The following is a 57,671-nucleotide window of genomic DNA, read 5'->3' on the forward strand; positions in this document are numbered from 1 at the left end:
GCTACTGGAACCGGGCCGAAGCTTGCCATAAATCTATTTAGTATCATAGAAATCGAAGCATGAAAACCACTCAAAACTCCAGCAGGAAGTCCTAGCTTAAATATTTCCTTCTGCCAATTCATCCTATAATCAATCCTTGATATGGATTTCTTTATTATGTCGTCCTTTCTTATGATAACAAACAAAAAACAAAGGCTAACCAAAAACTGACTAAAAATAGTCGCTATAGCAGCTCCTCTTATTCCTAAAGCTGGTAGGGGTCCAAAACCAAAGATCAAAACCGGGTCTAGTATCATATTTGCAAGAAGACCTACTGCATTTATCTTAAAGGGGCTTATAGAATCTCCTAGGGCTGTGAAGGATTGTGAAAACATTGGATTTATAAAAAAGAAAATCATCCCACAAGCCACTATAAAAAGATATCTCTTCGCAGCAAGTTCCGCAGCATCTCCCAAGCTATATGCTTCTATAAATATGTTCCTAATAATTAAGACAAAAATAGTAAAGCAAAAACCTAAAATCATCGCCTGAATTATTCCATTATTTATTACCCTTACAGTCTCCTTTTCGTTGCCTTGACCGTAGGATTGGGATGCGAAAACCCCTGTGCCCACCTTTGGTATAAGGGCAAGGGAGTTGGCTATCCAAAAGACAAATCCAGCAATACCCACACCTGCGACAGCATCGGTCCCTAGCCTTGATATCCAAATCATATCTACAAAACCGTAAGCAATTTGTATAAAGGCTGTTAGGGCTAGGGGGATTGAAAGTTTAACCAAGGTTTGCCAGATAGGGCCTCTTGTAAGATCTAATTTCTGATTCATAACTCGCCTCTCTTTCAATAAAATTTCTCTATACATTATATTAGCATTTTATTATTGAACAATTAAATCCCAGAAAGTCAAAATTTTTATATGCTTTTTAGATAAGTATATATAGGAATTTTAAAAAACTATATTTAGCAAAAGTCTAATATCTATAACCCCAAGTATTTCCATCATAAAGAATAAACAGTACAATAATTTTTGGTGATTTTCATAAAGAAATAAAAATAAGTTATGATATTTAAAAATTTATTTACCAAAGGTATAATCTATCATTATGTTATCTTGCTAAAGTTATTTACTAAGCATAGCTTAATTTGAAATTAAATGAGGAGAAGAATAATGGAAAATTTGAATATTATTATAGGAAAGATCAATACTGTCTTGTATTTCCCGATCCTTGTAGTCTTACTTATAGCTGTAGGCCTGTATTTTACAATAAGAACTGGCTTTATCCAAGTAAGCCTTCTAAAGGAAGCCTTCAAGGTAATCAAGGAAAAACCAAAGGACGAATCAGATGTATCAAGCTTTCAAGCCTTGATGATATCCACAGCATCCAGAGTAGGAACTGGAAATATAGTTGGAGTATCTTCTGCCATATGTCTAGGAGGCTATGGAGCTGTGTTTTGGATGTGGATTGTGGCTATAATAGGTTCAGCTAGTGCCTTTGCTGAGTCAACCCTCGCCCAAATTTATAAGAAAAAAGGAAAGCACAGCTCTTACGGTGGTCCATCTTACTACATAGAAGAAGGTTTAAAGAGCAGAAAACTCGGAGTGGTTTTTTCAATCGCCCTTATAGTTTGCTATGCTGTTGGCTTTAATATGCTTGCAAGCTTCAATCTCCAATCTTCATTCCAATCTTACGGGATTTATGATCCTCAAGTAAGTCCGAAGATTATCGGAGGATTCTTCGCCCTTGCGGTCGCCTTTGTCATCCTCGGAGGGGGTAAGAGAATAATTAAAATAACCCAAAATTTAGTTCCTTTTATGGGAATAATCTTTGTTCTAGTTTCTCTTATTATGATAATTCTAAATATAGGAAGAATTCCTGAAGTATTTAGGAAAATCATAGAAGATGCTTTCAACTTCAAGGCGATTTTTTCAGGTCTTGCTGGCTCATCCATGATTTTGGGTATGAAAAGAGGTCTTTATTCTAACGAAGCCGGTATTGGTTCTGCACCAAATGCTGCAGCAGCTGCCGAGGTAAGCCATCCAGTAAAACAAGGACTTGTTCAAATGCTTTCAGTATTTATCGATACCTTATTGATTTGCTCATCCACAGCCTTTATGGGCCTAAGCTCAGGTATAGATCCAAGTCCTGCCCTTGAAGGAGCTCCTTTTATCCAAGAAGCTCTAGCAAGTGTCTTCGGTAACTTAGGATATTACTTTATATCAGCATCGCTCGTGCTTTTTGGCTTTACAACCTTTATAGGAAATCTCTACTATGTAGATTCAAACTTTGACTATCTAGCTAAGAAAGAACTCGATGAGAAACAAAGAATACCCTATAGGCTTGTAGCGGCTTTCTTAATATTTTTCGGTGCTATCCAAGAGCAAGCCTTCGTTTGGAACCTTTCAGACCTATTTATGGGCATAATGGCTTTGATAAACTTGCCAACGATTTTGATCTTATCAAATAAATTACTAGCCTGCCTAAAAGATTACAAGACTCAAATAAAAGAAGGTAAAGACCCAAGCTTTGTCGCAAAAGATATTGGAATAAAAGAAGAATTAGATTATTGGAAATAAAAACTGACCTCCATTAGTTGGTTTTAAAGTCCAACTTTTGGGGGTCAGCTCATTAGCTAGTCAAGTGCTTTTTTAAAATAAGAAATCATGAGTATATAAAATACATCTTATAAAATTGTAGAAGGATTAGTTTAAAGCGTTAATTAGTATAATTCCTATCACAGAAACAAATATTGCCAATGTAATAGTTATTATAACTTTATCAGAAATAGTACTTGTTTTAACTTTTTCAATATAGATTAAAACAATATTTGTTACTAAAAGTACAACCAATAGGGGGATAAATAACGATTTTTTAATAGTTCCGTTTACAGTTCCATTTACAGACCAATGAATAGGGATGCTATAAGGCAAATCACTATAATTCATTATTGTGATTATAATCATAATTAGAATTATGGCTATAAATAGACTATAAATATACTTCATATAACTTCTTTTCATCAATCCCCCTAAATTATAAATTTAACGATTCATTTCTTAAAAAGACATTATTTGTAAATTCACAAATTTGATTATTACGATGATGTTTAGACTCTTTATATATATCTAGAATTTCTTTACGTATATATCTATCAAAATCGTGAGCTTTACCCGCACCTAATTCACTCTTTTTATTCACCGTCTATATATTTTGCCTTAAGTTTAAGAGCTGATGGACAAACGGCTATACCGCCTTCACCTGTCTCTCTTAATCTTGCTGGTAGGACGTCTCCTACTCTCTTAAGAGCATCTACTGCTTCATCGAAGGTTACAATCATCTTTACATTGGCCATAGCCATGTCTGCACTTGCTAGGGCATTCATAACTCCATTGGCATTTCTTAAGTTACATGGAAACTCAACCATGCCACCTATAGGATCACACACAAGTCCTAGTATATTTAGTAGGGCTGCTGTGGCTGCATTTTCTTGAATTTGGATGTCATAGCCTCTTAGGAAACATACAGCAGCAGCTGCCATTGCCGCAGCAGAACCTGTTTCAGCCTGACATCCACCCTCAGCTCCTGCGAAGGTCGCATTGTCGAAGATTACCTGACCAATTGCACTTGTTACAAGAAGAGCCTTCTTAAGCTCATCATCACTGTAGCCGTATTTTTTATACATAGTCATAAGTGTTGCTGGAAGGATTCCCGACGATCCTGCAGTTGGAGCTGCAGCTATGATACCCATGGCCGCATTTATTTCTGATGTAGAAAGAGCCATAGCCATAGCAAGGGCTGGGGTATCTCCAAGGACAGATTCTCCATTGAGGAAATAATCGTGCATGCTTTTAGCATTTCCACCAGTCATACCTGTAACTGAAATTATCTCTGTTTCAAGAGCTGCTTGGGCTGATTTTTTCATTACATCGAGGGTTCTTTGGAGTCTATCCCAGATTTCTTCCTCGCTTTTTCCGGTGTTTTCAATTTCATCTTCTAGAGCAATTTCCCAAAGATCGCAGTTTTTTTCTTCACATCTTTCTTTTAAATTTTTCATTTTAGTTAACATACTATACCCCTATATATTTGATAAAGGTAAAATCTTTACCATCTCTAATTTTTTGCAAAATATCGTCTCTTAGTGGTTCGTCTAGCTCACAAACTAGCATTACATTATCATCTTCTTTGATAGTCTTCATAGTATTGATATTGTAGCCATTATCGAAAAGAATTCCTGAAACAAAGGCAATTACTCCCTTTTGTTCTGCATAGCTCATGAAAAGAGTAGGCTTATTTGCCTTAAACTCGATTGCATTACCATTCATCTTTGTAATAACTATAGCTCCACCACCTATGGATGAACCCTGAACTGAAAGGGCGTCCCTGTCAGGATATTTGAACACTATGTTTACTGTGTTTGGATGAACATCTCCAAGGTCAGTTTCTACAAAAGAATATTTAATGCCTGCCTTTTCGGCGTATTCGAAGGCATTGATAATCCTTTCATCTTCTGGGTCAAAGCCTAAAACTCCTCCAACCAAGGCCCTATTTGTACCGTGGCCCTTGTAGGTCTTGGCAAATGAGCCGTGAAGGTAGAAGATAACTTCGTTGAAATTCCTATCTACCATACGTCTTGCTGTATGAGCGATCTTACAAGCTCCAGCTGTATGCGAGCTTGATGGACCAACCATATTTGGTCCGATTATATCAAAAACTGATGCATTAACTGTCATATCGTCTCCTTATATTTCTTAATAAGCAAAAGGGCAGCATAGCCGCCCCATTCTTTTTGCAAAGGTAATAAGGCTATTAGCCTATTTAGTTTTGACTGGAGCTGGTTGCCAGTCTTTTTTACCTAGTATCTTCTTATTATAAATTTTATCTACTGCTACTGCAAGTGCAGTGTCTCCAGAAATATTGGCAGCTGTACCAAATGAGTCTTGGGTTAGATATAAAGTTATTAGTAAGCTTGCCATTGTTGATTCTGGTGAGATTCCTACTACAGGTAGGAATGGTAGGGCACTCATTACTGCTCCACCTGGTGCTCCTGGTGCTGCAACCATTGCAATTCCTAGGATTGCTATAAGCCTTAGGATAAGTCCATAAGAGTGTGGCATATCGTACATAGTAAGGATTGTAAATGTACAAGCAGTGATTGTAATCATTGAACCTGGCATGTGGACTGTTGCACCTAGTGGGATTACAAAATCACCAATCTCACGACTTACACCGTTATTTTCCGCACATTGTAGGTTTACTGGGATAGTTGCTGCAGATGATTGAGTTCCAACTGCTGTTAGGTAACCTCTTACTTGATTTTTGAGCATAGTGAAAGGATTCTTTCCTGTATATGATCCTGATATTATAAATAAAACAGAAACATATATCAAGTGAAGGGCTATAACGCAGATAAATATCTTCCAGAAGATTGATAATACTGCAAATACTGATCCAGATTTTGCCATTTTCGCAAAGTTACCTAAGATAAAAAATGGTAGTAGTGGAACTATAGCCTTAGCCAAAACATTGGTAATTATTATATTAAATTCGCCGACTGCCTTGTAAAGGATTTCTCCTTGATTTGTCTTTCTTAGCCAAGATATTGAGATACCTAGCATGAAAGCAAAGATAATAGCACTAGTCACATCGAAAAATGGTGTGATAGGAACCTCGAAGTATGGATCTATGCTAATTTCGTTAGAGCTTTGGATAGCAGAAACTTGTTCAGGCGAAATAAAGCCAGGGAAAATTGAATTTGCCATAAAGTATGACAAAGAACCACCTATTAGTGTTGACAAATAAGCAAGCAAAACTGTTACTCCTAAAAGCTTACCTGCCCCCTCGCCTAGGTCTGCTATACCCTTGGTAACAAAAGCTAAAATCATAAGTGGGATTATGAAGTTTAGGAAAGCCCCAAAGATTGACGAGAATGTTACTGTTATTCTTGTAAACCACATTGGTAGATACAAACCTACCAAGATACCGATTAAGATACCAAGAATCATTCTTGGAATTAGTCCAATTTTTTTAGTTTTTTGCATAAGTACTCCTTTTTAATTGCATTTTTGTAAACCTTTGCATCAATAAAGAAGATGCTTATGTAAAATTGCTTTTATAATAAAAGTAATATATATTTATGAAATCTTAACTAACATCTTCTTCAGAACTCAATTATACAAGAAAAATAAATTAATGTCAACATTTTTATCAAACGTTTTCTTAATTTTGAGTAATTGTTTGTAAATCAAGTGATTTCTAGATGCATTTGAATAGCAAGCTTTCTTTGTGCTATTGTTTATCTCGATAAATAATTATCAAAATATATAGAATCTTTTTCCTAAACACTTACCCTAGATCTGACCAAGGCCTGGGCTATATATTCCGTTACTATTTCTCCTTTAGGATTTTCTGCTGTCATTTTAAAGTCTACTAGGCCATCATTTCTACCTTCTCTTTTCTTCTTACCTACTATTTCAACCTTAACCCTATATCTTGTATTTGCCAAAACGGGTCTTATCCATTTGCATGATAAGATTCGAGTCCCTGCTATAACACCATCCCTATCGATTCCTGTCCTAACCCAAGCTGCCCACAAGACTAGGTTGGCATAAGCCCCAGGCGCTATAAGCTCGCCAAATCTACTTTCCTTGGCAGCCTCCTTATCGACATGGATATCTCTAGGGTCATATTTCTCGGATGCTTCTATGATTTCTTCCTCGCTAAAGATAACGTCTTCTATTTCCTCATCAAAAACTTGTCCAATCTCATAGTCTTCAAAAAACATATACCCTCCTAGTAACTTAATACCCGAAATAATAAAAATCTCGCAAGATAGCTCACGAGATTAAAATATTATTCATTATAGCCTTCTGATTTGTTGTTTGGAACAAAAGATGCTTCTAGCAGATTTCTTCCCTGGCAGTAATACCTAAGAGATCCCTCCCGACCTTTTCGTCTTAAATCATCTATTAAGCCGGAATTTGTCCTATGGATTATCAAGGAAATATCTGTATCTTCAAATTCCTTAAGCATGGCAAAATCACCGTCACTATCTCCTCCAACCATTATAGGCCCGTAATTTCTGTTGTTTTTGATAAGTTTATTAATAGTTTGGACCTTGCCTTCTCTGATACTTATAGGAAAATCTTTGTCGAACTTCGGAAGAATTTTTCCCTCATCGTCTTTCATAAGTCTTAGGCCTAAGACCTTGTCTTCCTTCATCTTATAATTATTGCTAGGGTCTGTCGCAAAGGCCCTCACTATATCAATGAAGGAGGCGGAAACTATATAGCAATCTATGCCGTTTTCTTCAAGACTTTGGTACAAATTGACCATCTCATCTAAGGGTCTTATTCCAACAAAATATTTAATAGAGATCCTACCTGCCGCAAATTTTATCTCTGGTGATATAAATTCTTCTACTCTTATCCTTTCTTTTTTCATGGATGCGTAGGCACTCTTACAAAGATCGTAGACTTCCTCAGTCCTGTAGTTTTTAAGAAGAAAGCTCATCCAACAATAAGGGTCCTCTGCGTCTTCATCAAAAGAGCTCGCCCTATATCTGTAGAGCATCTTGCTTACAAATTCCTGGTAATAATCTGTATCTTGGACTTCCTCCAGAGTCTTTCCTCCTTCAAAACTATCGAGATTTTCATAAAGTTTCTCATAAGCTCTTTTTATATCTTGGGAAATTAGGTCGATGTTTACCCTTTGCTTATCTAGATTATTGAATTGATCTGAATAATCTTTTCTGTCCACGTTTTTTCTAATCAAATCATAGAACTCTTCTGGATCCATCTTGAAGCTTACATTCCTAACCATGTAGTAAAGTAGAGCTTCTTCAACATCTCCTATGATTGAAGTGTTATCCCAATCAAAGACTGCGAAGGGTTTATTATCTGGATTGTAGGCCTCGTTATCCTTGCCATGTTTTGCTATAAGCTCATTAATGGCTAGATAAAGGCTCTCTTCCCAATTTAACCTTTTGATATATGTTTTCATATCATCTCTCTTGGATCTACTGTTTTTACAAAATCGGTATCGGATACAAATCCTAGCTCTTTATTAGCCTCTCTTAGGCTCAAATTATTCTTGTGGGCAAACTTTGCAAGCTCTGCTGCCTTATCATAGCCTATAAGAGGACTTAGGGAAGTCACGAGCATGAGAGACTTATTGAGATTTTCTTCGATTTTTTCTTTATTTGCTACAAGTCCTTCGATTAGGTGAATCCTAAAGGAAGTCATAGCCTTAGTTAGAAGCTTAATTGACTTAACCATATTATAAATTATCAAAGGCATGTAGGTATTAAGCTCCAGCTGTCCGCTCGCATTGGCGATAGATATAGCTGTATCGTTAGCCATAACTTGGATAGCTACCATAGTCATCATCTCAACTTGGGTAGGATTAACTTTTCCCGGCATGATTGACGAACCTGGCTCGTTTGTCGGAAGGATTAACTCCCCTATGCCAGTCCTTGGTCCGCAGGATAAGAATCTCAAATCATTGGCGATTTTGTTAAGGTCTTCGGCAAGGACTTTTAGTCCAGAGTGGACTCTCGCCATAGCTTGTTTGGATGAAAGTCCTACAAATTTGTTGGAATCTTCTATAAGTCTTAGACCGCTGAGCTTTTCGAGGGTACTAATCATTTCCCTACTATAAGTTTCTGGAGCATTAAGGCCAGTTCCAACAGCTGTTCCCCCGATTGGCAGTCTACGAAGATCTTCCATTAAGTCTATTAAGGCAGCTTTGTCCCTTCTTACCATCTCGCTATAGGCGCCGATTTCACTAGATAGGGCTATAGGAGTTGCATCTTGAAGATGGGTTCTTCCTGTTTTTATTATCTCATCAAATTCCCTAGCCTTCTTATCGATGGCATCCACGAATTTATCAACTTCTGGCAAAAGTTCATTCTCCAAAAGATTAAGGCTTGCCATGTACATGGCTGTAGGGAAGGTATCGTTTGAGCTTTGGGACTTATTCACATGATCGTTTGGGTGAATTAAATTTCCCCCGCACTTTTCATTGGCAATATGGGCTATAACTTCATTCACATTCATATTGCTTTGGGTACCAGATCCCGTTTGCCAAACTGTAAGTGGGAATTGGTCGTCAAAGTCTCCATCAAGGATCCTATCTGCTGCATAGACAATGAGATCTTTTCTTTCTTCATCAATTTTTCCTAATTCAAAATTAACAATAGCTGCAGCTTTCTTTATAAGAGTTAGGGCCCTTATCTCTTCTTTTGGCATAAGGTCTAAGCCTTTTGGGAAGTTCATAAAAGACCTTTGGGTCTGAGCACCCCAATACTTATCATTATCGACTTCTATCTCACCAAGGCTATCTCTTTCAATTCTCTTATCCATGTCTAATCCTTACTTATATGATCTTCGTCCAAGATTCCTGGCTTGGTCATATTCTCATAATCCAAAATCTTGTCTATCTCATCGCTTGTCATAATCTTATCCCTGATTAAGATCTCCCTTACAGAAACTCCGGTCCTCAAGGATTCCTTAGCTACCTTGCTTGCCCTATCATAGCCTATATGTGGGGCAAAAGGAGTTATAATTGCGACAGAATTTTCTACTCTCTTTTCTAGCTTTTTCTTATCGGAGGTAATTCCGTCAATACAATTTGTATAAAGGGTGTGGATCGCTGCCTTTAAGGTCTTAAGTGATTCAAACAAGCTATAAAATATTATTGGTTCAAAGGCATTAAGCTCGAGTTGTCCTCCTTCAACGGCCATAGTAACAGTCATGTCATTGCCGATAACCAAAAAGGCAACCTGGTTTACAACCTCTGGTATAACTGGATTTACCTTACCTGGCATAATTGATGAACCAGCTTGTTTGGCTGGAAGATTGTAATCGCTAATTCCTGTTGTTGGTCCTGAAGATAGAAGTCTTAAGTCGTTAGAAATCTTTGAAAGATTACTAGCCAGGGCCTTAAGGACTGATGAAGTAAATAAGAAACAATCGAGGTTTTGTGTTGCATCTACCAAATCTTCTGCTTGGTAAAGCTCTATGTCACAAATCTTAGCTAAACTTGGCACGACTTCTTTTATGTAAGAGTCATCAGCATTAAGTCCTGTTCCAATAGCAGTTCCTCCAAGGTTTAGGTAGGAAAGTTGGCGAATGGCCGCTCCTAGTCTCTCATAGTCTCTCTTGATAGCCCTAGCATAGGCCCTAAACTCTTGGCCTAAGGTTATTGGCACAGCATCTTGTAGCTGGGTCCTACCCATCTTGATATATGAATCAAACTCATTTGCCTTATTTTCCAAAGACTTAATCAAGTTGTCAACTTCTTCTTTAAGCTCATTAATATATCTTATAAGGGCGATCTTTCCTGCAGAAGGAATTACGTCGTTTGTAGATTGACCCTTGTTTACATGATCGTTGGGATGGATAAACTCGTAAGTTCCGAGACTTCCTCCCATAATTTCATTGGCGATATTGGCTATAACCTCATTTACATTCATATTAAAGGAAGTGCCGGCTCCCCCTTGGATCGGATCTACTACGAAATTGTCCAGAAACCCTCCTGCCAAAACTTTCTCGCAGGCAGAAACTATAGCCTCCTTCTTCCTATCAGAAAGGATCCCTACCTTATTGTTTTCAATGGCACAAGCCTTCTTAACCTCCACTATAGCCCTTACCAAAAACGGATCCATAGGCCTTTTTGTTATAGGGAAGTTATCCAAGGCTCTTTTAGAATTAGCTCCGTAATAAGCCTCCTTGTCTATCTTAATTTCTCCTAATGAGTCACTTTCAATCCTAAAATTTTGCATAATATCCTCCTCGTATATTATAGTTGTAGTAATTGATACTATATTTTGTTCTCAATCCCAAATTCTTATGGGATAATAATTGTATAGATAGAGGTCGTAGTTATCCTCCTTGAAGCTAGTCTTCCTAAATTAGGGTTACGCCTCTTCTTTACGTCTTTATCAGTATGAGCTGGATAGCACATTTCGTTGCTGTATGTCTAACGAGGTTTGATTGTCGTAAAGTTTTTGAGGGTCCTTTCTCTATCTAAATTTATATTAAAGCTAGGTGATTTTATGTTTTACATTGGTGTTGATATTGCAAAGAACAACCACGAAGCCTCAATAATTGATTCTGATGGGAAACTTGTTTCTGAGTCTTTTTCTTTTTCTAATTCTATTAGAGGGTTAGAGAAGTTTCAGAAATTTATTTCCTCTTTTTCGATTGATTCTAACAATTGTATTATTGGTATGGAAGCTACCGGACATTATTGGCTGTCTCTTTATTCTTTCCTTATTGATTTAGGTTTTTCTTGTGTTGTTATTAACCCTATTCAATCTGATGCTTTTAGAAAGATGTATATTAGACAGACTAAGAATGATTCTGTTGATTCTTTTGTTATTGCTCAAATTCTTAGGTTTGGTGAGTTTTCTGTTTCTCATTTTTCTGATGAGGATACTTTTGCTTTAAGGAATCTTTCTAGGTTCAGGTTTGCTCTTGTTGATGAAGCTTCTGATTGGAAGAGAAAGCTTGTTGCTATTTTAGATCAGGTTTTCCCTGAGTATTCTTCTCTTTTTTCTAATATTTATGGTGTAGCTTCTAAGGAGCTTTTGAGTAAGTATCCTTTGCCTGAGGATATGATTTCTATTCCTGCTGATGAGCTTGCTAAGCTTTTGTCTAAGTGTAGTAAGGGTCACTTTGGTATTGATAAGGCTAAAGAAATTCAAGAGAAGGCTTCTAATTCTTTTGGTGTTAAGTTTGCTTTAAAGTCTTTTTCTTTTCAAATTAAACAGATTATTGCTCAAATTTCTTTTCTTGAAGATCAGATTCTTGAGATTGAAGATGAAATTTCTTCTATGATTAATTCTTTATGCCCTGTTATTACTTCTATCACCGGTATTGGTGATGTCTTAGGTGCAGCTATTTTCTCAGAAATTGGTGATATGTCTCGTTTTGAGAGAGCTAATCAGTTGGTTGCTTATGCTGGTTTAGATGTTGCTGTTAAGCAATCTGGCAATTTTAATGCTACTGATACTAAGATTTCTAAACGTGGTTCTCCTTATCTTAGACGTGCTATTTGGCTTGCTGCTAGTGTTGCTGCTTTTAAGGATCCTGCTTTGTCTGTGTATTATCAAAAACTTAGACAAAGGGGTAAAGCTCATGGTACAGCTATTGGTGCAGTTGCTAGAAAACTTACTAACATTATTTTTGCTGTTTTGAGGGATAACAAAGCTTACATACCTAATATTTAATTGTTATTCAATTGTTATTTAATTTTTCTAAGCCTAAACTTTAGGCTTATTTGACGTGCCTTAAATTTCAAGAGTAATTATTTTTTAGTTCCTCTTGACATTTGATAGCTGGTCTATACATCTATTATAACCCAAGAAAAGGTTTTTTTGAATAAGATTTCTGGGATTTAAGAATAAAACATAAAATAAAACCATATACATCCTAATAAACTAAAGTTCTACTAGTTTTTTATTTTCTATACTTTGTCCAACCATAGTGTTTCTATAGCCTAAATGATTTTTGCACCAAAAAAAGACGAGCCCAGGGCCCGCCTCAGATTCTTATTTTTTGATAACCCAGCCAACTGTAACTTCCGCCTTTAGTCTTTCGAAAGTATGTTTGTCTAGAGTGTTTCTTTGTGAGTAGTATGGATCGTTTATTGTAAAGTATCCATCCTTGTAGGAGTCTATTACCAAGAAATGGCCTCCATTTATGAAATAACCAGGACCAACTCTTACTACCATAGTTCCAGTCTCTAGGGCTTGGATGAAGGCTTTTTTGTTTACTGGGACATCATAAGAATTTAGTCCATACATCCTTGGAGCTTCCATAAAATATTGCCATTCGGTTCCATCGTTTTCGTAATCATTGGCATCTATGGCTGTATTAGTTGGGTAGATGTCATTTCTATGAAGCTCTCTTGATAAGACCATGGCCATGGCAGTTGGTCCGCAGCCATATCCTGAAAATGTTCCATTCGAAAATCTTCTATTAGCCCATCTAGGATCTCTCTGGGTAAAGTAAGGAGTTTTCCTATTAAGATACTGAGAAAATCCAGGCTCAAAAAGTCCCCTGGTTCCCTTAACCGCTTGTCTAGTGTCGATTTTCCCGATAAGGGTCGCACGGCCATAGCTATCCAGCTTGTATCTGTTGAAGTTAATTACCTTGGTCGTATTGGTCATGGTCTCCTTAGTTAGCTCATCAAATATATATGTTACTCCGCCAATTTTTTGTAGGCCTTCTGCAGGCTTTCCGTCAGAGAAGTAATATCTATCTCCAACCCAGCCTGTAGCAAACTTTCCTGAATGCTTACTAGCTTCACCGTACTTGTTGAAATAGTACCATTGATTGCCAAACTTCTTGTATTGTCTATTAAAAATCTTGCCATTTTGGTCAAAACCGTAGGTGATTCCGTCAATCGTCCTAAGGCCCTTGGTGTATGTTCCATCTTCATTGAAATATCCAAGTTTTCCCTTGGAATAATCCCAACCTATATAATGGGCTATGCCGTTTGCCTCAGAATATATTCTGTCAAAGCCCTTAGTGTTAATCTCGTTACGGGCCATGGCTCCAGTTTCTTTATCGAAGAAATACCTATTAGCTCCCGTATCGTAAAGGCCTCTGGCAAGCTTGCCGTTATTTTGGAAGAAATAGCTCCTGCCTTCTAGGTCTATCCAGCCTGGCTTAGATTTTTCTACTAGGGATAGCTCACCCTTAGAGTTTGCGGTAAACTTTCCTCCATCAGCTATGACTTCATTTCCCTTTACTAGGCCCTTATCCTTATCGAAATAATAGGACTTGCCGGAAAGCTCTCTTTTTCCAGAAAGCTTCTTGCCTTCCTTGTCATAAAGATAGGTCGACTCATCTTTATTAATTAATTTATAATCTCCGCTAACTTTAATTTCATCATCAGCTTTTTTATTGTTTTTCTTAAATATTTCATCTATATCTGAAGTGTCGTAATAGACTATAGGAAGGCTACTTGTGTCTCCTGTGTTAGTCTTAGGGTCTTTCGATATCTCTTCGATTTCTTCTTCCTGCTCGTAAGATAGCGGATCTTCTTCATCAATTTCTTTTAATATCTCAAGGATCTCTTCTTGGTCAATATCCTTTCCTGAAGGATCTTCTTTGGTATCTTGGCTAAGATTATCTTCACTAGGAAGGTCTTCTTTTTTTATATTAACTTCATCTGTGTCTTCGCTAATATTATCAATAGTTTCATTATAAAGGCTTTCTTGATCTATGTTATCCCCTATATTATCTCCTCCATCAGCAAATGAAGGACTTAAGCTTGTAAAGCTAGATAAACATAGCAAAATAGCAATTATCTTCTTTTTATTATTCATCCTCTACTCCTTTAGTATATAACTATTATATAATAAAAGGAGATTTTTAACAACAAAGTAGCAGATAAAACAAAAGACCCAACAATTTATATGGAGAAATAAATTGTGGGGTCTGAGATATTATGATTTGTTTATGAAATTATTTTGCCATTTTGCTGCTTTCTATAGCCGCGTCAATGTTCTTTTGGAGTTTTTCTTGTTGTTCTGGAATGTTTAGGGCTCCTTCTACTGGATCTCCTATTACATTGCCGTTTTTGTCAACTGCTATTGTCGTTGGATATACGAAGATATTTTCTAGGAAGTCCTTGATTTCTCCTTCGTAGTCCACTGCAAGGTTTTTATAAGTTGGCTTTTTGTCTTTCATGATTCTTTCAAAAGCTTCTTTAGTTGAATCATCGTAGTTTACATCTGTACACATTGATACAAAGTCAACTCCCTCTTGCTCTTTTAGTTTTTTAGAATATTCGTTTAGATCATCCATCTCTTCTACGCAAGCAGAACAACCTGTAAACCATAAATTAATTACGGTCGCATCGTTTTTAGCGATGTCTTCTTTAGAATAAGGGTTGCCATCTTGGTCTTTGGATGTAAAGTCTGGAAGCATTTTGTTTTGAGCTTTAGAAGCATCTACAGACTCTGTTTTTTCTTTGTCATCTGCCTTTACCGCTTCTTCTTTCATATCTGAATCTTTGCTGTCGTCTTTTTCGTCTTTTTTGACTTCTTCTTGTTTTGTTTCCGCCATGTCTTTAGCCTTATCGTCTGCCTTTTGCGTGCTGTTTCCACAAGACGTAAGACCTAAAGCTAAAATTAGGGCAAATATTATTTTATTCTTCATTTTCTCTCCTTTGCCTAAATGAGGAAGATATGGCCTTTGTTGGACAATTCTTCTTGCAATCACCGCATCTTATACATTCTAGATGGTGATCATTTTCTCTTATATCCACATCCATCCTACAAACCCTAGCACATTTGCCGCAGTCTATGCATTTGTGCTTATCTACATTCATCTGATAGAAGGAGTATTTGTTAAATAGGGAGTAGAAGGCTCCCAATGGACAAATCCATTTACAGAAGGGTCTGTAAAATACTATAGATAGGATAATCGTTATGATCAAAATCGTAAGCTTGAGGTTAAATAAGCTTCCGAGTCCTAATCTTAGGGATGGGTTTTTGATAGCAAGTGGGATCGCACCTTCTAAGATTCCTTGAGGACAAATATACTTGCAAAATATGGGAGGAACCACTTCGTACTTATCGCCTAGTACAAGTGACATAGCAAGTATTAGTCCTATTAGAATCAGATACTTAACATAGCGCAAGGGCTTTAGTTTTTTAGTACTTAATTTTTTAGAGGGAATCTTCGCCAATAAATCTTGAAAAAATCCAAAGGGGCAAAGAAATCCGCATATAAGCCTTGCAAATATTACTCCAAAAAACATCATAGATCCTATTACATAGTAGGAAAACTTGTATTTTTTGGCACCCATTACAGCTTGCATAGATCCTATGGGGCAAGATCCAGCAGCGCCCGGGCAGGAGTAGCAGTTAAGTCCAGGTACGCAAGCCCTTTTAGTAGAGCCTGTATAGATATTTCCTTTAAAGAAGTTTGGGATATGGATATTTGTAAGTAGAGTCGCTATAGCTTGGATAGCCATACGATTTATATTTTTTATCTTATCCAATTCCTATACACTCCAAACATAACTTAATCGCCTTTCCCAAAACCGTATCCATCTCTCCTCTCATAGCTCCATAAATGATGAAGGCTATTGAGATTAGTAAAAGTAAAATTCCAACATTTCTTCTTTTTTTGTATATCATATCCTTACCTCGATTATATCTTAGCATAGACCTTGTTAAATTTATGTTAAATATTCCTAAATTTTATCAAAAATATTGTTCCCTTAGGATTATTGTCTCTTATTTCTATGATAGCCCCCAGAGTTTCTGCTATATCCTTGGATAGAGAAAGACCTATGCCAAAGCCTTCCTTGTTTCTTGAGTCATCTATTTGATAGAAAAGATCAAATATTTCTTCTTTTTTATCATCTTTAATCCCAATTCCATTATCGGCGATTTTTATTATCGTCTCTTTTTGACCTTGAATTACACTAACATCGACCAACCCGCCATCTTCTGTATATTTGATTGCATTTTCTATTATATTGAAGATAAGCCTTTGGATTAGGACATCATCTGAATTAATGCTTATATTAGAATATTGATAGTCGAGGCTAATATTTTTACTAGAAGCAAAGTCATCTAGGTCAAGAAAAATCTCATCTATCATATTATCGAGATTGACAGATCCTATTTTTATTTTATTTCTCTTGCTTAAAAGCAGGACAGAATCTATAAGCTTCTTAAGTCTCTTTAGATTAGCATCCATAGTTTCAATAAAGTCTAGATTATTCTCGTCGTTATTCTTCTTACTAAAAACATCTACCTGGGCTTGCATTATAGCTATAGGTGTCCTTAGCTCGTGAGCGACATTTGATGAGAATTCCTTTTGCTTTTTGTAATCCTTATAAATCCTTTGGATTAAATCATCAAACTTCTCGGAAAGCTCCTTAATCTCCGTAGGCCCATCGACTACGACGAGCTTTTCTGAAAAGCTATCGGGATTTTCTATATCTACCCTTCCTATCTTATCTTCTAGTTTCTTTAAGGGCTCTAGGGTTTTTTTGATTATAAAAACAAAGGCTAAAGATCCAATTAGGACAACTGACGCTACGACAAAAGCCAAATACACCCTGAAGGAGCTTGTGGATTGGACCTGGGCACTATCTATAAGAAGGACTACAGATTCATTATTTTCTGGAAAATTTCTAGAAAATCCTTCAAAGACTTCCTCCATTATCATAATCTGCTTCCTATTTATAAGAAAGTTTGAAATTAGGACCATCAGTATAAAGATTATTACTATTGAGAAAATTAACCTTGTTATTATAGAATCGTAAGATTTCTTATTTTTCATAAATCTTATAACCCCTGCCTATGACGTTTTCTATGAAATTTTTGCCAGTAGCCTTCTTAATCTTTTTTCTCAAAGAAGACATATGGACCCTTACAGTATTAGAGAAATCATCTGCATTGGAATCCCACACATGATCCATAAGCTCTTCAACGCTTACATACCTTTCCCTATTTAGGAAAAGATACTCGATAATTCCCGTCTCCTTAGCTGTAAGAGTAAGTGGCTTTCCCTCAAAACTCGCCTCTCTTTTTACAGTATCAAAGCATACTCCGTTAATTGTGATATCTTTTTCTTCCATAATAGACTTTCTCCTTAAAAGAGAACGCATCCTCGCATCAAGCTCCTTAAGATCAAAGGGCTTGGTCATATAGTCGTTGGCTCCAAAGTCAAGACCTCTTACCCTATCATCTATGTCACTTCTTGCTGTAAGCATTATAATATTTACTTCCTTGTCAAATTGTCTTATATCTCTTAGGACCTCAAATCCATCCTTCTTAGGTAAATTAATGTCTAGGATAATAATGTCATAATTTTCTATGTAGGCTAGATCTATCGCCTCTTTCCCATCCTTTGCCGTATCTGTAACATAACCCAAAAGGCTTAGGCCTTCATCAAGAAGTCTTAAAAGCTTTCTTTCGTCTTCAACTATCAGTACTTTCATCTATTCTCCTCCTATTAATTAAAAATTATATCATAAATAGATTAATTTCTAGTTAAGAATTATTAATTATTTTAAAAAATGTTTTACAAAAAATGTTTTGGGTATATAATAAATACGTAACAATTCATTGTTAACGAAAATAAGGGAGTGATAAAAATGAAAAGAAACAAATTAGCAGCAATGTTACTAGTTGCATCATTTGCACTTGCAGGTTGTGGAAACAACGCTGACAAAGAAGCTAAACCAGCTGAAACAAAAGTTGAAGAAAAAGCAACCGACGCAAAAGAATCTGTAGACGAAAAAGCTGAAGACAAAAAAGATGCTATAGATGAAAAAGCTGAAGATGCAAAAGACGCAGTAGATGAAAAAGCTGATGACACAAAAGACTCTGTAGACAAAAAAGCTGATGACGCTAAAGACGCTGCAAAAGACGCTGCAGAAGAAGAATTAGAAACAGAAGATAACGCAGGAGAAAACAAATAGTTTTATCCTATTGAGCTGGCCTAGGCCGGCTCTTTTTAATTATAAGCTCTTATACCAATATTTTAAAACTAAACTTTACATTTATTAAGTTTGTGTTATAATATCTTTATGAAGAAAAACAATTAAGGAGAGTATATGAATAAAAAATTTTTAGCCCTTGCACTTTCTGCAGGAATGATTTTTGCAGCTTGTGGCAACAATACTGATACAAATACTAACGAAACTAACGAAAAAGCTGAGACAAAGGTAGAAGATGTAAAAGATTCTGCCAAAGATGCGAAAGATTCTGCCAAAGAAACAAAAGATGATGTAGAAACTGCAGTAAAGACTGCAACAAGCGACATCAAAGAAGTAAAAATCGACCTCGATGGAGCAGTTGACAAATTCAAAGAAACTTTCTCCGACGAAGAAATAGCTATAGAAGGTGTTTCTCTAGAACTTGAAAATGGAGAATATGAATACGAAATCGAAGGTAGAAAAGACAACAAAGAATACAGCTTAACTCTTGATGCCAACACAGCTGATATCAAGGCTCAAAACGAAGAAGACGATGACGATAACGAAACAGCTGAGCCAATCGACTTTGCAGCAGTTATAAGCCCAGAAGAAGCAATGGATAAGGCCCTAACAGGTCAAGAAGATGCCAAAGTTGTTGAGTGGAGCCTATCAACAGATGATGGCAAGACAAAATACGAAATCGACGTAGAAAATGGAGACGACAAAGAAGTAGACGCCCTAACAGGAGAAGTGGTAGACGACTAATCCTTAATCTATGAAATGATAATCCGATTACAGAAAGTATCTGTTATAGGATTATCTATAAAATCTAAATTCAGGCGGGGAAGCTATAAATTCAATAAGCCTTCCTCGCTTTTTATATTCTAAATTTTAAGCTTAGAAGATAGATATAGCTTAGTAAATTATGATTCGAACAAAGATTATAGAATCCAATTAAACTAAGCTCTTATCTAATTATTCCAAATTTCCTATAAGAAAATTTTTATAGATAAACTATATACTATCAAGAGATTTCTCTCTAACATCTTATTATAAAATATTGAAATACGCCTTATTAGTGTGATAAAATTATAGTGTAAACGTTTTATATAGGAGGTAGTTATGAAGGAAAAACTACAAAGATTAGGGCAATCCCTAATGCAACCAGTCGCTGTAATGCCTCTTGCAGCTCTTCTTTTGGGTATAGGTTATGCAATCGACCCAGACTTATGGGGAGGTGGATCACCAATAGCAGCCTTCTTAATCTCTGCTGGAGGATCAATCCTCGACAATTTAGGTATTATTTTTGCAGTTGGTATAGCATACGGTATAGCTCACGACAACCACGGAGCCAGTGCTCTAGCAGGTCTTGTATCATTTTTGACCATTATAAGATTGCTCGCTCCAAACACAGTAGCCATGCTTTCAGGCTTGGATTTAGAAACATGGACTGCAGCTGATGAATTTAGGGCAACAGCCTTTGGAACAATGGGAAACGGCAATGTATTTGTTGGAATCTTATCAGGTATTATCGGTGGATTTGCTTACAACAAATTCTTCTCAACTAAACTTCCTGATTTCTTGGCCTTTTTCTCAGGTAGAAGACTTGTTCCAATCATGGCTTCATTTATGGCCATGGTCGCTTCAGGAATCCTCTTTATCCTTTGGCCAATCATTTATGTAGGACTTGTTAATTTCGGACAAATCCTCCTAAATCTAGGTCCAGTAGGTGCAGGAATATATGCTTTCTTTAACAGACTTTTAATCCCTACAGGTCTTCACCACGCCCTTAACCAAGTATTCTGGTTCGACCTTGTAGGAATCAACGACATTCCTAACTTCTTGGGTAATGTTCAAGAATCAATCACAAAGGTCTATCACCCAGGAATGTATCAAGCCGGATTTTTCCCAATCATGATGTTCGGTCTTCCAGGAGCCGCCCTTGCTATTATCAAAAAGGCTGATAATGATAAGAAACAATCAACCAAGGCCATAATGATAGCCGCAGCTCTAGCATCTTTTGCAACAGGAGTTACAGAACCGCTTGAATTCTCATTTATGTTCGCTGCTCCACAACTTTACCTAATCCACGCTGCTTTTACCGGCATATCTGTCTTTATTGCAGCAAGTCTAAAGGCTTACGCAGGATTTGGTTTTTCTGCAGGACTAGTAGACTTTATCCTTTCACTAAAAAACCCAATGCACGCCAATATCCTAATACTTGTAATTATGGGTATAGTGTATTTTGCTCTTTACTATTTTGTCTTTAGTGTTTTGATAGAAAAATGGGATATAGCTACACCAGGTAGGAAAACAGAAGATACAGGGAAAGTTAGACCAGATGATAAAAGCGCACTAGAAGAAGAAAACGAGAAAAAGATAGTTCACTCAAATTCTTACGAGAAGACAGCGGCGGTAATATTAGAAGGTCTCGGTGGCAAGGAAAATATCGACACCACAAGCTATTGTACAACAAGGCTTAGACTAACAGTCCATGACCAAGAAAAGGTAAGTGACGAAAGAATAAAGGAAGCAGGAGTAGCTGGAGTTATGAAGCCAGGCCCTAAGGCTGTCCAAGTAATCATAGGACCACAAGTCCAAGCTGTTTACGATGAATTTATGAAACTAATTAAATAGCATATTCTCTCCGTTAATAAACTCCTAGATTTTAATTGATCTGGGAGTTTTTGGATTGGATTTAAAGCTTAATTTATTTTAATAATTCTTATAACAATTATTAGGTTCTAGAATAATTTTCTTACAGAAAAACAAATAATTAGAAAACTCTTATAATTTTCTGTCTTAGACTTTGCAAAAATAATAAAAAGCTCAAGTCTCAAAAAACATAAGACATCTAGATTTAAAAATCCATAATCCAAATCATCCCTTGTTAAATTTTAGTTTTTTATTTTCAGATACTAGCATATTAATTTCCAAAACAAAAGCCTCCCGCATTGGGGAGGTTTTCTGAGTTAAACAGCATAATATATAATACTTGATTTATTTCTTTTGTGAAGCAGCCTTTTCTTTTTCTTCTCTACGTTTCTTCATAGAGTCTTTGATTCCTTCAACTATAGCGTCCATATCGCCTTCTTTTGATGATTTAAGGCTTGATACTATATCGAGTCCTTCTGGAAGTACGTCCATTAGTCTCATTTCTTCGTCTAGGAATTTCTCCATTTTTTCTGCTGCTTGTGGAGCCCATGTACCATTTCCTATGATTGAAACAGCTCTGTTTTGTAAGTTTAGAGCAGCCATATCGTTTAGGAAGTCCTTCATCTTTGGATAGATACCTAGGTTGTAGGTTACAGATGCTAAAACTAGGTTAGAGTATTTGAATGTTTCAGCTATTAGGGTAGAAACATCTGTGTTTGATACGTCTCTTAGTGAGATATCTGTAATTCCTGCTTCGCATAATTTACTTGCAAGGGCTTGGGCTGCAAATTCTGTATTACCATACATTGATGCATATACGATTAACACACCTTCTTTTTCAGGCTCATAGGTTGCCCAGTGAACGTATTTATCAATAATATAGCCGAAATTATCTCTCCATACTAGGCCGTGAAGTGGGCAGATATATTTAAGGTCTAGGCCACCTGCTTTTTCTAGGGCTTTTTGTACGAATGTACCGTATTTACCTACGATATTTGTGTAGTATCTACGTCCTTCGTCTAGGTAGTCTCTATCCCAATCTACTTCGTCAGCAAATAATCTACCGTTGTTTGCTATAAATGAACCAAAGGCGTCAGCTGAGAATAATACCTTATCTGTACTATCATAGCTCATTAGAACTTCTGGCCAGTGAACCATTGGTGCTTCTACAAATGTAAATTCGTGTTTACCAAAGCTAAATGTATCGCCTTCTTTTACTTCGATGTATCTATCATCTACATGATAACCAAATTGTCTCATAAACATAACTCCCTTTTCAGAAGAGATTATCTTCATGTTTGGATATCTTTGTAGCATAAGTTCTATAGCTGAGCAGTGGTCTGGTTCCATGTGGTGAACTATCATGTAGTCTAGGTCACGACCATCTAGAACTCTTGCTATATTTACCATATATTCTCTTGTTACAGCCCAATCTATTGAATCGATTAGAACTGTTTTTTCGTCCATTAGTAGGTATGAGTTGTAAGAGACTCCTTGAGGAATAGGAAATATATTCTCAAATAAGGCAAGTCTTCTATCATCCCCACCTACATAATATAAATCATCTGTTACTTTTCTAACTGTATACATTAAATCCTCCTACTACTTTCTGTCTTCTGGGAATTCAACTTTGATGAATTCTTCTTTAGCTTCTCCAGAAACTGGACTTACCCATTCATCTGGCAATTTGTCAAATGGTGTTCCTGGTTCAACTCCTTGTGTAGGATCGCCTACTTCTGGGTCATATTCGTAACCAGATCCCAAATCCACGTAAATATCTTCTTTGGGAGCCATTTTCCTTGGTTTAGATCTTTTCATCTTCTTCATAGGTGGTGCTGGTTTCTTTTCTTCTCCATTATCAAGTTCTTTGATAAGTAGTGGAAGGATTACCATAGCATCGCCTACGATACCGTAGTCACAGTTATTAAAGATTGGAGCATTAGCGCTGCTGTTGATTGCAACGATTGTTGAAGCGTTTTTCATTCCCTTCAAGTGTTGACCTGCTCCTGATACTCCAACTCCGATATAGAGGTTACCCTTAAAGGTTTGACCACTCATACCGATGTATCTTTCTAGTGGAATGTATTTAAGTGTTTCTGCAACTGGTCTTGATGATGAAATAGCTGCACCTGCTTGGTAAGCTAGATCTTCGATTAGTTTCATGTTTTTCTTCTCACCAATACCACGACCTGCTACAACTACTCTTTGTGCTTCTGGGATTGGTGTGTTTGGATCGATTCCAACTGTGAAGTCATATCCGTCTTTTTTAAGAGCTGCAACTAATTTTTCAACTGCTTCTTTTGGATCACCTGTGTAGATTTCTTTCTTACGTAAGCCTGCTATTGGGCCAGCATCTTTGCCTCTTCCCCCTGCTCTTTTCATCTTTGGAGCACGACCTACAGTATTAGCACCTACTACAACTCTCATGATCTCGTTAGTTCCTTCGTAGATTTGTGTAATCTTAGCGTCTCTGAAGAATCTTTCAACATCAACACCCTTGATAAATCCAGAACCACCATAAACTTGTACAGCTTCTGTTGCTATCTTCATAGCAAGGTCTGATGCAACTTGTTTAGCCATAGCAGCTTCTGCAGAATATCTTTCGTGATTTTCTTTAAGTTCTGCTGCATGATAAATCATAAGTCTAGCACCATGTAGGTGGGTTGCCATGTCAGCAAGTTTAAAGGTATTTGCTTGTAAGTGAGCTATTGGAAGACCGAATTGTTCACGTTCTTTAGCATAAGCTAGGGCAGATTCATAAGCGCCTTGGCCTATACCTAAAGCTTGAGATGCTATACCAATTCTACCACCATCTAGGGTAGCCATAGCGATCTTAAATCCTTGACCTTCCTTACCTAGTAAGTTTTCTTTTGGAACCTTAACATTTTCAAAGTGAAGTTCAGCTGTAGAAGATGATCTGATACCTAGCTTGTCGTAGTGATCAGAGAAGGTGAAGCCTTCGAAATCTTTTTCTACTATGAAAGCTGAAATTCCATGTGTTCCTATACCTGGTGTAGTAACCGCGAATACTACATATGTATCAGCTTTTGGAGCATTTGTAATAAATATCTTTTTACCATTAAGGATGTAGTTATCACCATCAAGTTCTGCTGTTGTTTCTGTTCCACCAGCGTCTGAACCTGCGTTTTCTTCTGTAAGTCCAAATCCACCGAGTTTTTCACCCTTAGCAAGTGGAGTTAGGTATTTTTTCTTTTGTTCTTCTGTACCAAAAGCAAAAATTGGCCATGAACCTAAAGATGTGTGTGCTGAACAAATTACACCAACACCACCGTCTACTCTTGATAATTCTTCTACAACGATTGCATAAGAAATAACGTCAAGACCTTGACCACCGTATTCTTTAGGATAAGGTATTCCTAAGAATCCTAATTCTCCCATTTCTTTAACTATGTCATCTGGGAATTCATTCTTTTGATCTAGGTCGAATGCTATTGGTTTTACTTTTTCTTCAGCAAAAGCTCTAACTTTTTTACGTAGGGCCTCATGTTGATCTGTTGTCTTAAAAAGCATAAAATCCTCCTTTTATAATTGTCATCTACTTAAATTGTAGCCTTAATAAAAAGATTTGTCAAATATATTTACCTGTCAAAATATTTATAAAATTCTTACTAATATCTCTAAAATTTTTATGAAATAGTTTAATTTTAGCTAAGAAATTCTACTATATTTTAAGATAAATCGAAAGCAAATCTAAAAAGCTTTTCCTAGTTTATATATAGCCCATTTCTAATACTTTTAATCGTTTATTTTTTATAAATATACTAAAGATTCGAAATAGGGGTAAAATAGCCTAGAGGTGAAAATATGAAAAAATCAATTAAAAATATCTCCATCTTACTAGTTTTATCCCTATTTATTAGCTCATGTAGTAATAAAGAAAATAAAGAAGATAAAAATAGTAAGGCAGAAATTACAGAAAAAGCTGATCAAAAATCTAAGAATGAAGAAAAAAATGAAGAGCAAAAATCCAAGGATAAGGAAAAAATAAAGAAAGATAAAGAGGAGAAAAAGGAAGAAAAAAAAGAAGCTCCTAAGGACGAAGATTTAGAAAATAAGAAGGAGCAAGAAGAAAGTCCTTCTGAAGATAAAAAAATCCAAGAGGACTCTCCTTCAGAAAGTGAAGATTTCCTAGCTGATGGCCAATACTTGACTATCCTTGCCTCTGAAGGCGGCGGGAAAGCCCAGGGTACTATAGGATATTGCCAAGAAGCCTTCGCAGACGCTTCTACAAGCACTTTTACTATAAAGGGTAGCCTATCCTATAGCGAAGAGGTCGGAACCTTGGATGACTACCAAATAATGGCAAATTCGACCTATGACTTCTCCTTTGATGAGGATACAGTCTTTCAAACTACAAGCGGCATGGCCGAGCCTCAAATCATGACAGTAGATGAGTTTAATTCCTACCTAGAAGAATGTAAGGACACAGGTCTAGGCCTTGTACTCGTAATCGAAAATGGCCTTGTAAAAAGCGCTAGTATTTCTTCTTAAAATAAAATGCAGAAAGCAAAATCTCCTTGCTTCCTGCATTATTTTTTATTCTTCTATTTTCTCAAAAACAGAGTGAGCTGTTTCTTTTAATACTTCATTTAGGGTTTGGATGTTTTCTTTTCCTGTTGTTTCTAGCCATTTTTTGGCTTCTTCTTGATCTTTACCAAATATTTCTACTGAATCTTTCCAAGTTGCTCTACCGCAGAGAACTCCGTTGAAGTTTGAGTCTGCTTCTTTGGCAAGTTTTAATGTTTCTTGGAATAGTTCTGCAGTAATTCCACCTGATAGGAAGATGAATGGTAGGTTAGTTGAGTCTGATTGGTCTTTGAAGTGTTTGATTGCTTCCTCTCTTGTGTAAACTGCTTCTTCCTTGCCGAGTCCTTCTACGAAGTTCATATTGGTTGGTGTTTCAACCTTAAGAACGTCTACCTTGTATTTTGGATCAGAGAATTCTTTCATAGCAGTATTTACCTTGTGTGGTCTTACCTTTGCGTATTCAGCATTTTTTTCAGATTCCATATTTCTATCATAAGTGATGATTTCCAAGAAATGTGGAAGTCCTAGGCCTTCACATTCGTAGCCTACTCTTTCTACCCAAGCTCTTTTGATGTCATTTGTTTCTTCTTCATCATCACAGTCGTAGTAGAGAAGGGTCTTTATAGCGTTAGCTCCCATTTCTTTTGCTCTAAGTACGCTCATGAAGTTAATAAGTCTTGGAAGTCTTCCTTCATCGTATTCATCATAACCTGTTTGCTCGTAGCTTAGGATAAGGCCTGCATTATCTGCCCTAGCTGCAATTCCTTTTTCTCCATAGATTGGGTCAAGTAGGATTGATGAGGCAAATGGTGTTAGTTCTTTTGAAACTAATTCCTTGTATGCTCCTATTCCTTCTACATTGTTAAGGTCAGGATTAGCTTTACCCATCATCTTTTCCATTGAACCTCTTTGGTCAATTGCAAGGGCAGCTATGGCTCCTTCTTCATTGATTAATTGTTTAAGATTTTCTAGTTTTTCTTGTGAAATTTTCATTATACTTCCTCCACTTTTATTTCTTCAAAATATTTGTCAAACTTTTCTATTTCTATATGGGCGATTTCTTCTGTTAGAACATTTAATAGACCACAAGTCATTGAAGTCTTTATTATTTCTTCGTCAGATTTTCCTTCATCTATTGCAAAAAGCGCCCCTGCAAGGGATGAATCACCGCTTCCTACTGGATTTACGGCTTCTACTTTTGGAACCTTGGCATTGTAGATTTTATCTTTAATCTTAACCATTGCTCCATCTTTTCCCATAGACACTATTATATATGGGATATCCTTAAATGGTTCTTGCTTTAGAATTTCCTTAAGGTCTTTCTTTTCTATTTTTCTGCCTAATACGTCAGCTATTTCTGTTTCGTTAGGCTTTATGAGGTCTGGTTTTTCTTCTGCATTGATCATGTCCTTAAGGGTATTGCCAGAAGTGTCTACTGAGACGAATTTATCATGTTTTTTGGCATATTTTATTATCTCTTTGTAGAAATCACTTGTAAGCCCCTTAGGAAGGGATCCTGATATATTTATTATATTACAGCCCTCGCTTATTTGATCAAGCTTATTTAGGAATTCTTCTTCCTCTTCTTTACTTATAGTTGGGCCTGCCTCGAGGATTTCGGTTTGCTTACCTTCGTGAAGGATGGCTATACAATTTCTCGTATCGCCCTTAATCTTAACAAATCTTGCCTCTTGGCCTCTATTTTCTAGGCCTTCTTCTATAAATTCTCCAAGTTTTCCCCCTGCAAATCCTGAGTGTACAGGCTTACTTCCCAATTCTTTTAGAACATATCCAACATGGATTCCCTTACCACCAGCATGCTTTTCTATATCACTAGTTCTTGTAACATCATCTATGTTGAACTTTTCTAATTGGTAGGAAATATCTACAGAAGGGTTCGCTGTTATCGTTAGTATCATCCAAATACCCTTTCTCCATTTAGGAAGGTCGCAGTAAGGTCTAAGTTATCATCAAGGACTATGAAGTCTGCGTCATAGCCTTCGTGAATCTTGCCGCATACATCGTCGATTCCGACAGACTTGGCAGGAATAAGGCTTGCCATTTGGATAGCCTCAAAGACATCTGCAATCTCCCATTCTACAACATTTTTGACAGCTTCTTTAAGTTTTAAGATAGATCCTGCAAGGTTTCCGCTGTCTTTTAATCTTGCTGTTCCATCTTTTACTATTACAGGATAGTCTCCTAACTTGTAATCTCCTTCAGCCATACCACCTGCTGACATACAATCTGTAATAAGAGCTATCCTATCTCTTCCCTTTGCGTCCATCAAGATCTCTGCTGCGGCAGGATTTACGTGATGGCCGTCACATATTAATTCTCCTATAGAATCAGTCTTCATAGCAGCTCCCACCATTCCAGGATTTCTGTGATGGAGGCCACTCATGCCATTATATACATGGACAAAGATATCAGCTCCAGCATCTACTGCCTCTACTGCCCTTTCAAAGCTCGCATCAGAATGGCCTAGGGCAACTCTTACGCCCATAGCGTTGGCTTTTTTGATAAAGTCGATTGCCCCATCTCTTTCTGGAGCAATGGCAATTTTATTTACAAGGCCCTTAGAGAGCTCTTTCCACCTTTTTAGCTTATCTATAGAAGGATCAGACATGTAGGAAGGATTTTGGGCTCCCTTATACTTTTCTGTGAAGAAAGGCCCCTCAAGGAAGACTCCACGAACCTTGGCACCTTCTACGTCTTCGTATTCTTCGCCAATTACCTCACAAGCCTTATCGAGCTTTTCTGTAGTATCTGTAAGGGTTGTTGGAAGAAAGCTTGTAACTCCACATTCCAAAATCCCCTTGGATATTTCATTTAGATAGCCCTTTTCACAATCCATGATGTCCTTACCGGCATAGCCGTGAATGTGGGTATCTACAAGACCTGGAGCTATTATCTCTCCCAAGTATTCAAACTCTTCTGGCTTATCTTTGGAAAATGACTTCACTTTCCCATCTTCCACTTCCATATAATAATCTTCTAAAACTTTATCTTCTAGCACTATATATTTTGCTGAATAATACATTTAATCTCCTTAGCTTATCTCGGACTATAACTCGTTTCATAGTAGAACTTGTCTCCTCTGGCGTAGGATATAGTATATTCTAATAAATTCTCGTCAAAATCAAAACTTTTTCTTATAATCTTAAGACTTGGGGCATCAGGTCTCTGTCCCAAGAAGCCTGCAATCTTTTTAGTCAAATTCCCAACAGAAAACTTCTCATTTACTGTGAAAATCGCAGCATTTGATTCATCAAATATATCATAGAGGGGCTTTTTACTTACAAGCTCCCTAGAAATATTAGTAAACCTCTCATAGGGAATGTAAGTTGTCTCATACATCATAGGCTCATCATCTGCAAGCCTAAGCCTAACAAGCTCAATCACCAAGTCCATATTCTCAAGCTTCATCTGCCCTGCCAAGTCCTTGTTGGCTTTCTTGATCCTAAAGTCGATTATCTCAGACTTTGGCTTCATACCATTGGCTATGGTCCTCTGGGTAAAGGAATAGTAATTTGAAAGATTGTCCCTCAAATTATGCTTACCTGTAACAAAACTCCCCTTGCCTTGGATTTGAACTATAAGACCACTATTGACTAGCTCTCCTATAGCATTTCTAATAGTCGTCCTACTCACATCGTAGTCAATGCAAAGCTGCCTTTCAGAAGGAATCTTGTCTCCCTTTTCCATAGTGGAGATTTTCTCTGTAATATCCTTTATAATCTCAGAATAAAGACTCATAAGCCCTACTTATCGTACTCGTGGATAGTAACTCCCTTTACAACCCTGTTTACTGTGTGAGACTTGGAAGGATTGTCTGGAGTATTTCCTACCCTTAGAGAAGTTATGAGACTTATAAGTTGAGCTACCATAGCAAATAAGACACAAAGATAAGCATCTCCTAGTCCGTCTACTTTATAAACCAACTTATCGAAGTCTCCTTCGACTTCTTCGCTTGAGACTCCTATTATCCTTTTGGCGATACCATCTAGACATAGCTCATCTAAAATATCCTTATCATATTGTCTTGTGTAAGGGTTTGATGATAGGAAGGATACGATCAAGGTCCTATCATCCACAAAAGACTTTGGACCATGTCTAAAGCCCATGCTTGACTCATACATGCTTGCTATCTTACCAGCAGTAAGCTCAAGGACCTTAAGTCTTGCCTCATTGGTAAGCTTATATAAAGGACCACTTCCTAAATAGATTATCCTGTCAAAATCAAAATCTACTAGACTTTCAATATTTTCCTTATCATCAAGGATCTCTCTTCCAGCCTTTGCTAGCTTTTTGACAGCTTCTTCTTTGTCTATAGATGACTTATCAAAAATCAAAAGACTTGTCAAAAGCATAGAAGTAAAAGAGCTTGTCATAGCAAAACCCTTGTCATTTGTACCAGCCGGTTCTATAAATACGTAAGATTTTTCATCATCATATAATTTCTCAGCAAGCTTGCCATCTTCAGCACAAGTGATAGCTAGATTATAAAAATCATCCACCAAGCTTTCTAAAAGCTCTACCGCAGCTAGAGACTCAGGAGAATTACCGCTTCTTGCAAAAGAAACTAGAAGCGTCTTTCTATCTTTCTTAAAGTGAAGATAAGGAGATGAAACCAAATCCGTTGTAGCAACAGACTCAAATTCAAAATCACCATGGGCCTTTAAGTATTCCTTGGCGATATTGCCTACATACTCACTAGTACCAGCACCCGTAAAGATAACCCTAGCGCCTTTTGCCTTAGCCAAAAATTCTTCTATACCATTTTTTCTTTCACTATATTCTTTATAAACAAGCTCCCAAATAGTCGCTTGTTGAAAAATCTCACTATAAGTATTTATAGCATCATTTTTCTTAATATAATCTGAATCTAAAAACATTTATACCTCCTACTGGTAACTACCACTATAATTATATAAGCTATGGCTTCTTAAGTCAACCAGTATAGCCAATGATTCCTAAATTCAGCTAAAAAGATTATATTATTTTCTATAAGTGAGATAAACTAATGCCTTTACTTAAGCTCCTTTGTCTCAGCTAACTCCTTATACCAGTAGGCAGATTTTTTTGGATACCTTTCTTGAGTATCGAAGTCCACATAGAAGAGCCCGTATCTTTTCTCATAACCATTAGACCATGAAAACACATCCATTAATGACCACAAGAAATAGCCTCTTACGTCAGCTCCGTCATCTATAGCATCACAGATTGCTTCGAAGTGTTGCTTGATATAGTCAATTCTTGCATCGTCATAGACAGTTCCATCTTTGAACTCATCCTTATATCCAAGACCATTTTCTGTAATATAGATCTTCTTGTAGTTAGGATAGTCTCTTTTCACTCTCATTATCTGATCGTAAAGTCCTTTTGGATATATCATCCAGTCCCAGTCTGTTCTTGGAACATCTACATCAAACATCCTCTTGCCGACTCCCTTGATTTGATAAACTGATCCACCCTTTACACCTTTTCCGTTGTGAGTAATTTCAGTTTTTCCATCAAAGTGAGCCATCCAGTCACTCATATAGTAATTTATTCCCAAAAAGTCGTTTAAGTCTTTTGCCTTAGATAGGGTTTCAATGTCTTCATCTCTTATATCAAGACTACCACCATTTACCTCGAGGATGTGCTTTACGCCCTCCATGGTTTCTTCTGAATATTTACCAAGATAGGTCGCATCCAGTATGAATTTGTTATGAATTATATCTTCAAGTTCTGCTGCTCTTACATCTCTTTCGTCTGTAGGATCGTAAGGATATTTAGTAGGTAGGGCATGGACTATTCCAATCTCCCCATCATAACCTTTCTCCTTGTAGTATAGAACCGCCTTTGCGTGAGCAAGCACCATGTTATGGTGGGATTGGAAGACTTTCCCTAAGTCATACTTTATTCCAGGAGGGAATTTACCTACTAGATACTGTCCATCACCTATAGGTCCTATTTCATTGAATGTTGTCCAAAAATTTACTTCCTTAAATTCTTCAAAGCAAAACTTAGCATAGTTTACGAAATGTTCAATATTTTCTCTATTTAGGAAATCTCCATTTGAGTGTAAGGCTTCTGGCGTATCAAAATGATGAAGTGTTACAAATGCTTCAACTCCCCTTTTTTTACATTCAGCAAATACCCTATGGTAGAAGTCAACACCTTTTTGGTTAACTTCTCCAAATCCTGTAGGGAATATTCTAGACCATGCTATAGAGATTCTTATTCCATTTACACCGAACTCTTCTGCAAGTTTTAAGTCTACTGGATATTTATGATAAAAATCACTTGCAGGTTCAGCTGTGTACCAATAATTATCTTCAAGGTACTTATCCCAAGCCACTGGCCCTTTGCCGTCAGTTTTTGTTGCACCTTCGCATTGATAGGCGGCTGTTGCGCCTCCGAATATAAAATTTTCTGGTAGTTTTCTCATTATTTCATACTTTCTTTTACGAAATCAAGTGAAGCTTGACCATCTCTTGAAAGTCCAATATATTGGGCTCCTTGGGTCTTTACTAGCTTGATTCCCAGTGGATCAGTTTCTTTTTTCATATCTTCATAGTTTGAAGCAACTTGTGGGGCAAGGATTACTAGATCAAAATCTGGCAATATGTTTCTGTGAGCTCCATAACTATCAGCTACTGCTGACACATTAGCTCCATGTTCTTCTGCAGCGTCATTTAGGGCATTTGCTAGAAGTCCACTTGTTCCTCCTCCTGCACAAAGAACGAGTACATTGATAGGCTTATCATCCTCTGTATTTTCTGAAGGTTTTTCCTCTACAGTTTCTTTCTTTTCAACCTCTTCTTTTTTATTATCAGCTAAAATCTTATCAGCTTTTTCTGTATCGAAGTTAGCCTTTACTTTTTCTTGAAGCTCGCTAGAACCATCTGTCTTTCCAGACCTTTCCTCTTCTAAAATTTGTTTGTCATACACCTTAAAGAAAGGATAGTAAATGATAGTATCTACTATTAGTAAAATAACGATCAAGATTATCGCCTTAACTTGGAAGTTAAGTCCTAAAAGCATAGCCAGTGGAGCTGGTGTTGTCCAAGGTAGGTTGGTTGTAAAGCTGTTCATTCCAAGGGTATCAACAAAGAACTTAAATATCCATACATTCACGATTGGAGCAAAGATAAATGGTATAAAGAAAACTGGGTTTAGTACTATAGGAGCACCGAATAGGATTGGCTCGTTTACACCAAAGAAGGTTGGCACAACTGATGCCCTTCCTACTACCTTGTTTCTCTTTGATTTTGCCAAAAGCATAAACATAAATGGAACTACAAGCGTTGCACCTGTACCACCTAAAGTTACTATAAACATTTGTGTACCAGATGTAATTACCTTATCCGCATGTTGTCCTGCCTGCATTAAGCCAAGGTTTATCTCCACATTTGAGTATGAAACTGCTGCTATAGCCGGTTCTACTATTGATGGTCCGTGGATACCTACAAACCAGAAAAAGGCAATGGCACCAAATATAAGGGTAAGGCCAATATAACCATCAGCTGCTTGGAAAAGTGGAGCGAGTCCTAAACTTATTGATTCTGCAACACTTGAGCCAGATATATTTCTTACAATAATATCTACAATGTATAGTATAACTACCGCTAGAGAAAATGGTATTAAGTCTGTAAAAACCCTGGAAATGTTTGGTGGCACTTCTTTTGGCATCTTTATTGTAACATCATTTCTCATACATACCTTGTAGATATTTACAGTAACAAAGGCTGCTATGAAAGCTGTAATAAGACCCTTAGTTCCCATAAAACCACTTAAGAATCCACCTTCTTCTGCAGGGTCTGATGATAAAATTAAAAATCCAATCATAGACGCAAGTATAGTAGACATGAAGTTGATTTGTTTTCTCTTATCCATAGTCCTATTTACCATATCAGTAAATGATTTGGCAGTAGTTCCTGCTACTAGAAATCCTAAAATTCCCATAGAATAGTTGTATGGTTTCATAAGCATTTCTACTGTCTTATCACTCCATACGAAACCAAATGCATTTGGCACAAATGCGATAAGGATAAAGATACTTGAAAATAGAACCACTGGCATACCAGCTATAAAACCATCCCTAATAGATCTCAGGTAGATGTTTCTAGATAATTTTTCGAAAAATGGCTTAAGCTTTTCGATTCTTTCAACTAACTTATCCATTTATTACCTCTTCCTGTATATCTCACATATATCGTATACAATATCCTTCAGTAACATAGTTGTCATCAAGTGGTCTTGAGCATGAATCATAATAATTCCTATATCAAGGTCTTTACCTTGTGCATCTAGGGCCAACATTTCAGTTTGTTTTGCGTGAGCAATATTTAAGTTCTCTTGAGCATTTTCTACAAGACCATCAATTTTATCGAATTCTCCATTTCTAGCGCATTTTATAGCCTCTAGTAAACCACTCCTAGCATCTCCTGCATATGCTACGATTTCAAAACCAAGCATACCTATATCTTTCCTTGACATTTCCTTATCTGACATATACTCCTCCTTATATTTTATAATATTTATAAAAGATAATACCTAATCGTGGTATTCTCCCCTATCCCATTTTTCTATAAATTCATCAAAGAATTTATCGTTAGACACTTGGTCTTTCTCATCTTCTTTATACTTTTCTTCTATTGCCATTAGTTTTTCTATTAGTTTCTCATTTTCTTCTGTTTTCTTGTATTCTGCATTGATAAATGAGTCTATTATTTCAAAGGCTAAGTCTCTTCCTACTATCATTCCACCAAAGGCTATTACATTTGCGTTTAGTTCTTCTTTGGCATAGATAGCTGTCGCACAATCTCTTACTAAAGCACAACGTGTGCCGAAGGCTTTGTTTACTGATGCTGATATGCCTACTCCTGTTCCACAAAGAACCACTCCTAGGTCACAGTCACCTTTTGCTACTAACTCTCCTGCCTTTTTTCCAAAGATTGGGTAGTGGGTTCTTGTGTTATCGTATGTTCCTACGTCTACTACTTCATGGCCCAGACTTTTGAGGTGGTCAGATACTTCCATTTTTAAACTTGTGACTATGTGGTCACATCCTAATGCTATTTTCATCTTTACCTCCTACATCATTTTGTTGAGCATGTCGATTCTTATTTGGTGACGGCCTCCGTCATAACCATGGCTTAGGAAGTTTCTTAGACAAGATTTCGCTAAATCTTCTCCCACTACTCCTGATCCCATCACAAGAATTCTTGCTCCGTTGTGTCTTTTGGTCATTAGGGCGCTTCTCTCATCAGATACTTCTGCAGCAACCATTCCCTTATGCTTTGAGCAAGCCATATAGCTTCCTGCACCGTATCTATCAAGTACTATCCCTACACTTGCATCATCACTTCCTGTTGTTAAGATTCCGTCCACCTCTAAAAGCTTTTCACAAACTGCATTAGAGCTGTCCACAAAATCAAAACCATCTTCTGTCAAATCTTCATAAGCGATAGATTTGTTTTCTAACTCATCAATCAAGGCATCCTTTAATTTTAAGGCATCCTTGTCGGAAGAAATATACATCTTCATAAATACCACCTTTCTTTGATATACTTATACCCACTAACGTTTTTATATATTTTGGAAATTTATTATTTTTTAAAAAATACTCAACTATATTTATTTCTAGAGTTTTATTATTCAGAAAACGCTTATTTTGATCAAAAGCAAATCTTTAAAAACCCATTTCCATATAATAGAACACTATTATTATTTTAATTTAATGATAGAAAAAGTAAATTTCACATCCTTTCTCAACATTTTTGTTTGTTTTTGTTTTCTTTTTTTTGTTTTTGTTTGTTCATGAGTATAGTACAACACCTAAATAGATTTGTCAAGGATTTAAACTGAGATATATATTTTTTATATAGAATATTTTAAATCAAAAATCCCTAGGCTATTTTATCAATAACCCAAGGATTTATTTTGAAAACTAATACATCTTTATTAGAAAGATATTTATTGCATGGTAATTTAGTTTATTAACTTAGTGTAGCTTTCTATATCTTTCTTCCCTTTTAAGGATATTTTATCATCACTTATGACATCAGCGTTTTCTATATTATAGAAGGCATAGAAGTCTTCCACGCCGATTTTTGATGAGTCTGCTATTAGATAAGCCTTGTTTGAATTATCCAATATCTTGGATTGTAGAACTCCTTCATCTACGCTATAAGTGTAAGCGAAAGAATCGCTGATACCATTTACTCCAATAAAGGCCTTGGTAAATCTTATTTTCTCTACAAGATCTAGGGCAAGGCTGCCAACAAAAGCACCAGTACTTTCTCTAAATTCTCCTCCAATAAGAAATATCCTAGTTCCTCTAATCTTTTTGAGCTTTTCAAAAAGATACAAGGAATTCGTGTATATATTGCAGTTCTTGTTAGTCATATAAGAACTCACATACTCAATAGTTGTTCCTGCCCCAAGGAATATATTTTCCTCATCTCCTATAAGAGATGCAATGATTTTGGCAATGTATTCTTTCTTATCCTTGTTCTTTAACATCTTCTCCTCATTAGAAAACTCACGGGGAAGAGCCTTCTCAAGACTCTTGGCCCCACCGTGAACTCTAACAAGTTGATTTTTATCTTCTAATTCCTTTAAGTCTCGTCTTACGGTCATGTCAGTGACCTTAAGAAACTCGCTTAATTTAGAAACTTGAACAATCCCATCGTTTGCTAGTTGAGATAGGATTAGCTCCTGTCGTTTTTCTTTTAACATATATTTTCCCTTTTAAAATAAATACCGTCATCTACTATGATTGACGGTATTTTAATTATTATTATTCTATTACATCTTCTTTTCCAGCCTTGTATTCCTCGTTTCTCTTAATCATCTCTTTTCTATACCATAGGAATAGGGCTAGATATACAGCTATTACTACTAGAGCAATAAGTATTTGTTTTCCACCTTGTGTATTTGCTAGTCCTACAAAGTAAGCTACAAACTTTTCAACTGGTCCTTCGAGAGTTGAGTGAGTGATAAGAGCTGACTCAGATAGGCCTGCTGGGAAGGCATTTACTGATTTAGCCGCTTCTGTAGCATAAGGAGCTATCAAAGTACCTGACCATAGGAATATTGGTAACATAAATATACCTATAAGTATCATTCTTATGATTCTACCACGAGTTACTACCAAAAGTGCTGGTGTAAGTCCCATCGCTATTATACCACCTAATGGTAGGACTTTATTGCCTGGTAGTATGATTGCTATTAAAAGCATAATTGGTGCTAGGATATTTGCAGCTGCCCACATTTCTGAACGTCCTGCGATAAATGGCCAGTCAAGTCCGATATTTAGACTACGTCCTCCAAGTTTCTTGTTGGCAAAGTCTGCAATACCTTGAGATAGTGGCTCAACTGATTCGATAAACCATTGACCTATTACAGAAAATAGTTCCAAACAAGTTGCTGCCGTAAAGGCAAGGGTGAAGGTATCCATCAAAGGCATGCCTGCAAGTAGACCAATAAACAATCCTAGATAGATTCCTATAGCTGACTTAGATCCCCAGAATCCGATTTTAGAGTTAAGCTTTGCAGCGTCGAAATCGTATTTATCTAAGAATGGAAATATCTTATCGATAATCTTATTAAATAACATGACTATTGGGTTCATCATATAGTTCATGTGGGTAGTTGTCATTGGGTTTTCGTCTGGTGCATCCAAAAGATCATTAAAGGTTGGCTTCATCAAGTCTGAGTTTATAATCTTTAATACTCCTATAAATATTACTAGAAGTGTTGTTACAAGTAGATTTGCACCCATATACATAGCAAATAGACCTGTTATAGCCAAATGCCATATATCAAAAATATCAACGTCTAATGTATTGGTTTTGTTTAGTAAAAGCATAGCTATATTTACTATTATCATTACCAGCAAGAAATATAAGGTGTAAGGAGATCCCCAAGTTATTGTTGCAAGAGGAGCCCAACCCACATCAGTTATACTTAATTCAATACCTGTTCTTCCTACGAAAGCTTGCAAAGCTTCTGAGAAACTTGAGGTAAGTATGTTCATTACCGCACCAATAGCAGTAATTGAAATTGCAAGCCTAATACCACCTTCTAAGGCCTTTGAGAATTTAACTCCTACAATTAAAGATATAATTGTAAGTACCAAAAGCATGAGCACAGAAGGAATTATAATATCCATGAATTTTCCCAAATAGGTATTAGCAAATTCTATTATTCCACTCATTTTATTTCTCCATTTTGTTAATTATTGTTTTATATCTATTAATTTACTTTAGATTTCCTTCTTTTATTATTGCTTCTACCTTATCGTAAACAGGTTTAGCCATAGCTGGCATTCTGTAAAGGATTGGACCTGCATCTACTACAGGAATATTTACATCAAATCCTAAATCAGTTTTTGAAATTTGGGCAAATATATCATATTTATTAATCATTTCTTCTGTGATATCCTTTATCATAACTGCATCACATTTTACTTCATAACCCCTATTTTTCATTTCATTTTCTAAGGCGTTCTTGATTTGGTGACTTGAATTAACTCCTGCTCCACATGCTGCTAAAATCTTAATCATAATTTCCTCCTAAAAATTTTTCTCAATAAATTCGTAAATTTTATCTTCACTATCTAAACTGAAAAGCTCTTCTATTCCTTGTGTTTTTGTAACAAAATCCATTATCTTTGCGAGAACATCTGTCTGCATTCCACCTTCATTATTTAATATCATGAAGATAAATGAAACATCTAATTCTTTTTCTGGATCAATCATATTATTAAAGCTTATCTTTTTGTTTAACTTAACTGGTATTACCCTAGTAACCTTACAAGCTTCCGCTTCTGTGTGAGGTATAGCTATATTAGGCAAGCTATCGCTTACAAGAGACATATCCATTCCTGTTGGATAATTTTTCTCTCTTTCTTCAACCATTTGAAGAAACTTATCATTTACCAAGTCATCAGCCTTAAGTTTATCGTAAAGCTCTTTAAATAGATCTTCTTTGCTAGAAGCATCAGATATATATACATTATCTCTTACTATTAACTCTGACATAATTACCTAATCGTGGTATTCTCCCCTATCCCATTTTTCTATAAATTCATCAAAGAATTTATCATTAGACACTTGGTCTTTTTCATCTTCTTTATATTTTTCTTCTATTGCCATTAGTTTTTCTATTAGTTTCTCATTTTCTTCTGTTTTCTTGTATTCTGCATTGATAAATGAGTCTATTATTTCAAAAGCTAGGTCTCTTCCTACTATCATTCCTCCAAAGGCTATCACATTTGCGTTTAGTTCTTCTTTGGCATAGATAGCTGTCGCACAATCTCTTACTAAAGCACAACGTGTGCCGAAGGCTTTGTTTACTGATGCTGATATGCCTACTCCTGTTCCACAAAGAACCACTCCTAGGTCACAGTCACCTTTTGCTACTAACTCTCCTGCCTTTTTTCCAAAGATTGGGTAGTGGGTTCTTGTGTTATCGTATGTTCCTACGTCTACTACTTCATGGCCCAGACTTTTGAGGTGGTCAGATACTTCCATTTTTAAACTTGTGACTATGTGGTCACATCCTAATGCTATTTTCATCTTTACCTCCTACATCATTTTGTTGAGCATGTCGATTCTTATTTGGTGACGGCCTCCGTCATAACCATGGCTTAGGAAGTTTCTTAGACAAGATTTCGCTAAATCTTCTCCCACTACTCCTGATCCCATCACAAGAATTCTTGCTCCGTTGTGTCTTTTGGTCATTAGGGCGCTTCTCTCATCAGATACTTCTGCAGCAACCATTCCCTTATGCTTTGAGCAAGCCATATAGCTTCCTGCACCGTATCTATCAAGTACTATCCCTACACTTGCATCATCACTTCCTGTTGTTAAGATTCCGTCCACCTCTAAAAGCTTTTCACAAACTGCATTAGAGCTGTCCACAAAATCAAAACCATCTTCTGTCAAATCTTCATAAGCGACAGATAAGTTTTCTAACTCTTCGATCAAGGCATCCTTGAGTTTTAAGGCATCCTTGTCGGAAGAAATATACACATTCATAAAACCTCCTGTGTTTGTTTTTGTTTTTTATTTATTCTTTTTGTTTGCTTATTTTTATATTACATCATACTCGAACATTTGTCAAGCGTTTGCAAAAAATATTTTTCTAATATTTTCAAAATAAAAATACCCTTAGTTAAGTATATATCTTAAATAAAGGTATTTTGAGTCTTAATTTTTATTAGCACAAATACAAACATTCATCTCAAATCCAGCCCTTATTGCTGTATTTATAGACGCTGTATGAGAAAATTGAGTCGTATATATCGGACTTACATGCGAGTTTTCAGCTTTAATTTGAAGAGCTAAACTTCTTACCATAGAAGATGAAAGTCCTCTATATTTTTTATCAAAATAAAACTTCAGGGATAGAAAATCTATCCCTGATTAAGAATTTGGTTGATTTTTATTTAAAAACACAATTTTAGAAAAACGCAATTAAAGTTAATACACTCCTACAAAAGAAATTATAGGAGCTACCCTAGAATCTTCAATGTGGATTTCAATTTCATTTGTATTAATACCTTTTAAATCTATAATTTTTTTGTAACCTATAGTTGTTGCATCAGCAATTCTTTCCATTTTATTTTCTTCATTTTTATACCATATAGAAAATTTTTCCACTCTTTGACTAAAAGCTATTGCTTCTTTTAACACCATATAAGACAACTTCTTTTTTTCTTTCCATTTAAAATTAATTGAAAGTTCTCTATCACCATCTTTATTTTTAAATACTTTTTCATAATCATCTATCCTAATACAGTCAGCATTTTTACCATCGACATCTGTTTCAGGTATAGTAGTGATTTCTGAAGTTTCAGTTAAATTTTCTCTAAATGTTTCTTTGATAAAATCTCCAAGTAATTTTACATTTTTAACATCAGTTGGATGAAGTTTTCCATTTTTCATAGGCGGTAAATTTAATAGAAGTGTAGTATTGCCTCCGACTGATGATAAGTATATTTTTTTTAAATTTTCAAAAGATCTAACTTGGTCGTCTTCCTCTTCATGATAAAACCAACCAGGACGGATAGAAACATCTGTTTCCGCTGGATAATAAGCTAACTTTTCCTCAGATTTTAAACATTCTCTACTTCCAAGATCTTCCTGAGTTTCATCCAAAGGTCGATTACGAAACTCTTCATTATCTTCTTGTTGGCTTAGCTGTGCAGTAATTGCCGGGTCGGTCATATCTTCCGATACTACACTCCACTCACTTTCTCGAACTTCTCCTGCTTCATTCCCAACCCAACGAATGTCTGGACCTGAAATTGATATTACTGCGTTTGGCTGTAATTTACGCATGACATCATAATATCTTTGCCAATCATAAACTTGCTTTTTGCCATTACTTCCTTCTCCACATGCACCGTCAAGCCAAATAACAAATATATCCCCATAATTTGTCAATAGTTCTGTAAGTTGATTAATATAATAATCATCGTACTCTACACCTTTCCCATAAGATTCATTATTTCTGTCCCACGGAGAAAGATATACTCCGAATTTTAATCCATATTCTCTACATGCTTCCGCAGTTTCCTTAACTATATCCCCTTTACCATTTTTATATGGAGAATTTTTTACGCTATGTTCTGTGTACTTACTTGGCCATAAACAAAAACCGTCATGATGTTTACAAGTAAGTATAAGACCTTTCATACCACCCTCAGAAGCTGTTTTAGCCCATTGACGAGCATCTAATTCTTCTGGATTAAAAATTGATGGAGATTCATTACCTGAGCCCCATTCACTACCCGTAAAGGTGTTTACAGTAAAGTGAATGAAACAAAAATATTCTAAATTATGATACTCAATTTGTCTCCTACTCGGTACAACTGATACCAAACGTTGATCTTCTTTAATTCCCTCATATAACATATTAATTTTCCTCCATCTCTAATTTAAGCTTCCTATTTGCTTCTTCTACATTCATTTTTGACATTATAAAAGTTATAATTAATGAAAGTACCATAGGAATCCATAAATACATAACATTAAGCATACTTAAAACTGAATCTGGTTGTATGGTTGCATCTTTTACAAATCCACTCGCATTAAGTAACCATCCACTTATAGCAACACCTAAACCTCCACCGATCTTTGTTCCAAATGAAGTACAAGAAAACATAGCCCCATCTATATGCTTATTCGTTTTTAGATAAGTGTATTCGGAGCAGCTTGCAACAACTGCACCCATATCTCCTTGCCATGGCGCCATTCCTAATGCTGCAATTGCTGTAAACGCAATCATTAGTGGAACACTTCCCATATAGCCTGCAACAATAACTCCTACACGTGAAAGTGTTGCTAATATATATCCAGCAAGATTCATTTTATATAATCCATTCATCTTTTCTAAAAGTGTAGGAGTAATACACATCGCAATAATTACTGGAATATTAATAGCCCAAGAAAATACAGCAAATAAATTTTCATTTTTCAATATGTAAATCATATAATAAATTCCCATATTAAGCATAGCTGAATAAATTTGTTGACAGATATAAGTACCACAAATCATCAAATAATATTTGTTAGAAAATAAAAGTTTTGCTACTTCTCCTAAACTATATTTTTCATCAGTGTGATTCTTTCCTTTTTTTAATTCCTCTTCTGATAATTCCTTTATTGATAATACCGAAATAGTATTAACTATAAGTCCTATTATTGCATAAACTACTGCTACTAGTCTCCATGCAGCTGCATCTCCTCCTGCCGCTTTCACAAATTGAATTGTAACTGATTGTATAAGTAAACTTGTAGAAAATGCAAATATAAAACGGAATGATCCCATCTCAACACGTTCTTTGCTGTTTTTTGTACAAAATGTTACAAGTGAAGCATACGCTATATTATTTGCTGTAAAAAATACTGCATTTAATAATGTATATGAAATGAAAAACCATATATATTGACCTTTTGAACCAAGACTTGCAGGAATTGCAAAGTTTGCAACAAGAGTTATTGCACATCCTATGTATGAATAAAGCATCCATGGTCTTGCTTTTCCAAGTTTACTTTTTGTTTTATCAATCAAAGTTCCGAAGAACATATCTGTTATTCCATCAAATATTTTTGAAACCATAATAAGAGTTCCAATGATTCCAGGATTTAATCCTACAGTATTTGTTAGATACAGCATAACAAATGATGATAAGAAGGCGTATACAACATTACCTGCTAAATCACCCGATCCATAACCTACTTTGTTATACCATTTAAGGTATTTCTTTTCTTCCATATTAAAATTCTCCTTTAAATTCTCGCTATTTCCTAAGAAATAGATGTTATTATTATAAATTTATATTTATAAAACCCTATTTTATAAATTGGAGTTTACACAAAAAATTTGACAATACTCCTATCTGATTTTCAAAACATTTTTAAATTTAATCGTATAACAATAATATACATTATTATTTTAAATAATTTTTCCCTTCAAATCTTAAGTCATTTTTTATGATGTAGATTTTTATGAATTGGATACTATTTCTAAAACCTCATGATTTGATCATAAAGTTCTAAGTGATTCAGAATACAACCTCTTTGAATTCTGCGAACATATGCATCAAATTATCTTATGTCACCTCCTTTATTTTCATAAATACATCCATCTTTTATCGCTTGCCCTTTAAATTTATTCTTCAACAAAAAGTGTTTAATCCAATTTCTAATATAAAAGTTTATATCTGAAAAATCATCATTCTCTTTTGTTATGGGAAAGATTCTTAAATCTTCATCTATAATATCAAGATTTCAATCATTTATTTTTAAATTATAAATTATTTCCTTTATATTTTATAAAAAATATTAGTCACCGGCTAATATTATGCCTCTTAATATAACATTTTCTGGTAGTTTTTTCACTATTTCATGCTCTCTTTTACGAAATCTAGCGAGGCTTGTCCATCTCTTGAAAGTCCAATATATTGAGCTCCTTGAGTCTTAACTAACTTAATTCCTAGTGGGTCGGTTTCCTGTTTCATATCATCATAGTTTGAAGCAACTTGTGGGGCTAATACTACTAGGTCAAAGTCTGGTAGGATATCCCTGTGAGCGCCGTAGCTATCTGCTACAGCTGTTACATTTGCTCCGTGTTCTTCTGCCGCTTCGTTTAAGGCATTGGCTAAAAGTCCGCTTGTACCTCCGCCCGCACATAAAACTAAGACATTGATTGGCTCATCACTCGCAACTTCCTTTGTTGGAGAAGATATTTCTGTGCTATTCTCTTCTTTTTTGTTTTTTTCTAATATAGAACTGGCTTCTTTTGTATCAAAACTAGCCTTAACCTTTTCTTCTAAAATCTTACTTTCTGAAGTATTTCCACTTTTTTCTTCTACTAAAATTTTATTATCATAAGCCTTAAAGGACGGGTAATAAATTAATGAATCAATTAATATCAATACTAAAACTAATATTACTGATTTCATTTGAAAATTTAACCCTAAAATAATACCAATAGGAGCTGGTAATGCCCAAGGTAAGTTAGTTGTAAATCCATTCATGTTCAGTACATCTACAAAAAACTTAAATATCCAAACATTAGCGATAGGCGCTAAAATAAATGGTACAAAAAATGTTGGGTTCATAACAATTGGTGCTCCAAACAAGATTGGTTCATTTACTCCAAAGAAAGTAGGAACTACTGAAGCCCTCCCAACTTCTTTATTTCTTTTAGATTTTGATAGCCACATAAACATAAAAGGAACTACTAGAGTTGCTCCTGTTCCACCAAATGTCACTATAAACATTTGGGTTCCAGAACTTATAATTCTATTAGCATGCTCTCCAGCTTGCATTAAATTCAAATTTACTTCAGGGTTTGAATATAAAATAGCTATCAATATTGGCTCTAATATTGAAGGACCATGGATCCCCACAAACCACAAAAAAGCATACGATCCAAAAATAATTGTAAGACCAATATATCCATCTAACAATTTAAAAATAGGATTAAATCCTAGATTTATAAATTCTATTAAACTAGCATTTGTTAAATATCTAATTATTGTATCAGTGGCATATATTACTATAATTGATATAGCAAAAGGTATTAAATCAGTAAATACCTTAGATATATTTGGTGGTACCTCTTTAGGCATCTTGATTGTAACATTATTTCTCATACAAACTTTGTAAATATTTACTGTTACAAAGGCTGCTATGAAGGCTGTAATAAGACCCTTAGTTCCCATAAAGGCACTTAAAAATCCACCTTCTTCTGCAGGATCTGCCGAAAGGATTAAAAATCCAACCATAGCCGCAAGCATGGTAGACATAAAGTTTATTTGTTTTTTCTTATCCATGCTCCTATTTACCATATCAGTAAAGGACTTGGCTGTAGTACCTGCTACTAAAAAACCTAAGATACCCATTGAGTAGTTATAAGGCTTCATAAGTAGGTCTACCGTCCTATCGGACCAAACCACACCAAAGGCATTTGGTACGAAGGCTATAAGAATAAAAATACTTGAAAATAACACTAAAGGAATTACAGAGTTAAAACCATCTTTTATTGATCTTAAGTATATATTTCTAGATACTTTATCGAAAAAGGGTTTTGATTTTTCTATCTTTTTTACTAATTCATACATAATTACTCCTTAATGCTTATTTGGATTGCAATAAATTAGATTTAGATTCATCTAAATAAAATGATATTTTCACTCTCTTGCTTATTATATCTTTTCTTTCCATAAGTCCTCCTTAACCATATACGTTTATATTTGTTTGTTTTTTATCTCTTATGTTTGAGTATATACTAAATTTAAAATTTGTCAATAGTTTTCATCAATAATTTCATATCCACTATAAAATAGATGAAATACTAATTGTAATTAAATATACTTTATTGCAAACGTTTATACTTCATAGTGTACAATATTATGTATTTGCCTTCCTCTTATATTTTGTTTCAATCTTTTTCGTCTATTAAGCTCATAAAAATAAAGATAATAGAACCCCTTAATCCTCGTTTCAGATTTTGGGATTTTATCAACTAAGATTTTTTAAATTTTTTCCCTCTTTTTACTTGTCATCTCTCATCAAGCCCTATGTATTCTTTCCTCTCACCCAGATAATTATAGGCAGGCCTTATTATCTTCTTATCTACGATTTGTTCTAGCCTGTGGGCGGACCAGCCTACTGTTATTTCTATGGCAAAGATTGGGAGGAAAACTTCTCTTGAGATTTTTAGCATATCGTCAACCAGACCTGAATATAGGTCTACGTTAGCGCAGGGTAGATAGGGTCTGTTGAATTTTTCCATTATTAGTTCTTGGCCTATTTTTTCTATGTTTTCTACGAAGGCGAAGTCGGCTTCCCTGCCCTTGATTTTGGCAAGTTATCTGGCCTTTTCCTTAAGGAGGACTGCTCTTGGATCTGATAGGGTGTAGACTGCGTGGCCTAGGCCGTAAATTAGTCCCTCGCCTCCAAAGGCTTTTTTATCTAGAATTGTTTCTAGGTAGTCCCTTATCTCTTTTTTATCTCCCTTCTCTTTTACATTTTCCCTTATATTATCAAGCATCTTGGCTACTTTTATGTTAGTGCCGCCGTCCCTTGGTCCTTTGAGGGAGGCAAGGCCAGCTGCCATGGCCGAATAAGAATCATTGCCGAATAAGGATACTACGTGGTTTGTATGTAGATATAATTTCGAAATCATAAGCCTTAGCTTCGACTAAATGAGCATTAGCGAACGCCTGTAGAATCCTCTTCTATATCCATATAACTTATATAATTTCAGATTCAAACTACTCTCTAAATACCAAATTTAAAAAACTTTCCAAACTACAAGCTTAATTTAATCAATTAATAGGTTCTCAGCGAGCATTGGGAAATACTAAATCTAAGGGCATATAAACTTTTATCTCTTCTAAAAATTTGTAAAATAAAAATCCGCAGATTTTCATCCACGGACCTAATAATTTGGCTGGAATGACAGGACTCGAACCTGTGCTCTCCAGAGTCAGAATCTGGTGCCTTACCGACTTGGCTACATTCCAAAAATATAACTTACAAGTTATAAGATACCTTTTATTATTGATTTGTCTATAGCTAATTTAAAAATTTATCATCATATGTAGTTTAGCTAATACAAATGCCTTCTAAAATTATCTAAGTGATTAAGGTGACGGATGTTTTAATACCTATGTGTTCCGTTTCCCTATTTTTATTTTCTTATACATAAAAAGACTCAGTCCTTTGACCAAGTCTTGTTTGTTTGGCGATTTCCACTGAAACTAGTTTGTTACACAAACTCCTCCGCTACTTCCGTAGCTATGTTTCAGGCTTAAATCACCATTTAGGTGATTTAAGAGTCTCCCGGGAGGTTTGTCCTAAAGAAAGCGGACGGCTACTTCCGAGTACCATCGGCGTTGTTAGGCTTTCACCTTCGGTGAACCACTCCGTGGAGGATCCTCTATGAGCCGGATGGGCTCGTTTTCTGTGACAGGTCATACATAAACATGCTTTAACCAGCATTTTTATGCCGAAAACAAAGCACGATAGTGCGTAATAGTTTGCGAAGCAAACGAGTTTTCGTGACAGGTGTTAACTTTTCCATAAATTATACATTTTTAAACACAATAAAAGACTCAGTCTTTCAACCAAGTCTTGTTTGTTTGGCGATTTCCACTGAAACTCGTTTGTTTCGCAAACTCTTCTGCTACTTCCGTAGCTACGTTTCAGGCTTAAATTGTCATTTAGACAATTTAACAGTCTCCCGGTTCCCTGCTTTTTATTTTCTTATACAGAAAAAGACTCAGTCGACTGACTGAGTCCTAATTGTTTAGCGGCTTCCACTGAAACCCGTTTGTTTCACAAACTCCTCCGCTACTGCCGTAGCTATGTTTCAGACTTAAATTGTCATTTAGACAATTTAACAGTCTCCCGGGAGGTTTGTCCTAAAGAAAGCGGACGGCTATTTCCAAGCACCATCGGCGTTATCAGGCTTTCACCTTCGGTGAACCACTCCCGTGGAGGATCCTCTATGAGAGCCGGATGGGCATGTTTTCTGTGACAGGTCATACATAAACATGCTTTAACTAGCATGTTTATGCCGAAAACAAAGCACGATAGTGCGTAATAGTTTGCGAAGCAAACGAGTTTTCGTGACAGGTGTTGACTTTTCCATAAATTATACATTTTTAAACACAATAAAAGACTCAGTCTTTTAACCAAGTCTTGTTTGTTTGGCGATTTCCACTGAAACTCGTTTGTTTCACAAACTCCTCCGCTACTTCCGTAGCTACGTTTCAGGCTTAAATCACCATTTAGGTGATTTAAGAGTCTCCCGGTTCCCTGCTTTTTATTTTATTATACAGAAAAAGACTCAGTCTTTTGACCAAGTCTTGTTTGTTTAGCGATTTCCACTGAAACCCGTTTGCTTACGCAAACTCATTCGCTGCTTCCGCAGCTTTGTTTCAGGGTCAAAATGCCATTTAGGCATTTTAACAGTCTCCCGGGAGGTTTGTCCTAAAGCAAGCGGACGGCTACTTCCGAGTACTATCGGCCTTGTTAGGCTTAACTTCTGTGTTCGGTATACATAAACATGCTTTAACTAGCATGTTTATGCCGAAAACAAAGCACGATAGTGCGTAATAGTTTGCGAAGCAAACGGGTTTTCGTGACAAGATGTATCTATTGCCGTTCGATTAGCTCATAATTCTTTTTAGTTAGAATATTAATATATACTTTTTTTATGCGATGTATGGTTTATAATTTTATGTAACAAAAAAGACTCAGTCAAACAACTGAGTCTTTTTTGTTTGGCGATTTCCTAGTCTCCCGGGAGGTTGCCCTCCGAGTACCATCGGCGTTATGAGGCTTAACTTCTGTGTTCGATATGGGAACAGGTGTATCCCTCATGCCATCATCACCATATTCATGACCCAACCCGAAAACTTGTTTTCGTTAGGTTGAACCTTCTTATTCACTAAATAGCAGCCGAGTTAAACTTCTCCGTTCTAAGCTATCATTAAGCTTAGGATTGGTCCGTAAGTTCCTAGCCAAGCTTTCTTCGAAACCTTGGGGAACTCTCGACTAGGACCTACCATCGATTTGTTTCACAAATCGGGTTAGGTCTCTAAAAAAATATTTCCAGTCAAGATTTAAAGTTTAGTATCCATTAGCTTAATACATTACTGCACTTACACCTTGGACCTATCAAAGGTATTTTCTTTACCTACTCTGAGAAATCTTATCTTGAGGCCTGCTTCGTACTTAGATGCTTTCAGTACTTATCAATTCCACACGTAGCTACCCAGCTATGCTCCTGGCGGAACAACTGGTACACCAGAGGTGTGTCCATCCCGGTCCTCTCGTACTAGGGACAGATCCTCTCAAATTTCTTACGCCCACGCTGGATAGGGACCGAACTGTCTCACGACGTTCTGAACCCAGCTCGCGTGCCTCTTTAATGGGCGAACAGCCCAACCCTTGGGACCTACTTCAGCCCCAGGATGAGACGAGCCGACATCGAGGTGCCAAACCTCCCCGTCGATGTGGACTCTTGGGGGAGATAAGCCTGTTATCCCCGGGGTAGCTTTTATCCGTTGAGCGATGGCCCTTCCATGCGGTGCCACCGGATCACTAAGTCCGTATTTCTACTCTGCGCAACTTGTAGGTTTTGCAGTTAAGCTCGCTTCTGCCTTTGTACTCTACGAATGGTTTCCGTCCATTCTGAGCGAACCTTTGAACGCCTCCGTTACTTTTTGGGAGGCGACCGCCCCAGTCAAACTGCCCAACTGACAATGTCCGATGCCCTGATTCAAGGGTCATCGTTAGAACTTTAATATTAGAGGGTTGGTATCCCAAGGATGACTCCACATACACTGGCGTGCGTGTTTCTAAGTCTCCCAACTATCCTGTACGTCTAATCTCAAAGTCCAATATCAGCCTACAGTAAAGCTCCACGGGGTCTTTCCGTCCTAGCGTGGGTAAGTCGCATCTTCACGACTACTACAATTTCACCGGATCCTTTGTTGAGACAGTGCCCAAATCGTTACACCTTTCGTGCGGGTCGGAACTTACCCGACAAGGAATTTCGCTACCTTAGGACCGTTATAGTTACGGCCGCCGTTTACTGGGGCTTAAGTTCTAGCCTTCGCTTATGCTAAGCCTTCCCCTTAACCTTCCAGCACCGGGCAGGTGTCAGCTCCTATACTTCATCTTTCGATTTTGCAGAAACTTGTGTTTTTGGTAAACAGTCGCTTGGGCCTGGTTTCTGTGGCCAGATCGCTCTGGCTCCCCTTCTCCCGAAGTTACGGGGACATTTTGCCGAGTTCCTTAACAAAGGTTCTTCCGCGCGTCTTGGTATTCTCTACCTCCCTACCTGTGTCGGTTTTGGTACGGGCGCTTTGGTCTTGATAGTGACTTTTCTTGGCAATTTGAAATCAGCTACTTCTCTACTTGTGTTTTCGATACCTATCAAAGCTTAGCCGTCTATCATGCGGATTTGCCTACATGAAAGCCTTACTTTTTAGACTAGCATCCATCAGCTAGCTTAGCTTATCCTCTTGCGTCATCACTTCTCTATAGCGACTTTAAGCGGTACAGGAATTTAAACCTGTTATCCATCGGCTACGCCTTTCGGCCTCGCCTTAGGTCCCGACTTACCCTGAGGGGACGAGCCTTGCTCAGGAATCCTTAGGGTTTCGACGGGGATGATTCTCACATCCCTTCTCGCTACTCATGCCAGCATTCTCTCTTGTATGCGCTCCACACGTGCTTTCGCTTATGCTTCTTCGCCCATACAATGCTCCTCTACCACTGATAGAGGCTTTAAAACTAGCTATGATTTTGGTTTGAATACTTAAACCAGATTTTACTGTTTGGTGATTTCGTAGTTTACAACTTACCTTTTACTTGTTTGCGTAATTAGTTTATTGATAACTCGTTTATCTTGTTGATATTTTTAAATATTTCCGTCTAGTTTTTCTTCTAACCTTTTTCATAGTTACTTTTAAATCCTCTATCAATCCGAAGCTTCGGTACTGGATTTTAGCCCCGTTCATTTTCGGCGCAAACCCACTTGACCAGTGAGCTATTACGCATTCTTTAAATGCATGGCTGCTTCTAAGCCAACGTCCTGGTTGTCTTAGTAGGTTCACATCCTTTTCCACTTAATCCAGATTTTGGGACCTTAGCTGTCGGTCTGGGCTGTTTCCCTTTCGACTTAGAAGCTTATCCCTCTAAGTCTGACTCCTTGATCTGATTTTTTGGCATTCGGAGTTTGATAGGTTTTGGTACGGTAAGCCGCCCTAGACCATTCAGTGCTCTACCTCCTTAAATCTTAATCAAAGGCTAGCCCTAAAGCTATTTCGAGGAGAACCAGCTATATCCGAGTTCGTTTGGTTTTTCGCCCCTATCCACAGTTCATCCGATACGTTTTAAACCGTACCCGGTTCGAGCCTCCAGTGAATTTTACTTCACCTTCACTCTGACCATGGATAGATCACCCGGTTTCGGGTCTATCGCATTTAACTATTCGCCCTATTAAGACTCGCTTTCGCTTTGGCTTCATCTCTTAAAGATTTAACCTTGCTAAATACGATAACTCGCTGGCCCATTCTACAAAAGGTACGACATCAGGCTTTAGCCCTCTGTCTGCTTGTAGGCACTAGGTTTCAGGTTCTGTTTCACTCCCCTTTCGGGGTTCTTTTCACCTTTCCCTCACGGTACTTGTTCGCTATCGGTCACATGTTAGTATTTAGCCTTAGGGGATGGTCCCCCTATCTTCACAACGGATTCCTCGTGTCCGGTGCTACTTTCCTCCCTGGTTTATTTAGTTTTCGTCTACAAGACTTTCACTTTCTTTGGTTCATCTTCCCAGATGATTCGACTAACTAGATATTCCTCAATGGATTAGGCTCTTTTCTTTTCGCTCGCCGCTACTTGGAAAATCGAGTTTTCTTTCTTTTCCTCCTGTTACTTAGATGTTTCAGTTCACAGGGTCTTGCTTTACTAAGCTATGTATTCACTTAGTAATGACTGTGTCTTCCACAGACGGGTTTCCCCATTCGGAGACCTAGGGGTCAGTGCTTGTTGTGAGCTTGCCCTAGTTTTCGTTCACTTACGTCCTTCTTCGCCTTCATGTGCCAAGGCATCCACCTTGCGCCCTTTCTTTCTTGACTGGAAATATTTTTTGCTATTTAGTTTTATCTTAGCTATTGCTAAGTGGTTCAGTTTCTAATGACTCTATCTTTTGCCAAACTCGTCGGCTTGCTGACAAAGTTTCTTCGAAACTTTGAAACGCCGCGACGTCTGACCTTCCATCAATTTTGCTTCGCAAAATTGGGATAGGTCATTATGGTGGAGATAAAGAGATTCGAACTCTTGACCCCCTGCGTGCAAGGCAGGTGCTCTCCCAGCTGAGCTATATCCCCATGTTTTATATTGTTTTTAATTTAAATTTTCTTAGATACCTTAATATTTTAATATCAACGATCTTTATATTCTTTTCCGTGTGAGAAGTCAACGTGTCGACTTCTCATCCTTAGAAAGGAGGTGATCCAGCCGCACCTTCCGATACGGCTACCTTGTTACGACTTCACCCCAGTTACTGACCCTACCTTCGACTGCTGCTCCCAAAGGTTAGCTCACAGGCTTCGGGTATTGCCAACTTCCATGGTGTGACGGGCGGTGTGTACAAGACCCGGGAACGCATTCACCGCAGCATTCTGATCTGCGATTACTAGCAACTCCAACTTCATGCACTCGAGTTGCAGAGTGCAATCCGAACTGGGACAGGCTTTTTGAGTTTTGCTTAACTTCGCAGTCTCGCTTCCCTCTGTACCTGCCATTGTAGCACGTGTGTAGCCCAAGTCATAAAGGGCATGATGATTTGACGTCATCCCCACCTTCCTCCGGTTTGTCACCGGCAGTATTGCTAGAGTCCCCAACTTAATGATGGTAACTAACAATAGGGGTTGCGCTCGTTATGGGACTTAACCCAACATCTCACGACACGAGCTGACGACAACCATGCACCACCTGTATTACAGTCTTCCGAAGAAGTAAGTACGTATCTCTACATACCTCCGTAATATGTCAAGACTTGGTAAGGTTCTTCGCGTTGCGTCGAATTAAACCACATGCTCCGCTGCTTGTGCGGGTCCCCGTCAATTCCTTTGAGTTTCACACTTGCGTGCGTACTCCCCAGGCGGAGTGTTTATTGCGTTAGCTGCGGCACCCAGATTATTCCAGACACCTAACACTCATCGTTTACGGCGTGGACTACCAGGGTATCTAATCCTGTTTGCTACCCACGCTTTCGTACCTCAGCGTCAGTTTATGGCCAGAAAGTCGCCTTCGCCACCGGTATTCCTCCTAATATCTGCGCATTTCACCGCTACACTAGGAATTCCACTTTCCCTTCCATACCTCAAGATGAACAGTTTTAAAAGCTTACTATAGTTGAGCTATAGGATTTCACTTCTAACTTGCTTATCCGCCTACGTACCCTTTACGCCCAATGATTCCGGACAACGCTCGGACCTTACGTATTACCGCGGCTGCTGGCACGTAATTAGCCGGTCCTTATTCGTATGGTACTGTCATTTTCTTCCCATACAAAAGATTTTTACAACCCGAAGGCCTTCTAAATCACGCGGCGTCGCTGCATCAGGGTTGCCCCCATTGTGCAAAATTCCCCACTGCTGCCTCCCGTAGGAGTCTGGGCCGTGTCTCAGTCCCAATGTGGCCGTACACTCTCTCAAGCCGGCTACTGATCGTTGCCTTGGTAGGCTTTTACCCCACCAACTAGCTAATCAGACGCGAGTCCATCTTACACCGATAAATCTTTGATCAACTTATCATGCGATAGGTTGATATCATAGGGTATTATTCGTCGTTTCCAACGGCTATCCCCTTGTGCAAGGCAGGTTACTCACGCGTTACTCACCCGTCCGCCACTAATCCGCTTAAAATCATTCCGAAGAAATCAGTTAAGTTTCATCGTTCGACTTGCATGTGTTATGCACGCCGCCAGCGTTTATCCTGAGCCAGGATCAAACTCTCATAAATAGTTTGTTATGAAAGTCTCTGATCAAGACTCTATCATTTACATCTGACTTATATCAAATGCGTGATTTAAATTTTGTCCCTATCTCTTATATATAAGGATAAGAATCATTGTACTCAAAGTATTAACTTTGGTTGTTGTTATTGTATTCTATATAATTTATGATCACCATCTTGCGATGTTAATCTCGGTTCAATGTCGCTTGTATCTTGCGACTCTTATATAATACTACATAAGTTTTTGCTTGTCAAATCATTTTATCAATTTTTTATGATTTTTTTAATTTTCCAAAGCTCCAAGCTCATGCGGTATAAAATAAGTATACACCCTCAAGAGTAACTTGTCAAATAATTTTTATTTTAATATTTGCCGCTCGCTCTTTGAACATGCCATATTATAATACTATGGATTTTTCTTCTTGTCAAACAATTTCTTTTTTTTATTTTTCTTACTATATATGCTATATTTGTTTCTATCCTTTTTCTTTAAGTTAACACAAATGTTTGACTTAGATTATAAAAACAATATTATAGTCTAGTAAATTTATTGAGATTATTAATATATGAAAGGAGTTTATATGAAAGAAAAATCATCTTACATAAGAAATAATAAGGTTTTTGTTTTAGCTCTAGGATTATTAGTAGTCCTTGTAGCTATGGGAATTGTCATTCCTTCTTCTTTTGGAGAAGTAACTAGGAATCTAACTACAAGTATCACTAAGGACTTTGGTTGGTTCTACCTTTTACTTGTTACAGGTATTTTATTTTATTTGTTATACCTATGCCTTAGTCCTATCGGTCAAATTAAATTGGGTAATCCTAATTCAAAACCAGAACATTCCACTGCTTCTTGGATAGCAATGATGTTTTCAGCTGGTATGGGTATAGGCCTTGTTTTTTATGGGGCAGCAGAACCCCTCAGCCACTATGCTATAAACCCACCCCTAGCAGATCCTTCTTCTAGAAAAGCTTTGGAGGATTCTTTCCAATACACTTTCTTCCATTGGGGTATACACGCTTGGGGTGTTTATGCTATAGTGGGTCTAGCTCTCGCTTATTTTGGTTTTAGAAAGCAAGAGAGATATCTCTTGTCAGAGACCTTCAAGCCTTTGTTAGATAATACTAATGGCTTTATAGGTAAGTCAATTGATATTATTACTATTGTTGCAACTGTTATCGGGGTTGCTACAACCCTAGGTTTTGGAGCAAGTCAAATTAACGGTGGGCTTTCTTATCTATTTGGCATACCAAATAATTTCAAGATCCAGACTATAATTATATTAATCACAACCCTCCTATTTATCCTAAGCGCCATGTCAGGTTTGGGTAAGGGAGTAAAGATTTTATCAAATTTAAATCTGATTCTAGCTATAGGTCTACTGGCCATTGCCATTGTAGTAGGCCCCTCTGTAAGGATTTTAGATAACTTAACTGATTCTTTAGGAAATTACATGCAGAATTTCTTAGCTATGAGCTTTAGATCAGCCTCCTTCTATCCTGAAAAGCGTGGTTGGATTAATTCTTGGACTATTTTCTATTGGGCTTGGTGGATATCCTGGTCTCCTTTTGTTGGAGTTTTTATAGCTAGGATATCAAAGGGAAGAACTATCAGGGAATTTATTGCGGTTGTATTGCTTGTTCCAACTATTTTAAGTATCCTTTGGTTTACAAGTTTCGGTACCCTATCAACTGGCGTTCAAGAAGCAGGTTTCGATTTGACTGGCTTTGCAACTGAAGAAATTCTTTTCGCAACATTTTCCCATTATAATTTAGGCAAAATCATGTCCTTGGTTGCCCTGGTTTTAATTGTTTCGTTTTTCATAACATCTGCTGACTCTGCAACCTTTGTTTTGGCTATGTTATCTGAAAAAGGAAAGCTTAACCCATCCAATAAGAAGAAAATAGTTTGGGGAGCTCTGCTTGCCCTTATAGCCATATCGCTTCTATTTTCTGGCGGCCTTACTGCTCTGGAAAATACCCTAATCATTGTAGCCTTACCTTTTTCTCTGGTAATAATTTTTATGATGATTTCTTTACTCATAGAGCTTAAGCACGAGAAAAATAAAATGGGGCTTTCTATAAGTCCAGATAGACTTCCAAAAACAGATCAGCCTTTCAAATCCTATAGTGAAGATTAAAAAATCGCCTAAGTGGCGATTTCAGACTGTAGATAAAATCGAAATTACCCTTATTTCGACCGAACGTAGTGAGTGGAGAAATCTAATTAGATCTCTCCATGCGTTCGTTTCACTCACTTAGTCGAGATAAGGGTGACTTAAATATAAAAATTTTTAATTAAATCTACTTTTTCTATACTCTGAATCGCCTCCGGGGCGATTTTTCTTTATCTAGCTTGTCTCTCATTTGTCGAGTTCAATATCTCTGGGCTTAGGTTTTCTAGGGCGTAATTTAATTTTTCCAGTATTTTATCCTTGTTTTTAAATCTATGGCTTATATTTATAAGATTTACCATATGGCCTGATGAGAAAAGACTTTCGTCAGGATAGTCTAGATTTTCTACTAGGACTATTTGCTCTTTTATAATTTCTCCAAGACTTGCTTCCTTAAAGTCTCCTTCTTCCCTCATTTTGTAAAGCTCAGATCCAAACTGGACTGATGTTGTCATCGGAAAAACAGATTTGGATGGGTAGATATTTAGAAATTCTGCCGTAGCTTTTGCGTTTATTTCTGAATTACCACGTCCCGCAACCCCCATCATAAGGATAGCATGATAGCTTATTCCTGCTTCTTTTAATTTCCCTAGGGACTCTTTATATTCTTCTAAGTTACAACCCTTGTTTATCATAAGTAGGGCAGGCTCATAAGCCGTCTCCACTCCTATATACAATTCGTCAAATCCCAATTTCTTTAACTCTTTAAGTTCTGCTACTGTTTTGTTCTTCATATTATAAAATGAGGCATATGAAGTTATGGTTTTGATATTTGGTAAATATTCATGGATCAATTCTCCTAGATCCTTTAGTTTTTCAAAGGATAAGGCAAAGGGATCTCCATTTAAGAGATATATTCTTTCAAGATTTGGATAGTAAAAGGCTAACTCTTCCAAGTCACTTATTATATTTTCCTTGGGAGCTATAGAAAAGGGAGTTCTCTGATACATTGTGCAAAACACGCACTTGTTGTGTGAGCATCCTCTAGTTACTTCCAATAAAGGCGTCCTTGCCTCAAGGGGCGGTCTGTATATTTCATTTCCTGTGTAATGCATATTTCCTCCTCGTACTTAGATTATACAAGAAGACTAGTGGTTTTCCCAAAAGCTCAAGTATAATATTAAAAGGTGATAATATGAAAGCAATAGAGTATTTAGTAAAAGAACACGATCAAATAACAAAGTTTTTGGATAGGTTAGAGGAAGAATGTCTTTCTATTCTCAATGGTAAAGCCATAGATGAAGAATTCTTCAGGGCTAGCATCTCCTTTATCAGGGAGTTTGCAGATGGGATCCATCACAAGAAGGAAGAAGATATCCTTTTTAAATATATGCTAGAAGAGCTCGGGGTTTTGGGAGAAAAAGTTATAAAAAACGGCATGCTTGTCGAGCATCAACTCGCAAGGGGCTATGTCTTCGAGCTTGAAAATTCCCTAAATTCTTACAAGATGAAGAAGGATGATAAAGCTGTTTTGCAGATACTTGCAAACTCCATGGCCTATGTCAATCTTTTAAGAAGCCATATAGATAAGGAAAACTCCACAGTCTATAATTTTGCAGAAGATAGGTTGACGGGCGATATCAAGGAAAAAATCGAGAAAGAAAGTAGTAAGAGAGTAAAAGAAGAAGACCTATCCTATAAGAGAAAGGAAGAGCTTCTTAATATTATTTTTAAAAAGTTGTAATCTAAAAATAAAAACATACTTAGCCTAAAACGACTAGGTATGTCTTTTTTTATTCATCTATAACTTCTTGTAATTTTATAGGATCTACATTTTTTTCAGGAAAAG

At 36.8% G+C, this 57,671-nt stretch carries 46 protein-coding genes, 2 tRNA genes, 3 rRNA genes and 1 pseudogene (2 of these 52 only partly in view); 8 read left to right on the forward strand and 44 right to left on the reverse strand.

Translation table 11 applies throughout. From position 1 onward, the window contains the following. Positions 1–824: the 5' portion of an MATE family efflux transporter gene (locus C7D97_RS06955; RefSeq protein ID WP_105301348.1), read on the reverse strand. 541 nt of this gene lie to the left of the window's left edge; only the first 824 of its 1,365 coding nucleotides appear in the window; the start codon lies at positions 822–824; its stop codon lies beyond the left edge, outside the window. 342 nt (positions 825–1,166) lie between these two features. Here C7D97_RS06955 and C7D97_RS06960 point away from each other — a divergent pair, with 342 nt between their 5' ends. Beyond that, complete coding sequence (locus tag C7D97_RS06960; RefSeq protein WP_105301349.1) at positions 1,167–2,573, forward strand: alanine/glycine:cation symporter family protein; 1,407 nt, start codon at positions 1,167–1,169, stop codon at positions 2,571–2,573. Positions 2,574–2,699: 126 nt separating this feature from the next. Here C7D97_RS06960 and C7D97_RS06965 read toward each other — a convergent pair whose 3' ends face one another. The 8 genes from C7D97_RS06965 to C7D97_RS07000 form a co-directional block, all read right to left on the reverse strand. Beyond that, positions 2,700–3,017: a DUF1648 domain-containing protein gene (locus tag C7D97_RS06965; RefSeq protein ID WP_105301350.1), complete on the reverse strand. Its 318-nt coding sequence runs from the start codon at positions 3,015–3,017 to the stop codon at positions 2,700–2,702. A 170-nt stretch (positions 3,018–3,187) separates the two neighbouring features. Then, positions 3,188–4,063 (reverse strand): L-serine ammonia-lyase, iron-sulfur-dependent, subunit alpha, encoded by an 876-nt coding sequence (gene sdaAA, locus C7D97_RS06970; RefSeq protein WP_105301351.1) that lies wholly within the window; start codon positions 4,061–4,063, stop codon positions 3,188–3,190. A 1-nt stretch (position 4,064) separates the two neighbouring features. After that, positions 4,065–4,727 carry an L-serine ammonia-lyase, iron-sulfur-dependent subunit beta gene (gene sdaAB, locus C7D97_RS06975; protein WP_105301352.1) on the reverse strand — a complete coding sequence of 221 codons (663 nt, stop codon included), beginning with the start codon at positions 4,725–4,727 and terminating at the stop codon, positions 4,065–4,067. Positions 4,728–4,808: 81 nt separating this feature from the next. Next, positions 4,809–6,035: a dicarboxylate/amino acid:cation symporter gene (locus tag C7D97_RS06980; protein ID WP_105301353.1), complete on the reverse strand. Its 1,227-nt coding sequence runs from the start codon at positions 6,033–6,035 to the stop codon at positions 4,809–4,811. A gap of 296 nt (positions 6,036–6,331) precedes the next feature. Then, positions 6,332–6,778 (reverse strand): MaoC/PaaZ C-terminal domain-containing protein, encoded by a 447-nt coding sequence (locus C7D97_RS06985; protein ID WP_105301354.1) that lies wholly within the window; start codon positions 6,776–6,778, stop codon positions 6,332–6,334. Between the two features lie 68 nt (positions 6,779–6,846). Next, the gene (locus tag C7D97_RS06990; protein ID WP_105301355.1) at positions 6,847–7,995 is read right to left on the reverse strand and encodes a haloacid dehalogenase-like hydrolase; all 1,149 of its coding nucleotides are present in this window, start codon (positions 7,993–7,995) and stop codon (positions 6,847–6,849) included. Further along, positions 7,992–9,356: a class II fumarate hydratase gene (locus tag C7D97_RS06995; RefSeq protein ID WP_105301356.1), complete on the reverse strand. Its 1,365-nt coding sequence runs from the start codon at positions 9,354–9,356 to the stop codon at positions 7,992–7,994. The genes C7D97_RS06990 and C7D97_RS06995 overlap by 4 nt, the downstream gene beginning before the upstream one ends. 2 nt (positions 9,357–9,358) lie before the next feature. Further along, positions 9,359–10,777 (reverse strand): aspartate ammonia-lyase, encoded by a 1,419-nt coding sequence (locus C7D97_RS07000; RefSeq protein ID WP_105301357.1) that lies wholly within the window; start codon positions 10,775–10,777, stop codon positions 9,359–9,361. Positions 10,778–11,050: 273 nt separating this feature from the next. On the opposite strand from C7D97_RS07000, the gene C7D97_RS07005 reads away from it, so the two are divergent. Then, positions 11,051–12,226, forward strand: a complete 1,176-nt coding sequence (locus C7D97_RS07005) for an IS110 family RNA-guided transposase (RefSeq protein WP_105301358.1) — start codon at positions 11,051–11,053, stop codon at positions 12,224–12,226. Positions 12,227–12,547: 321 nt separating this feature from the next. Here the strand turns inward: C7D97_RS07005 and C7D97_RS07010 are convergent, their stop codons facing one another. From C7D97_RS07010 to C7D97_RS07030, 6 genes are all read right to left on the reverse strand, one after another. Next, positions 12,548–14,332 carry a C39 family peptidase gene (locus C7D97_RS07010; protein WP_105301359.1) on the reverse strand — a complete coding sequence of 595 codons (1,785 nt, stop codon included), beginning with the start codon at positions 14,330–14,332 and terminating at the stop codon, positions 12,548–12,550. Positions 14,333–14,471: 139 nt separating this feature from the next. Continuing rightward, entirely contained in the window at positions 14,472–15,167 is a 696-nt protein-coding gene (locus C7D97_RS07015) for a TlpA family protein disulfide reductase (RefSeq protein ID WP_105301360.1), read from the reverse strand. Continuing rightward, the gene (locus tag C7D97_RS07020) at positions 15,157–16,014 is read right to left on the reverse strand and encodes a 4Fe-4S binding protein (RefSeq protein ID WP_105301361.1); all 858 of its coding nucleotides are present in this window, start codon (positions 16,012–16,014) and stop codon (positions 15,157–15,159) included. The genes C7D97_RS07015 and C7D97_RS07020 overlap by 11 nt, the downstream gene beginning before the upstream one ends. Beyond that, positions 16,007–16,153 (reverse strand): CD1871A family CXXC motif-containing protein, encoded by a 147-nt coding sequence (locus tag C7D97_RS10590; protein ID WP_162841577.1) that lies wholly within the window; start codon positions 16,151–16,153, stop codon positions 16,007–16,009. The genes C7D97_RS07020 and C7D97_RS10590 overlap by 8 nt, the downstream gene beginning before the upstream one ends. A gap of 46 nt (positions 16,154–16,199) precedes the next feature. After that, entirely contained in the window at positions 16,200–17,309 is a 1,110-nt protein-coding gene (locus C7D97_RS07025; protein ID WP_105301362.1) for a sensor histidine kinase, read from the reverse strand. Beyond that, positions 17,299–17,970, reverse strand: a complete 672-nt coding sequence (locus C7D97_RS07030; protein ID WP_105301363.1) for a response regulator transcription factor — start codon at positions 17,968–17,970, stop codon at positions 17,299–17,301. Before C7D97_RS07030 ends, C7D97_RS07025 begins: the two co-directional genes overlap by 11 nt. Before the next feature lie 156 nt (positions 17,971–18,126). Between C7D97_RS07030 and C7D97_RS07035 the strand changes: the two genes are divergently transcribed. The 3 genes from C7D97_RS07035 (at position 18,127) to nagE (ending at position 21,087) form a co-directional block, all read left to right on the forward strand. Next, entirely contained in the window at positions 18,127–18,453 is a 327-nt protein-coding gene (locus tag C7D97_RS07035; RefSeq protein WP_105301364.1) for an LptM family lipoprotein, read from the forward strand. Positions 18,454–18,588: 135 nt separating this feature from the next. Beyond that, positions 18,589–19,215, forward strand: coding sequence for a PepSY domain-containing protein (locus C7D97_RS07040; protein ID WP_105301365.1), 627 nt, complete (start codon positions 18,589–18,591; stop codon positions 19,213–19,215). 357 nt (positions 19,216–19,572) lie between these two features. After that, positions 19,573–21,087, forward strand: a complete 1,515-nt coding sequence (gene nagE, locus C7D97_RS07045) for an N-acetylglucosamine-specific PTS transporter subunit IIBC (protein ID WP_105301366.1) — start codon at positions 19,573–19,575, stop codon at positions 21,085–21,087. A 363-nt stretch (positions 21,088–21,450) separates the two neighbouring features. Here the strand turns inward: nagE and C7D97_RS07050 are convergent, their stop codons facing one another. Next, positions 21,451–22,695, reverse strand: coding sequence for an FprA family A-type flavoprotein (locus C7D97_RS07050; protein ID WP_105301367.1), 1,245 nt, complete (start codon positions 22,693–22,695; stop codon positions 21,451–21,453). A gap of 12 nt (positions 22,696–22,707) precedes the next feature. Further along, positions 22,708–24,636: an acyl-CoA dehydrogenase family protein gene (locus C7D97_RS07055; RefSeq protein ID WP_105301368.1), complete on the reverse strand. Its 1,929-nt coding sequence runs from the start codon at positions 24,634–24,636 to the stop codon at positions 22,708–22,710. 294 nt (positions 24,637–24,930) lie between these two features. Here C7D97_RS07055 and C7D97_RS07060 point away from each other — a divergent pair, with 294 nt between their 5' ends. Then, positions 24,931–25,617 carry a hypothetical protein gene (locus C7D97_RS07060; protein ID WP_105301369.1) on the forward strand — a complete coding sequence of 229 codons (687 nt, stop codon included), beginning with the start codon at positions 24,931–24,933 and terminating at the stop codon, positions 25,615–25,617. A 45-nt stretch (positions 25,618–25,662) separates the two neighbouring features. Here the strand turns inward: C7D97_RS07060 and C7D97_RS07065 are convergent, their stop codons facing one another. The 25 genes and pseudogenes from C7D97_RS07065 to C7D97_RS07190 form a co-directional block, all read right to left on the reverse strand. Continuing rightward, complete coding sequence (locus C7D97_RS07065; RefSeq protein WP_105301370.1) at positions 25,663–26,646, reverse strand: tagatose 1,6-diphosphate aldolase; 984 nt, start codon at positions 26,644–26,646, stop codon at positions 25,663–25,665. After that, positions 26,646–27,572, reverse strand: coding sequence for a hexose kinase (locus C7D97_RS07070; protein ID WP_105301371.1), 927 nt, complete (start codon positions 27,570–27,572; stop codon positions 26,646–26,648). Before C7D97_RS07070 ends, C7D97_RS07065 begins: the two co-directional genes overlap by 1 nt. Then, positions 27,569–28,696, reverse strand: a complete 1,128-nt coding sequence (nagA, locus tag C7D97_RS07075; protein WP_105301372.1) for an N-acetylglucosamine-6-phosphate deacetylase — start codon at positions 28,694–28,696, stop codon at positions 27,569–27,571. The genes C7D97_RS07070 and nagA overlap by 4 nt, the downstream gene beginning before the upstream one ends. Positions 28,697–28,710: 14 nt before the next feature. Further along, positions 28,711–29,412, reverse strand: coding sequence for a GntR family transcriptional regulator (locus C7D97_RS07080; RefSeq protein ID WP_105301373.1), 702 nt, complete (start codon positions 29,410–29,412; stop codon positions 28,711–28,713). Positions 29,413–29,417: 5 nt separating this feature from the next. Beyond that, on the reverse strand, positions 29,418–30,551 hold the full coding sequence (locus tag C7D97_RS07085) for an SIS domain-containing protein (protein WP_105301374.1): 1,134 nt from the start codon (positions 30,549–30,551) through the stop codon (positions 29,418–29,420). A 134-nt stretch (positions 30,552–30,685) separates the two neighbouring features. After that, complete coding sequence (gene lacG, locus C7D97_RS07090; RefSeq protein WP_205408056.1) at positions 30,686–32,089, reverse strand: 6-phospho-beta-galactosidase; 1,404 nt, start codon at positions 32,087–32,089, stop codon at positions 30,686–30,688. Further along, positions 32,089–33,825 (reverse strand): lactose-specific PTS transporter subunit EIIC, encoded by a 1,737-nt coding sequence (locus C7D97_RS07095; protein ID WP_105301376.1) that lies wholly within the window; start codon positions 33,823–33,825, stop codon positions 32,089–32,091. The genes lacG and C7D97_RS07095 overlap by 1 nt, the downstream gene beginning before the upstream one ends. A gap of 3 nt (positions 33,826–33,828) precedes the next feature. Continuing rightward, positions 33,829–34,155 (reverse strand): PTS lactose/cellobiose transporter subunit IIA, encoded by a 327-nt coding sequence (locus C7D97_RS07100; RefSeq protein ID WP_476692328.1) that lies wholly within the window; start codon positions 34,153–34,155, stop codon positions 33,829–33,831. A gap of 42 nt (positions 34,156–34,197) precedes the next feature. Then, on the reverse strand, positions 34,198–34,728 hold the full coding sequence (gene lacB / locus C7D97_RS07105; protein WP_105301377.1) for a galactose-6-phosphate isomerase subunit LacB: 531 nt from the start codon (positions 34,726–34,728) through the stop codon (positions 34,198–34,200). Positions 34,729–34,737: 9 nt separating this feature from the next. Beyond that, positions 34,738–35,190, reverse strand: coding sequence for an RpiB/LacA/LacB family sugar-phosphate isomerase (locus C7D97_RS07110; RefSeq protein ID WP_105301378.1), 453 nt, complete (start codon positions 35,188–35,190; stop codon positions 34,738–34,740). Positions 35,191–35,634: 444 nt separating this feature from the next. Further along, positions 35,635–36,384 (reverse strand): DeoR/GlpR family DNA-binding transcription regulator, encoded by a 750-nt coding sequence (locus C7D97_RS07115; RefSeq protein ID WP_105301379.1) that lies wholly within the window; start codon positions 36,382–36,384, stop codon positions 35,635–35,637. Positions 36,385–36,445: 61 nt separating this feature from the next. After that, entirely contained in the window at positions 36,446–37,864 is a 1,419-nt protein-coding gene (locus C7D97_RS07120; protein ID WP_105301380.1) for a PTS galactitol transporter subunit IIC, read from the reverse strand. Positions 37,865–37,907: 43 nt separating this feature from the next. Continuing rightward, positions 37,908–38,213, reverse strand: coding sequence for a PTS sugar transporter subunit IIB (locus C7D97_RS07125; protein WP_105301381.1), 306 nt, complete (start codon positions 38,211–38,213; stop codon positions 37,908–37,910). A 9-nt stretch (positions 38,214–38,222) separates the two neighbouring features. Then, the gene (locus C7D97_RS07130; RefSeq protein WP_105301382.1) at positions 38,223–38,690 is read right to left on the reverse strand and encodes a PTS sugar transporter subunit IIA; all 468 of its coding nucleotides are present in this window, start codon (positions 38,688–38,690) and stop codon (positions 38,223–38,225) included. A 6-nt stretch (positions 38,691–38,696) separates the two neighbouring features. Then, the gene (lacB, locus tag C7D97_RS07135; RefSeq protein ID WP_105301377.1) at positions 38,697–39,227 is read right to left on the reverse strand and encodes a galactose-6-phosphate isomerase subunit LacB; all 531 of its coding nucleotides are present in this window, start codon (positions 39,225–39,227) and stop codon (positions 38,697–38,699) included. Between the two features lie 9 nt (positions 39,228–39,236). After that, on the reverse strand, positions 39,237–39,689 hold the full coding sequence (locus C7D97_RS07140) for an RpiB/LacA/LacB family sugar-phosphate isomerase (protein ID WP_105301383.1): 453 nt from the start codon (positions 39,687–39,689) through the stop codon (positions 39,237–39,239). A gap of 444 nt (positions 39,690–40,133) precedes the next feature. Continuing rightward, complete coding sequence (locus C7D97_RS07150) at positions 40,134–41,570, reverse strand: alpha-L-fucosidase (protein ID WP_105301384.1); 1,437 nt, start codon at positions 41,568–41,570, stop codon at positions 40,134–40,136. A gap of 1 nt (position 41,571) precedes the next feature. Further along, positions 41,572–42,933, reverse strand: a complete 1,362-nt coding sequence (locus C7D97_RS07155; protein ID WP_105301385.1) for an MFS transporter — start codon at positions 42,931–42,933, stop codon at positions 41,572–41,574. 625 nt (positions 42,934–43,558) lie between these two features. After that, a complete protein-coding gene (locus tag C7D97_RS07160) occupies positions 43,559–45,286 on the reverse strand; it encodes a lactose-specific PTS transporter subunit EIIC (RefSeq protein ID WP_105301386.1) in 1,728 nt (575 codons plus the stop codon). A gap of 440 nt (positions 45,287–45,726) precedes the next feature. Further along, positions 45,727–46,353 (reverse strand): annotated as a pseudogene (locus C7D97_RS07165) (citrate/2-methylcitrate synthase). 264 nt (positions 46,354–46,617) lie between these two features. Then, a tRNA-Gln gene (locus C7D97_RS07170) sits at positions 46,618–46,693 on the reverse strand. Positions 46,694–48,455: 1,762 nt separating this feature from the next. After that, positions 48,456–48,572, reverse strand: a 5S ribosomal RNA gene (gene rrf, locus C7D97_RS07175). A gap of 216 nt (positions 48,573–48,788) precedes the next feature. Beyond that, positions 48,789–51,823, reverse strand: a 23S ribosomal RNA gene (locus tag C7D97_RS07180). A 176-nt stretch (positions 51,824–51,999) separates the two neighbouring features. Beyond that, positions 52,000–52,075, reverse strand: a tRNA-Ala gene (locus C7D97_RS07185). A 114-nt stretch (positions 52,076–52,189) separates the two neighbouring features. Then, positions 52,190–53,714 (reverse strand): 16S ribosomal RNA (locus C7D97_RS07190). Together the 16S, 23S and 5S rRNA genes with 1 tRNA gene alongside form the textbook arrangement of a ribosomal RNA operon. A 575-nt stretch (positions 53,715–54,289) precedes the next feature. On the opposite strand from C7D97_RS07190, the gene C7D97_RS07195 reads away from it, so the two are divergent. Beyond that, positions 54,290–55,849, forward strand: coding sequence for a BCCT family transporter (locus tag C7D97_RS07195; protein ID WP_105301387.1), 1,560 nt, complete (start codon positions 54,290–54,292; stop codon positions 55,847–55,849). Positions 55,850–56,055: 206 nt separating this feature from the next. On the opposite strand, the gene C7D97_RS07200 is transcribed toward C7D97_RS07195, so the two are convergent. After that, on the reverse strand, positions 56,056–56,937 hold the full coding sequence (locus C7D97_RS07200) for a radical SAM protein (protein WP_105301388.1): 882 nt from the start codon (positions 56,935–56,937) through the stop codon (positions 56,056–56,058). Positions 56,938–57,017: 80 nt separating this feature from the next. Here C7D97_RS07200 and C7D97_RS07205 point away from each other — a divergent pair, with 80 nt between their 5' ends. Next, on the forward strand, positions 57,018–57,566 hold the full coding sequence (locus tag C7D97_RS07205) for a hemerythrin domain-containing protein (protein WP_105301389.1): 549 nt from the start codon (positions 57,018–57,020) through the stop codon (positions 57,564–57,566). Between the two features lie 49 nt (positions 57,567–57,615). On the opposite strand, the gene C7D97_RS07210 is transcribed toward C7D97_RS07205, so the two are convergent. Then, positions 57,616–57,671, reverse strand: the final stretch of a protein-coding gene (locus C7D97_RS07210) for an ABC transporter ATP-binding protein (protein ID WP_105301390.1). The gene runs 1,087 nt beyond the window's last position; only the last 56 of its 1,143 coding nucleotides appear in the window; its start codon lies beyond the right edge, outside the window; the stop codon is at positions 57,616–57,618.

It is taken from the genome of Anaerococcus marasmi, assembly GCF_900290195.1.
Taxonomy (GTDB): Bacteria; Bacillota; Clostridia; order Tissierellales; family Peptoniphilaceae; genus Anaerococcus; species Anaerococcus marasmi.

What these genes read in the sequence shown, in the direction of transcription:
- C7D97_RS06960 (WP_105301349.1), top strand. Translation starts at nt 1,167, where the DNA reads ATGGAAAATTTGAATATTATTATAGGAAAGATCAATACTGTCTTGTAT.
- C7D97_RS06965 (WP_105301350.1), bottom strand. Translation starts at nt 3,017, where the DNA reads ATGAAAAGAAGTTATATGAAGTATATTTATAGTCTATTTATAGCCATA.
- sdaAA (WP_105301351.1), bottom strand. Translation starts at nt 4,063, where the DNA reads ATGTTAACTAAAATGAAAAATTTAAAAGAAAGATGTGAAGAAAAAAAC.
- sdaAB (WP_105301352.1), bottom strand. Translation starts at nt 4,727, where the DNA reads ATGACAGTTAATGCATCAGTTTTTGATATAATCGGACCAAATATGGTT.
- C7D97_RS06980 (WP_105301353.1), bottom strand. Translation starts at nt 6,035, where the DNA reads ATGCAAAAAACTAAAAAAATTGGACTAATTCCAAGAATGATTCTTGGT.
- C7D97_RS06985 (WP_105301354.1), bottom strand. Translation starts at nt 6,778, where the DNA reads ATGTTTTTTGAAGACTATGAGATTGGACAAGTTTTTGATGAGGAAATA.
- C7D97_RS06990 (WP_105301355.1), bottom strand. Translation starts at nt 7,995, where the DNA reads ATGAAAACATATATCAAAAGGTTAAATTGGGAAGAGAGCCTTTATCTA.
- C7D97_RS06995 (WP_105301356.1), bottom strand. Translation starts at nt 9,356, where the DNA reads ATGGATAAGAGAATTGAAAGAGATAGCCTTGGTGAGATAGAAGTCGAT.
- C7D97_RS07000 (WP_105301357.1), bottom strand. Translation starts at nt 10,777, where the DNA reads ATGCAAAATTTTAGGATTGAAAGTGACTCATTAGGAGAAATTAAGATA.
- C7D97_RS07005 (WP_105301358.1), top strand. Translation starts at nt 11,051, where the DNA reads ATGTTTTACATTGGTGTTGATATTGCAAAGAACAACCACGAAGCCTCA.
- C7D97_RS07010 (WP_105301359.1), bottom strand. Translation starts at nt 14,332, where the DNA reads ATGAATAATAAAAAGAAGATAATTGCTATTTTGCTATGTTTATCTAGC.
- C7D97_RS07015 (WP_105301360.1), bottom strand. Translation starts at nt 15,167, where the DNA reads ATGAAGAATAAAATAATATTTGCCCTAATTTTAGCTTTAGGTCTTACG.
- C7D97_RS10590 (WP_162841577.1), bottom strand. Translation starts at nt 16,153, where the DNA reads ATGATATACAAAAAAAGAAGAAATGTTGGAATTTTACTTTTACTAATC.
- C7D97_RS07025 (WP_105301362.1), bottom strand. Translation starts at nt 17,309, where the DNA reads ATGAAAAATAAGAAATCTTACGATTCTATAATAACAAGGTTAATTTTC.
- C7D97_RS07030 (WP_105301363.1), bottom strand. Translation starts at nt 17,970, where the DNA reads ATGAAAGTACTGATAGTTGAAGACGAAAGAAAGCTTTTAAGACTTCTT.
- C7D97_RS07035 (WP_105301364.1), top strand. Translation starts at nt 18,127, where the DNA reads ATGAAAAGAAACAAATTAGCAGCAATGTTACTAGTTGCATCATTTGCA.
- C7D97_RS07040 (WP_105301365.1), top strand. Translation starts at nt 18,589, where the DNA reads ATGAATAAAAAATTTTTAGCCCTTGCACTTTCTGCAGGAATGATTTTT.
- nagE (WP_105301366.1), top strand. Translation starts at nt 19,573, where the DNA reads ATGAAGGAAAAACTACAAAGATTAGGGCAATCCCTAATGCAACCAGTC.
- C7D97_RS07050 (WP_105301367.1), bottom strand. Translation starts at nt 22,695, where the DNA reads ATGTATACAGTTAGAAAAGTAACAGATGATTTATATTATGTAGGTGGG.
- C7D97_RS07055 (WP_105301368.1), bottom strand. Translation starts at nt 24,636, where the DNA reads ATGCTTTTTAAGACAACAGATCAACATGAGGCCCTACGTAAAAAAGTT.
- C7D97_RS07060 (WP_105301369.1), top strand. Translation starts at nt 24,931, where the DNA reads ATGAAAAAATCAATTAAAAATATCTCCATCTTACTAGTTTTATCCCTA.
- C7D97_RS07065 (WP_105301370.1), bottom strand. Translation starts at nt 26,646, where the DNA reads ATGAAAATTTCACAAGAAAAACTAGAAAATCTTAAACAATTAATCAAT.
- C7D97_RS07070 (WP_105301371.1), bottom strand. Translation starts at nt 27,572, where the DNA reads ATGATACTAACGATAACAGCGAACCCTTCTGTAGATATTTCCTACCAA.
- nagA (WP_105301372.1), bottom strand. Translation starts at nt 28,696, where the DNA reads ATGTATTATTCAGCAAAATATATAGTGCTAGAAGATAAAGTTTTAGAA.
- C7D97_RS07080 (WP_105301373.1), bottom strand. Translation starts at nt 29,412, where the DNA reads ATGAGTCTTTATTCTGAGATTATAAAGGATATTACAGAGAAAATCTCC.
- C7D97_RS07085 (WP_105301374.1), bottom strand. Translation starts at nt 30,551, where the DNA reads ATGTTTTTAGATTCAGATTATATTAAGAAAAATGATGCTATAAATACT.
- lacG (WP_205408056.1), bottom strand. Translation starts at nt 32,089, where the DNA reads ATGAGAAAACTACCAGAAAATTTTATATTCGGAGGCGCAACAGCCGCC.
- C7D97_RS07095 (WP_105301376.1), bottom strand. Translation starts at nt 33,825, where the DNA reads ATGGATAAGTTAGTTGAAAGAATCGAAAAGCTTAAGCCATTTTTCGAA.
- C7D97_RS07100 (WP_476692328.1), bottom strand. Translation starts at nt 34,155, where the DNA reads ATGTCAGATAAGGAAATGTCAAGGAAAGATATAGGTATGCTTGGTTTT.
- lacB (WP_105301377.1), bottom strand. Translation starts at nt 34,728, where the DNA reads ATGAAAATAGCATTAGGATGTGACCACATAGTCACAAGTTTAAAAATG.
- C7D97_RS07110 (WP_105301378.1), bottom strand. Translation starts at nt 35,190, where the DNA reads ATGAAGATGTATATTTCTTCCGACAAGGATGCCTTAAAATTAAAGGAT.
- C7D97_RS07115 (WP_105301379.1), bottom strand. Translation starts at nt 36,384, where the DNA reads ATGTTAAAAGAAAAACGACAGGAGCTAATCCTATCTCAACTAGCAAAC.
- C7D97_RS07120 (WP_105301380.1), bottom strand. Translation starts at nt 37,864, where the DNA reads ATGAGTGGAATAATAGAATTTGCTAATACCTATTTGGGAAAATTCATG.
- C7D97_RS07125 (WP_105301381.1), bottom strand. Translation starts at nt 38,213, where the DNA reads ATGATTAAGATTTTAGCAGCATGTGGAGCAGGAGTTAATTCAAGTCAC.
- C7D97_RS07130 (WP_105301382.1), bottom strand. Translation starts at nt 38,690, where the DNA reads ATGTCAGAGTTAATAGTAAGAGATAATGTATATATATCTGATGCTTCT.
- lacB (WP_105301377.1), bottom strand. Translation starts at nt 39,227, where the DNA reads ATGAAAATAGCATTAGGATGTGACCACATAGTCACAAGTTTAAAAATG.
- C7D97_RS07140 (WP_105301383.1), bottom strand. Translation starts at nt 39,689, where the DNA reads ATGAATGTGTATATTTCTTCCGACAAGGATGCCTTAAAACTCAAGGAT.
- C7D97_RS07150 (WP_105301384.1), bottom strand. Translation starts at nt 41,570, where the DNA reads ATGTTATATGAGGGAATTAAAGAAGATCAACGTTTGGTATCAGTTGTA.
- C7D97_RS07155 (WP_105301385.1), bottom strand. Translation starts at nt 42,933, where the DNA reads ATGGAAGAAAAGAAATACCTTAAATGGTATAACAAAGTAGGTTATGGA.
- C7D97_RS07160 (WP_105301386.1), bottom strand. Translation starts at nt 45,286, where the DNA reads ATGTATGAATTAGTAAAAAAGATAGAAAAATCAAAACCCTTTTTCGAT.
- C7D97_RS07195 (WP_105301387.1), top strand. Translation starts at nt 54,290, where the DNA reads ATGAAAGAAAAATCATCTTACATAAGAAATAATAAGGTTTTTGTTTTA.
- C7D97_RS07200 (WP_105301388.1), bottom strand. Translation starts at nt 56,937, where the DNA reads ATGCATTACACAGGAAATGAAATATACAGACCGCCCCTTGAGGCAAGG.
- C7D97_RS07205 (WP_105301389.1), top strand. Translation starts at nt 57,018, where the DNA reads ATGAAAGCAATAGAGTATTTAGTAAAAGAACACGATCAAATAACAAAG.